The sequence below is a fragment of the Streptomyces sp. NPDC058653 genome (assembly GCF_042716895.1).
Lineage (GTDB): Bacteria > Actinomycetota > Actinomycetes > Streptomycetales > Streptomycetaceae > Streptomyces.
Genome location: NZ_JBHXRM010000001.1, coordinates 311,790 through 369,460 on the forward strand (window position 1 = coordinate 311,790; position 57,671 = coordinate 369,460).

The 57,671-nt window shown below is 70.8% G+C and carries 41 protein-coding genes and 1 pseudogene (2 of these 42 cut by a window edge); 26 read left to right on the top strand and 16 right to left on the bottom strand.

Features of this window, described 5'->3' with window-relative positions; translation table 11 throughout:
* The 3 genes and pseudogenes from ACFWU9_RS01365 to ACFWU9_RS01375 all read left to right on the top strand — a co-directional run.
* Positions 1-993 carry the 3' portion of an LLM class flavin-dependent oxidoreductase gene (locus tag ACFWU9_RS01365; protein ID WP_384313682.1) on the top strand. 183 nt of this gene lie to the left of the window's left edge, so the window shows 993 of its 1,176 coding nt (coding positions 184-1,176); its start codon lies off the left edge, out of view; the stop codon is at positions 991-993.
* A 291-nt stretch (positions 994-1,284) separates the two neighbouring features.
* Positions 1,285-1,467 (top strand): annotated as a pseudogene (gene eno, locus ACFWU9_RS01370) (phosphopyruvate hydratase); the annotation flags it as partial.
* 251 nt (positions 1,468-1,718) lie between these two features.
* Positions 1,719-4,898 (top strand): CHAT domain-containing protein, encoded by a 3,180-nt coding sequence (locus ACFWU9_RS01375; protein ID WP_384313684.1) that lies wholly within the window; start codon positions 1,719-1,721, stop codon positions 4,896-4,898.
* A gap of 10 nt (positions 4,899-4,908) precedes the next feature.
* Here ACFWU9_RS01375 and ACFWU9_RS01380 read toward each other — a convergent pair whose 3' ends face one another.
* Both ACFWU9_RS01380 and ACFWU9_RS01385 read right to left on the bottom strand, forming a co-directional pair.
* Positions 4,909-5,676: a DUF6338 family protein gene (locus ACFWU9_RS01380; RefSeq protein ID WP_384313685.1), complete on the bottom strand. Its 768-nt coding sequence runs from the start codon at positions 5,674-5,676 to the stop codon at positions 4,909-4,911.
* 165 nt (positions 5,677-5,841) lie between these two features.
* Positions 5,842-5,967, bottom strand: coding sequence for a hypothetical protein (locus ACFWU9_RS01385; protein WP_384313687.1), 126 nt, complete (start codon positions 5,965-5,967; stop codon positions 5,842-5,844).
* 349 nt (positions 5,968-6,316) lie between these two features.
* Here ACFWU9_RS01385 and istB point away from each other — a divergent pair, with 349 nt between their 5' ends.
* Together istB and ACFWU9_RS01395 are read left to right on the top strand one after the other, a co-directional pair.
* Positions 6,317-7,657 (top strand): IS21-like element helper ATPase IstB, encoded by a 1,341-nt coding sequence (gene istB, locus ACFWU9_RS01390; RefSeq protein ID WP_384313688.1) that lies wholly within the window; start codon positions 6,317-6,319, stop codon positions 7,655-7,657.
* A 354-nt stretch (positions 7,658-8,011) separates the two neighbouring features.
* A complete protein-coding gene (locus ACFWU9_RS01395) occupies positions 8,012-8,824 on the top strand; it encodes an alpha/beta fold hydrolase (protein ID WP_384313690.1) in 813 nt (270 codons plus the stop codon).
* A 235-nt stretch (positions 8,825-9,059) separates the two neighbouring features.
* Here the strand turns inward: ACFWU9_RS01395 and ACFWU9_RS01400 are convergent, their stop codons facing one another.
* A complete protein-coding gene (locus ACFWU9_RS01400) occupies positions 9,060-10,592 on the bottom strand; it encodes a pentapeptide repeat-containing protein (RefSeq protein WP_384313692.1) in 1,533 nt (510 codons plus the stop codon).
* 468 nt (positions 10,593-11,060) lie between these two features.
* Here ACFWU9_RS01400 and ACFWU9_RS01405 point away from each other — a divergent pair, with 468 nt between their 5' ends.
* Positions 11,061-11,897, top strand: coding sequence for a SigB/SigF/SigG family RNA polymerase sigma factor (locus ACFWU9_RS01405; RefSeq protein ID WP_384313694.1), 837 nt, complete (start codon positions 11,061-11,063; stop codon positions 11,895-11,897).
* A gap of 88 nt (positions 11,898-11,985) precedes the next feature.
* A complete protein-coding gene (locus ACFWU9_RS01410) occupies positions 11,986-12,417 on the top strand; it encodes a hypothetical protein (RefSeq protein ID WP_384313696.1) in 432 nt (143 codons plus the stop codon).
* Between the two features lie 22 nt (positions 12,418-12,439).
* Here the strand turns inward: ACFWU9_RS01410 and ACFWU9_RS01415 are convergent, their stop codons facing one another.
* The 6 genes from ACFWU9_RS01415 to ACFWU9_RS01440 all read right to left on the bottom strand — a co-directional run bounded on the left by ACFWU9_RS01415 (position 12,440) and on the right by ACFWU9_RS01440 (position 17,381).
* Positions 12,440-12,904: an ATP-binding protein gene (locus ACFWU9_RS01415; protein WP_384313698.1), complete on the bottom strand. Its 465-nt coding sequence runs from the start codon at positions 12,902-12,904 to the stop codon at positions 12,440-12,442.
* Positions 12,905-13,032: 128 nt separating this feature from the next.
* Positions 13,033-14,451, bottom strand: coding sequence for a PP2C family protein-serine/threonine phosphatase (locus ACFWU9_RS01420; protein WP_384313699.1), 1,419 nt, complete (start codon positions 14,449-14,451; stop codon positions 13,033-13,035).
* On the bottom strand, positions 14,448-15,659 hold the full coding sequence (locus ACFWU9_RS01425) for an ATP-binding protein (RefSeq protein ID WP_384313805.1): 1,212 nt from the start codon (positions 15,657-15,659) through the stop codon (positions 14,448-14,450). Before ACFWU9_RS01425 ends, ACFWU9_RS01420 begins: the two co-directional genes overlap by 4 nt.
* A complete protein-coding gene (locus ACFWU9_RS01430; protein ID WP_384313701.1) occupies positions 15,656-16,042 on the bottom strand; it encodes an anti-sigma regulatory factor in 387 nt (128 codons plus the stop codon). The genes ACFWU9_RS01425 and ACFWU9_RS01430 overlap by 4 nt, the downstream gene beginning before the upstream one ends.
* Positions 16,043-16,068: 26 nt before the next feature.
* On the bottom strand, positions 16,069-16,509 hold the full coding sequence (locus tag ACFWU9_RS01435) for an STAS domain-containing protein (protein WP_384313702.1): 441 nt from the start codon (positions 16,507-16,509) through the stop codon (positions 16,069-16,071).
* Complete coding sequence (locus tag ACFWU9_RS01440; RefSeq protein ID WP_384313704.1) at positions 16,506-17,381, bottom strand: STAS domain-containing protein; 876 nt, start codon at positions 17,379-17,381, stop codon at positions 16,506-16,508. The genes ACFWU9_RS01435 and ACFWU9_RS01440 overlap by 4 nt, the downstream gene beginning before the upstream one ends.
* Before the next feature lie 310 nt (positions 17,382-17,691).
* Here ACFWU9_RS01440 and ACFWU9_RS01445 point away from each other — a divergent pair, with 310 nt between their 5' ends.
* Positions 17,692-18,483, top strand: a complete 792-nt coding sequence (locus ACFWU9_RS01445; RefSeq protein WP_384313706.1) for a hypothetical protein — start codon at positions 17,692-17,694, stop codon at positions 18,481-18,483.
* Between the two features lie 185 nt (positions 18,484-18,668).
* On the opposite strand, the gene ACFWU9_RS01450 is transcribed toward ACFWU9_RS01445, so the two are convergent.
* Complete coding sequence (locus tag ACFWU9_RS01450; RefSeq protein WP_384313708.1) at positions 18,669-20,111, bottom strand: glycerophosphodiester phosphodiesterase family protein; 1,443 nt, start codon at positions 20,109-20,111, stop codon at positions 18,669-18,671.
* A 356-nt stretch (positions 20,112-20,467) separates the two neighbouring features.
* Between ACFWU9_RS01450 and ACFWU9_RS01455 the strand changes: the two genes are divergently transcribed.
* Positions 20,468-21,223, top strand: coding sequence for an SDR family NAD(P)-dependent oxidoreductase (locus ACFWU9_RS01455; RefSeq protein ID WP_384313710.1), 756 nt, complete (start codon positions 20,468-20,470; stop codon positions 21,221-21,223).
* Positions 21,224-21,280: 57 nt separating this feature from the next.
* Here ACFWU9_RS01455 and ACFWU9_RS01460 read toward each other — a convergent pair whose 3' ends face one another.
* Positions 21,281-22,771, bottom strand: a complete 1,491-nt coding sequence (locus ACFWU9_RS01460) for a cellulase family glycosylhydrolase (RefSeq protein ID WP_384313711.1) — start codon at positions 22,769-22,771, stop codon at positions 21,281-21,283.
* Between the two features lie 384 nt (positions 22,772-23,155).
* On the opposite strand from ACFWU9_RS01460, the gene ACFWU9_RS01465 reads away from it, so the two are divergent.
* Both ACFWU9_RS01465 and ACFWU9_RS01470 read left to right on the top strand, forming a co-directional pair.
* Positions 23,156-25,972, top strand: coding sequence for a right-handed parallel beta-helix repeat-containing protein (locus ACFWU9_RS01465; RefSeq protein ID WP_384313713.1), 2,817 nt, complete (start codon positions 23,156-23,158; stop codon positions 25,970-25,972).
* 167 nt (positions 25,973-26,139) lie between these two features.
* Positions 26,140-26,331, top strand: coding sequence for a DUF6381 family protein (locus tag ACFWU9_RS01470; protein ID WP_384313715.1), 192 nt, complete (start codon positions 26,140-26,142; stop codon positions 26,329-26,331).
* A gap of 164 nt (positions 26,332-26,495) precedes the next feature.
* Here the strand turns inward: ACFWU9_RS01470 and ACFWU9_RS01475 are convergent, their stop codons facing one another.
* The 4 genes from ACFWU9_RS01475 to ACFWU9_RS01490 all read right to left on the bottom strand — a co-directional run bounded on the left by ACFWU9_RS01475 (position 26,496) and on the right by ACFWU9_RS01490 (position 29,669).
* Complete coding sequence (locus ACFWU9_RS01475; protein ID WP_384313717.1) at positions 26,496-27,245, bottom strand: SDR family oxidoreductase; 750 nt, start codon at positions 27,243-27,245, stop codon at positions 26,496-26,498.
* A 154-nt stretch (positions 27,246-27,399) separates the two neighbouring features.
* A complete protein-coding gene (locus tag ACFWU9_RS01480) occupies positions 27,400-28,164 on the bottom strand; it encodes an SDR family NAD(P)-dependent oxidoreductase (protein WP_384313718.1) in 765 nt (254 codons plus the stop codon).
* 167 nt (positions 28,165-28,331) lie between these two features.
* Positions 28,332-28,913: a TetR/AcrR family transcriptional regulator gene (locus ACFWU9_RS01485; protein WP_384313720.1), complete on the bottom strand. Its 582-nt coding sequence runs from the start codon at positions 28,911-28,913 to the stop codon at positions 28,332-28,334.
* A 309-nt stretch (positions 28,914-29,222) separates the two neighbouring features.
* Positions 29,223-29,669 carry an ATP-binding protein gene (locus tag ACFWU9_RS01490; protein ID WP_384313721.1) on the bottom strand — a complete coding sequence of 149 codons (447 nt, stop codon included), beginning with the start codon at positions 29,667-29,669 and terminating at the stop codon, positions 29,223-29,225.
* 365 nt (positions 29,670-30,034) lie between these two features.
* Between ACFWU9_RS01490 and ACFWU9_RS01495 the strand changes: the two genes are divergently transcribed.
* The 6 genes from ACFWU9_RS01495 (at position 30,035) to ACFWU9_RS01520 (ending at position 34,706) form a co-directional block, all read left to right on the top strand.
* On the top strand, positions 30,035-30,856 hold the full coding sequence (locus ACFWU9_RS01495) for a helix-turn-helix domain-containing protein (protein ID WP_384313723.1): 822 nt from the start codon (positions 30,035-30,037) through the stop codon (positions 30,854-30,856).
* Positions 30,853-31,104 (top strand): DUF397 domain-containing protein, encoded by a 252-nt coding sequence (locus tag ACFWU9_RS01500; protein ID WP_384313725.1) that lies wholly within the window; start codon positions 30,853-30,855, stop codon positions 31,102-31,104. The genes ACFWU9_RS01495 and ACFWU9_RS01500 overlap by 4 nt, the downstream gene beginning before the upstream one ends.
* A gap of 78 nt (positions 31,105-31,182) precedes the next feature.
* A complete protein-coding gene (locus ACFWU9_RS01505; protein ID WP_384313726.1) occupies positions 31,183-32,010 on the top strand; it encodes an SAM-dependent methyltransferase in 828 nt (275 codons plus the stop codon).
* 245 nt (positions 32,011-32,255) lie between these two features.
* Positions 32,256-32,702, top strand: coding sequence for a cyanase (gene cynS, locus ACFWU9_RS01510; protein ID WP_384313727.1), 447 nt, complete (start codon positions 32,256-32,258; stop codon positions 32,700-32,702).
* A gap of 242 nt (positions 32,703-32,944) precedes the next feature.
* On the top strand, positions 32,945-33,733 hold the full coding sequence (locus ACFWU9_RS01515; RefSeq protein WP_384313729.1) for an SDR family NAD(P)-dependent oxidoreductase: 789 nt from the start codon (positions 32,945-32,947) through the stop codon (positions 33,731-33,733).
* Positions 33,734-33,764: 31 nt separating this feature from the next.
* Positions 33,765-34,706: a ketopantoate reductase family protein gene (locus ACFWU9_RS01520; protein ID WP_384313732.1), complete on the top strand. Its 942-nt coding sequence runs from the start codon at positions 33,765-33,767 to the stop codon at positions 34,704-34,706.
* A 6-nt stretch (positions 34,707-34,712) separates the two neighbouring features.
* Here ACFWU9_RS01520 and ACFWU9_RS01525 read toward each other — a convergent pair whose 3' ends face one another.
* Positions 34,713-35,546, bottom strand: a complete 834-nt coding sequence (locus ACFWU9_RS01525; protein ID WP_384313734.1) for a M23 family metallopeptidase — start codon at positions 35,544-35,546, stop codon at positions 34,713-34,715.
* Positions 35,547-35,690: 144 nt separating this feature from the next.
* Between ACFWU9_RS01525 and ACFWU9_RS01530 the strand changes: the two genes are divergently transcribed.
* The 9 genes in view from ACFWU9_RS01530 to ACFWU9_RS01570 are tightly spaced (at most 38 nt apart) and all read left to right on the top strand, a layout consistent with a single transcriptional unit that may run on beyond the window.
* Positions 35,691-36,734, top strand: a complete 1,044-nt coding sequence (locus tag ACFWU9_RS01530) for a 3-oxoacyl-ACP synthase (RefSeq protein WP_384313736.1) — start codon at positions 35,691-35,693, stop codon at positions 36,732-36,734.
* Positions 36,731-37,012, top strand: coding sequence for an acyl carrier protein (locus tag ACFWU9_RS01535; RefSeq protein WP_384313738.1), 282 nt, complete (start codon positions 36,731-36,733; stop codon positions 37,010-37,012). Before ACFWU9_RS01530 ends, ACFWU9_RS01535 begins: the two co-directional genes overlap by 4 nt.
* Positions 36,996-38,153, top strand: coding sequence for an acyl-CoA dehydrogenase family protein (locus ACFWU9_RS01540; protein WP_384313740.1), 1,158 nt, complete (start codon positions 36,996-36,998; stop codon positions 38,151-38,153). Before ACFWU9_RS01535 ends, ACFWU9_RS01540 begins: the two co-directional genes overlap by 17 nt.
* Positions 38,150-39,268 (top strand): HAD-IIIC family phosphatase, encoded by a 1,119-nt coding sequence (locus tag ACFWU9_RS01545; protein WP_384313742.1) that lies wholly within the window; start codon positions 38,150-38,152, stop codon positions 39,266-39,268. Before ACFWU9_RS01540 ends, ACFWU9_RS01545 begins: the two co-directional genes overlap by 4 nt.
* A 10-nt stretch (positions 39,269-39,278) precedes the next feature.
* Positions 39,279-41,150 (top strand): amino acid adenylation domain-containing protein, encoded by a 1,872-nt coding sequence (locus ACFWU9_RS01550; protein WP_384313744.1) that lies wholly within the window; start codon positions 39,279-39,281, stop codon positions 41,148-41,150.
* 16 nt (positions 41,151-41,166) lie between these two features.
* On the top strand, positions 41,167-45,729 hold the full coding sequence (locus ACFWU9_RS01555; RefSeq protein ID WP_384313746.1) for a condensation domain-containing protein: 4,563 nt from the start codon (positions 41,167-41,169) through the stop codon (positions 45,727-45,729).
* Positions 45,730-45,767: 38 nt separating this feature from the next.
* Positions 45,768-46,691, top strand: a complete 924-nt coding sequence (locus ACFWU9_RS01560; protein WP_384313748.1) for a 3-hydroxyacyl-CoA dehydrogenase family protein — start codon at positions 45,768-45,770, stop codon at positions 46,689-46,691.
* A complete protein-coding gene (locus ACFWU9_RS01565) occupies positions 46,684-53,652 on the top strand; it encodes an amino acid adenylation domain-containing protein (protein WP_384313750.1) in 6,969 nt (2,322 codons plus the stop codon). Before ACFWU9_RS01560 ends, ACFWU9_RS01565 begins: the two co-directional genes overlap by 8 nt.
* Before the next feature lie 23 nt (positions 53,653-53,675).
* Positions 53,676-57,671: the 5' end (the start) of an amino acid adenylation domain-containing protein gene (locus tag ACFWU9_RS01570; RefSeq protein WP_384313752.1), read on the top strand. The gene runs 5,232 nt beyond the window's last position; the window shows 3,996 of its 9,228 coding nt (coding positions 1-3,996); the start codon lies at positions 53,676-53,678; the stop codon falls past the right edge of the window.

A 57,671-nucleotide genomic window follows, 5' to 3' on the forward strand; every position in this document is an offset into this window, starting at 1 on the left:
GCCTGGTGCGAGGACGCCTGGCTGACCACCGCCATGCTCGCCCGCGAGACCGAACGGCTGAAGTTCCTGGTGGCCTTCCGCCCCGGTTTCGTCGTACCGACCCTGGCCGCCCAGATGGCCGCCACGTACCAGCGCCACACCGGCGGCAGACTGCTGCTCAACGTGGTGACCGGCGGCGAGAGCCACGAACAGCGAGCGTACGGGGACTTCCTCGACAAGGACGCCAGGTACGCCCGTACCGGCGAATTCCTGCACATCGTGCGGGAGTTGTGGCAGGGCAGGTCGGTGGAGTTCGAGGGCGAGCACCTGCGGGTCGAGGACGCCAGGCTGACCCGGGTGCCCGATCCCGTGCCCGAGGTGTACTTCGGCGGCTCCTCGCCCGCCGCGGGAGAGGTCGCGGCCCGGCACAGCGACGTCTATCTGACCTGGGGCGAACCGCCCGCGCAGGTCGCCGAGAAGATCGCGTGGATCAGGCGGCTGGCCGAGGCCCAGGGGCGTACGGTGCGCTTCGGCATCCGGCTGCACGTCATCGCGCGGGACACCGCGGACGCGGCCTGGGCCGAGACCCGGCGGCTGCTGGCGGGGTTCTCGCCCGAGGCCGTACGGGCCGTGCAGGCCGGGCTCGCCCGCAGCGAGTCGGAGGGCCAGCGGCGGATGCTCGCGCTGCACGGCGGAAGTGACGACGGCCTGGAGATCTCGCCCAACCTCTGGGCCGGCATCGGTCTGGTCCGCGGCGGCGCCGGAACGGCACTGGTCGGCAGCCACACCGAGGTCGCGGAACGCATCACCGAGTACCACCGGCTCGGTATCGACGAGTTCATCCTCTCCGGGCACCCGCATGTCGAGGAGGCGTACTGGTTCGGCGAGGGTGTGCTGCCGCTGCTGGCCGCCGACGGTCTGTGGCGCCACCCCGAGGCGGGAGCGGCGGGCACGACGGAGGATCCGGGCGGCGTCTCGGTCCCGTTCGCGGGCGGGGTCGGGGCCGCGCGGTAATCGGCGGGGCCATACGGGTGCCGATGCCGGCGGGTGTGGGTCGGCGGGAGCACCACTCTCGGCGGTCGGCCCCGCGAGCGCACCGACGAACGCGCCCGGGACGTCGCGAATCGCGGCGGCGTGACCGACGTACCGCAGCCGGCCGCGTAGTCGTACCGACCGCGTAGTCGTACCGGCCGAGGGCGCCGCCGATCGCCCACGGCCCCCCATCACCCACGCCACCGATCGTCTCGCAACGACCGTCCGGCGTATGGCGAGCCGTTCCAGAAGGGTGGCGCTCCGCGTCGGCACACCGGCGGGACGGAGGACACCTCCCTCGCGGATGCGGCAGTGGCGACCGGCTGCGGGCAGATCGAGACCGGCTCGCTCTCCCGCTCCGACCGCACAACGACGCACCGCCAACTGGTACGAATCGAGGAGGAGTTGGGCGGCCCGGCGGGCCTCGCGGGACGCTCCGCGCCGCGCGGGGCGTAAACGTGCGGCAGTTGCAACAGCCCCCGCGTCAGGGATGTTCGTCGTCCCGAAAGGCTGTTCGGGATGGCGCGGCCTCGTTTCGAAGGCCATGCTGATCAGTCCTGAGTGGTCCGCCGCCGACGGGGCGACGGCTTCGGGGTGGTTGTTCCGGTGATCCGGCCCCGCGCGGGCCGGGAGCGGAACCGGGACCCGGCATGAGGGCGTGGAGAATGCACCTGGGCAGACCGCGGCGTGAGCCGCGAGACGAGAACATGCCGTGCGATCAGGTCGACGCGGCCGTACGGGAGGACAGGGCGGCGCTCGCGGCGGCCGGACGGCGCCCCGAGCATCGCATACCGGCCCTGGGGAACCTGGCCACGAGCCTCTACTGCTCGTACCGCTGCAACGCGCGGCCGGATCAGCCGGAGCAACTCCTCCAAGCCATAGCCCACTTGACCGAGGCCCGGGACATCGCCACCGCCGAGGCCGCCCGCCTGGGCGGCAGCGCCCAAGGCCGCCACGCCGCCGAGACGGTCGAAGCCCTCGAGCACAACATCAGCGTGTTCAGGTCCTACCTTCCGAGTCCTTCGGGACCGGGCTCCGGCCCGGCGGCCGTACAGGGCGGGGAGTCGGAGCGCGAGCGGTTGGAGCGCGTCCACCGACGCCCGGGAGCCGGCGACGAGGACCGTGCCCGAGCCCTCCTCCAGTTGGCCGCGCTGGACTACGCCGAATGGGAAGCCTCCTCCGGCGCCGAGTCGCTGGCGCGAGCGATCCAGCGGTGCCGTGACGCCGGATCGCTGCTGGAGGCGTCCGGCGACGGCCAACTCCGGCTGGTGGCCCGGTCCAACCTGCTCAACGCGCTCATGAGCTGGGTCACCCGCGTGGGCACATCCGTCGACGAGCACCTGACGGAGGCTCACGAGCTCGTCGAGAAGCTGGACGTGTCGGGCGAGGGTGCCTCCGTCCCCGGCCTCGCCGCCGTACTGACCCATGTGCGGTCGCAGATGGCCTTCGTGCGCCATCAGCGCACCGGCGACACCGCCGCGTTGGCCGAGGCGGAGGAGTCGATCCGACGGCAGTCGGCCGACCGCGGCCCCCTGCACGGCCTCATCGGCGACCATATGAGGAGCGTGGAGGCCGTGCTCGCGGAGATTCGCCTGCACCGCGACGGCCGTCTGCAAGCCGGTGACGAGGCCGTCGACGTCCTCCGGGACGACGGGGAGGCGTCGACCGATCCCGCCTACCTGCTGAACCGGAGTTTCGCTCTCTTCCGCCGCTACCAGAAGCGCGGTGGTGCCGGTGAGCCGGCGTCGCAGGATCTGTACGACGCGTTGGCCCTGGCTTCCGAGGCGACCGACCGCGCGGGCGGCGGCGGATCCCTGCGCGCGAACGCCCAGCGTATGTCGGCCCATTGCCTGCTGGAACTCGGGCGCCTGCGACCGCAGTCCGCCGAGCCGCTGTTCCGGAAGGCACTCGACGCGATCACGGAGGCACTCGTCGGCGGGAGCTTCAACGAACGTGAAGCCCTGCTCGCGGGCGTCACCCAGGCGGAGTGCCGGTACGCCCTCGCGGCGCTGCGCCGCGATCCCGCCGGCCTGGAGGCCGCCACCGTCCAACTCGTCGAACTGAGGGGGCTGTTACCGGCCGGCAGCGCCAACCGCCCCGGGTTGCTCGCGCAGTTGTTCCAGGTGCGGCTGGCCAAGGCCGAGATCAGCGGTGCGCCGGACGACGAGGCACGGGCCACGGAGGCGGCGAGGCAGGCGTGCGACGCGGCGGGGGAGTTCAGCCCGGCCGTCGAGCACAGTACGGCGCGGGCCTGGGGCGACTGGGCGTGGCGCCGTGGGGCGCTGCTGGAGGCGGCCGAGGCGTACCGTCACGGACTGAGCGCGCTGCACCACCTCAGCCGGGTCCAGGTCACGCGCGGTGACAAGACATCGATCCTGTCCCTCGCCGAAGGGATGGGCGCCCGCGCAGCCTACGCCTTTGCCGAGTCCGGGATGCTGGGCCGGGCCGTCGTCGCCGTCGAGTCGGGCCGGGCGCTGATGCTCACCGAGGCCCTGGAACGACGCGCCGCCGACCTGGACCGGCTCGGGCAGACGGGCCGTGCCGATCTCGCCGACGCGTTCCGCGCAGCCGCCGCCGAGGTGGCGCGCACCGACGCGGAGCTTCTCACCGACTGGTCCGGCGGCACGGGGGCGGAGGCGACGCGGGCCGCGCGGGTACGCGACCGGTTCGACGCCGTGGTCGCGGAGATCCGCGACTCGACGGGGCTCGAAAGCTTCCTGCCACCACCCTCGTACGGCGAACTGGCCACGACCGTACGGGAGTCGGGCACGCACGTCGTCTACCTCCTGGCGACCGACCGCGGCGGTGTGGCGCTCTCGCTGCCCGCGACCCGGAACGCGCGACCCCTCCGGATCCCCCTGCCCTCGCTCACGGCCTCGGTGCGGGACGGGCTGGTGGCGGCCTGGCAGGACGCACTGGACACGCCGGACGACGAGCAGTGCGAGAAGAAGTGCGACGCCGTGGCCGACCGGCTGTGGACCGACGTGATGGCGCCCGTCCTGCGCCGCCTTCGCGGAGTGGCCAAGGTGTCGTTGACAGCGGTGGGCGAGCTGGGACTGCTCCCGCTGCACGCGGCCCGCCGTCCGGACCCCACCGCTCCGACCGGCCACCGGTACGTGATCGACGACCTGGCCGTCAGTTACCAGGCCAACGTGCGGGCCCTCGGCGTCGCCCACACCATCCGCTCCCGGACCGGCCGGCCCGACACCCTGCTGACGGTGCGGGAGCCGGAGCCGGTGCCGTCCTACGGTCCACTGCCCTCCGCGCAGTGGCAGGTACGCCGGGCCCGGGAGCATTTCCGCAAGGGGACGGGAGCGTCCCTGAGCGGCCCGGAAGCCACCCGCGAGGCGGTGCTCGCGGCGCTCCCGGGGGCTGCGGTCCAGCACTTCGCCTGTCACGGCACGGTGGTGGACGGCGCGCCGCTCGACGGAGGGCTCGTCATGGCACGGGAGCGGCTGCTGACCGTGCGGGACGTGCTGGGACTCACGCCGAGGGACGTACGCATGGCGCTCCTGCCGGCCTGCCGTACCGGGGCGCTGGACCAGACGGTGCTCGACGAGGCCGCGGGGATGCCCTCGGCCTTCCTGCAAGGCGGTTACGCCGGGGTGATGGCGACCGGCTGGGACTCGGACAACTGGGTCTGCGCGCTGATCACCGACCGGTTCTACGCCCACTGGCTGCGGGAGGGGATGGAGCCGGAGCAGGCGCTGAGGAAGGCTCAGATCTGGGTACGGGACTCGACCAACGCGGAGAAGAACGCGGCGTACCCGGGGCTCGCGGACGCGGATTTCGCCCCAAAGCCGGGAGAGGAGTCCGGTCCCTGGGCGACGGCCCGGCAGGAGGCCAGCGTCTTCTACTGGGCCGTCCTCTCCTTCCACGGGTGCTGATCCGTCCCTGTCACGGCGACGTGGGCGATGACGGGGATGGGGAGGGGCTCGGGCTAGGGCTTGGGTTCGGGCTTGGGCTAGGGAGCGTCGGCGCGGGCGTGGGAGGCATCACATAGGTGACGGTGATCGCGGTGATCCGGCGGGCGCTCAGGATCACCGCACCGGTGTCGGACAGTTCGGTCTCCACGGCCGCGCCCGGTGGACGGTAGAAGAGGGGCCCGCCCAGGACGAGTTCACGCTCGGCGTCGTCCGAGACCCGATTCGAGTACGAGCGCAGCCATCCCGACCAGTACGCGCCGTCCTCCAGCAGACAGCCGACCTGCACGCGGGCCTCGGGCCACTCGTTGAACGCCTGCCACCAGGCGGAGACCCGGGACGGGTGCTCCTCCTTGGGCACGTACCGTCCGACGACCGGCAGCCGCGCGGCCAGCCTTGCGGCGCATTCCGTGCCGCACCACGCCGCTCCGCAGACGGCGGCCAGGAGCAGCGCCAGCGACCACCAGAGCAGGGAGACGTAGTGGGAGCGGGTGTACGCACCCGGCTCGCGGACCAGGGCGCCCACATCCGGGGTCGAGCCCGGCGCGCAGACGCGGCACAGACCGAAGGCCGCCAGCGCCAGGGCATCGGCGACGACGCTGATGGTGATCAGCCTGATCGTCTCCCAGAGAGGGGAGACGTCCCGCTCGGGCCACCGGAGCTGCCGGACCTTGATATGGGCCGCCCCCGGCAGCAGCACGACGATGAGCAGGATGAGACCGAGGATCGTGGACGGCAGCATGGACCGCTTTCTGTTCCCAGCCGGACAGAGGCGCGGATGCGCTTCAATGACATCAACGCACCTACCCACGTGACGAGGAGTTCGAATGCGGGAAACTCCCGAACCGGCCCCCGAAACCCCGGCGAGCAACGAGAAACCCGGCACGGTACGTCGCAGGAAGCGGGACTACTCCGGAGTGAAGAAGGCCACCAACAGCCAGCGCCCAGCGCCCACGAGCCAGCAGTCGAAGCCTCCGCCCCCGGCGCAGCCGGCACCACCGTCCTCCTGACGCCGCTGTCTGACCTCGTTCACCGAGCGACTCCGAGTTGGTGCGCTCCCAAGGCCGTTGAGCGGTTCGGCGCCCGGAGGGCCACCTGGCGCGGGAGTGGGCAGGGTCAGCCGGGCGCGGTGTTGGCGGCTGTCAGGGCCGCTTTTTCACATGCGGGCTGACCCTCACCCATGGGGCAACGCGGACCCATTTCCTTTGCCCAGGGCGCCCGTTGATTCTGCTGAAAACAGTGTGCGGGAGGCGCGACCGCGCGAACTGTCTCTTGTCCTAATGAAATTCTATTCATCCCAACGAGTGCATCGAATTCGAATTTTTGGCGGGGTGCCGTAAGAATGATGGAGCCTCCCGTCGTCGCAGTCGTTGGAGATGTCGTTGCCCAGTCATGTCGCGCCCGCCCACGACCACAGCTTTTCATCCCCGGCTCCGAACCCGGGGAGGGAAGCCGCGAGTTTCGCGCCCGCCGCACTCGGATACGCCCTCTTCGCCACCCGCTGGCTCCAGGCCCCGCTCTATTTCGGCCTGGTCGCCGCACAGGGAGTCTATGTCTACAAGTTCTTCAACGAGCTGTGGAAATTAATCGTTCATGTCATCAACGGTCATGCCGACGAGACGTATGTCATGCTCGCGGTCCTCAAACTCGTCGACGTCGTGATGATCGCCAATCTGCTGATTATGACGATCGTCGGCGGCTACGAGACCTTCGTCTCGCGCATCAACCTCCAGGGCCATCGCGATCAGCCGGAATGGCTCTCGCACGTCAACTCGAACGTGCTCAAGGTCAAGCTCGCCACCGCCATTGTGGGCATTTCGTCCGTCCATCTGCTCCAGATGTTCGTGGACGTGCACCACACTTCCCGGCACGCGCTGCTGTGGGGGACCACGATCCACATGGCCTTCATCCTGTCCGCCGGGATTCTGGCCTATATGTCGGGTCCCATGCTGGAGTCGCGGAAGAGCGGTCATGGGGGCGGTGGCCATGGGGACAGTCACGGAGAGGACAGCCTGCGGCTGATCCCGAAGCCGTCCACCGGGTGGCACGACGATGCCATGTCATCGGGGCGGGCGGCACTTTCCGTCCCCGCGGCGACGTCGGCTTCGGCCAGCGGAGGTTCGGGTGCCGAAGCCCGCGTCCGCGCCGCGGGCTTCCCCGCGCCCAAGGCGCTGGAGAACTTCGATTACGAGTACCCCCGGGCACTTGACCGGGAGGCCGTGGCGATGCTCGGCAAGCTGCACTTCATCACCGCCAAGGAGAACGTGGTCCTCCTCGGCCCACCCGGCACCGGCAAGACCCACCTCGCGGTCGCCTTCGGCACGCGCGCGTGCCAGGCCGGCCACCAGGTACGGTTCGGCACCGTCGCGGAATGGGTCGCCCGGCTCGCCGAGGCCAAGGTCGCGGGCCGCCTGACCGAGGAACTGGTCCGGCTGGACCGGTACCCGCTGCTGATCGTCGACGCGCTGGGCTACTTCCCCCTTCAGGCCGAAGAGGCGCAGCTCTTCTTCTGCCTCGTCGCGCACCGCTACGAGCGCGGCTCGCTGATCGTCACGAGCGACAAGCCTCTGAGCGACTGGGACCTCGTCTTCAGCGACACGGCGGTGGCCTCGGCCGTGATCGACCGCCTCGTCCACCATTCCGAGATCATCAGCGTCGAGGGGGACAACTACCGTATGCGCGACCACGGCGGCTTTGACCTGGCGTCCCCGGCCGTTCGTTAAGCCTTGCTCCAGAGCCACTGACGTGTCGCCACGGACCGCGATTGTCCTGTGACGGTGGATCTTGACCGTCCGTCTGACTTTCTTGTCGGTCCGCGCGGGTGACGCCCAGTGAGCGGCGGCGACTTCCGCGTGTTCGGTCGGGTCGGCTCGGGCGCGTATGGGCCATTCTGGCTCGTCCGCCAGAGCCGGCCGCTCGGGCCGGAGGAGGTCGCTGTCCGCTGTCCGCTCGCGTGTCCGACCCTTCCCTGAAAGGATCACGCTGCTACCGTCCACTTCGCACATAATCGACCTATTTTCTCGCGTTCTGACAGTACGCCGTATTGCCGTATATAGGCCGCAGTGAGAGAGAGCACGATGAAGCGCGAACTGGAACTGCCCGACGCCCGGATCGTCTTCACGGTCGAAGGCAACGGCGAGACGGTGCTGCTGTTGCACGGCGGCTTCTCGCCGGACTGGTTCACACCGGTCGCCGCCCGTATGCCCGGGTACCAGGTCCTGACGATGCAGCGCACCGGCTACGGGGAGAGCGAGGATCGGACCGGCGGCCCGAGCATCGCCGCCTACGCCGACCACGCTGCCGCGGTGGTGCGCGCGGTCGGCGCCGAACGGGCCCACGTGGTCGGGCACTCGGCCGGCGGCGGCGTCGCCCTGCAACTGACCCATGCCCATCCCGAACTGGTGGGCACGCTGACCCTGCTCGAAACCGCCTTCCCCTACGCCCCTGACGAACCGGCGATGCCCGGCATGCCCCGCGCCATCGCGGCAGCCAAGGAAGGGGACTTCGCGCGGGCCTTCGACGAATTCATGAGCAGCCTGTCCGGGCCGGGCTACCGCGACGTCTTCGTCCGCGAGCTGGGGGAGGCCGGCCTGCGCCGCGCGGTCGACAACACCCCCTACTTCTTCGCCGCCGAGGGTCCCGCGTTCGCAGCGTGGTCGTTCGGACCCGACGAGATGAACGCGATCCGCGTTCCCGTTCTGCTCGCCGTCGGAGCGATGGGCGCGCAGCGCAACACCCCCCACCGCGCCCGAGCCGCGTACCTCGCGCAGCACATCCCCCATACCGAGAGCACCGTCCTGCCGGGCGTCAGCCACAGCCTCCCGCTGGAGAACCCCGACCTGGTGGCCCGCACCATCACGGACTTCATCTCCCGCCACCCACTGTCCTGAGCGCGGACGCCACCAGAGCCAGTTGGCGGAAGATGCCGATGACTTCCATGCCAAGGGCTGTACGGCTGTTGGCGTGCCCACAGACCATGCCCCCACCGCCGGCCTCGACCGACGACCACCGCACCGGAAGCATCCCTGTTCTTGAGCTGCTTGCGGCACGGATTCCCGACGGTGACCTGCGACAAGCCCCTGGTAGCTGGGGCCTTGACCATTCTGTGCGGCGCCGCCGGCCGGGCTAGGGCTGGGCGTTTGTCGGTATCGAAAGTGGTCCCCAGGTGATCCGGGTTCCATGGAACCCGGCGTTGGCGAAGTCAACGGTGCTGCTCGGACTCACACGCGTGGCGTTCTCGAAGGTGACGGCCCCACCAACGAACCCAGCGTTGTCGAAGGTGACGATGCCTTCGCCGAAGACCGCGTGGCTGAAGGTAAGCATGCCGCCATGGACCAGGGCATTTCCGAAGCTGAGGGTCCCGCCGTCGAACCTCGTGTTTTCGAAGGCGACAACTCCGTCCTCGAAGAGTGTGTACCTGAAGTCGATTGTGCCCCAGGCGAGCACCGCGTGCTGGAAAGCGAGAGTGCCGCCCGCCCATGTGGAGTTTTCGAAGCCGACGATGCCCCCGCCGAATCGGGCGTCCTCGAAGGTGACAGTGCTGCCGTCGTTGAACGTGGCCCGGTTGAAGATGGTCGTGCCGTCACGGAACTCCGCTTGGTTGAAGGTCACGGTGCTGCCGACGTTGAACGTCGCGTTGCTGAAGGTGACGGTGCTGCGGTTGAACTCGGCGTTGTTGAAGGTGAGGGTGCCGCCGTTAAACTGCGCGTTGTCGAAAGCGACGGTGCCGCCGTGGAGCCGCGCGTTCTCGAAGGCGACGGTCCCGTCGTGGAACTGCGCGTTCTCGAGGGTGACTCTGCCACTTCGGAACTGGGCCCGCTTGAAGGTGACAGTGCTGCCGCGGAACCCGGCGTTGTCAAAAGAGGTGGCGCCGTCGTCGAACGTCGCGTCGTCGAAGGTGACGGTTCCGCTGTGGAATGTCGCCCGGTTGAAGGTGACGGTTCTGTGGAATGCCGCCCGGTTGAAGGTGACGGCGCCGCCGAATGCCGCCCGGTTGAAGGTCACGGAGCCCTCGAAGGTTGCATGGTTGAAGGCGACAGAACCGCCTCTGAACCTTGCGTCGTCGAAGGAGACGTTGCCGCGAAAGTGACTACCCGAGAAGTCGGCGTCGTCGAAGGTGGCGCCCGTGAAGTCCAGTTGGTTGTAGCACCAGGCAGTCGGTTCCCACGGTGCCTCGAGATGGTCACGGATGACCCGGACGATGGTGTGGTGAACTTCGCGTTCACCTTGCCTGTACTGGGCTGCGGTCGGATCGGGTTCGTAGGGCATACGAAGATAGGCGCAGAGCACGTCGATGCAGACCTGGCGTTGTTCTTCCCAGTCGTCGGCGAGGCGGGCGAGGGCGTAGACACCGGCAAGGCGCACCGCGGCTTGTTCGTGTCCGAGCTGTTCGGCTGCGGTGGTGTATCGGTCGGCGAGCTGGCTGGCGTCAGCGCGGTGGGCGTCGCCTTCGTCCAAGCGCTGCTTCCGGTAGGCGTAGACGCCCGCGAGGACGGCGCCGAAGAGGGTGAGGATGGTGACCGTCGTCGTGACGATGTCCTTGACGTCGACGGGCTTCGACGGTTTTGTCCGTCGGGCGGCGTCCGTCAGGAGGTTCTCAACGTTCTCGTAGGCCACGTAGCCGATGGCGCCGACGACGAGGAGGGCAATCGGTGCCACGATCCAGACAGGCCAGAGACGGGGGGTGTGGCGTCCTCTGGAAGCTTGATACGGCGTTCGTGGTATTCGCGTCACGTCATGATGATGCTGCTGTCGGCGAGCCGGCAGCAGCGACTTGAGTGAAACGCAGTCGCAGGTTGGGGCTTGTCCGGTTGCGAGCGTGCCCAGGACGAGCGTGAGCGACGAGACCGGCAACGTGGTCTCGCTGTGGATCGAGGCGCCGACGGACGCCGATCGCGGGGGTGTTCGCTGTGCGCCCTCAGCTCCGGGGTGGACATGGCAGTGGTCCCGCCAGGCCGTCCGTGGGCCGGTCCCGCAAGCTGCCCGCGCAGGGCAGCCGAAGTGCTACGACGCGGGGGTGTGGGTCCCCGTCGTGGGGGCAGACGCCGTGTAATGAATCCGCTGCCCCGAGGTGAAATTGTGAGCAGATCCCCGCAGTTGCCGACAAGATCCGAGCAGGCCGTTGGCATGGTAGAGGCCACCACCCGGCACGCGGCGGATGAGTTGCCGTGGATCGAAGAGGCAGGGAAGATCGCGCCCAAGGACGCGCGTGCCCTGACGAAGGTATTCCTGGATCGGCTCCAGGACCTCGAAGAGGGTACGCACGAGTATCAGTACGCCCGCAACACCCTGATCGAGATGAACCAGTCGTTGGTGCAGTTCGCCGCCCGACGCTTCCGGAACCGGGGTTCCGGTGACATGGAGGACGTCGTCCAGGTCGGCACGATCGGTCTGATCAAGGCGATCGACCGGTTCGACCTCAGCCGTGAAGTCGAGTTCACCTCCTTCGCGATCCCCTACATCGTCGGTGAGATCAAGCGGTTCTTCCGTGACACCTCCTGGGCGGTCCACGTCCCGCGCCGGCTTCAGGAACTGCGTATCGACCTGGCCAAGGCCAAGGAGACCCTCGCCACCTCCCTGGACCACAACCCCACGGTCAAGGAACTCGCCGCGCATCTGCGGATGAGCGAGGAGGAGGTCATCGAAGGGCTCGTGGCGGCCAACGGCTACGCGGCGGGATCCATCGACACTCCCGCCGGCGGTGACGAGGACGCCGACGACGGCCGGAGCTACGCCGACACGATGGGCGAGTGCGATCCGGCGATGGGCCTCTTCGAGAACCTCCATTCCCTCGCCCCGCTGCTGGAACAGCTCGACGACCGCGACCGCGCCCTCATCGAGATGCGGTTCGGACGGGAGATGACCCAGTCGGAGATCGGCAAGGAGCTCGGCGTCTCGCAGATGCACGTCTCCCGCCTGCTGACCCGCACGCTCGCCACCCTCCGTACCGGCTTGGTCGGTTGACCCGGCCCGACGCCCACCCATGCCCGCTGTGCCGTAACCAGCGGTCGGAGGCCAGGGGCCCTCGGCGGCGAAAGGAACTCTCTTCCGTATGAGCGAGACCTCATCAGGACCAGGAACGGGCACCGCGCCCGTGACGACCGAGCCCGTCGCGGACATACAACTGCAGTTGCTGGTGCGGCTGCTCGGGGAGAATCCGCGCACGAGCCTGCCCCTCACCCTGTGCCTCCCCAGCGGGGTCGTCCAAGGGAGTCTGATCGCCCACGAGGCGTGGAAGGCGGACTGGGCGCAGAGCCTTCCACCGAGCGACGGCCCCGGCACGCGGCTGCTCTCCGCCTTCCCGGAATCGGTCGATCAGGCCGTGGACGAGATGACCCCCGGAGACGGCCCGCAGAGCCTTCCGCAGTGGATCCACCTGCGCGACGCGACCATCACAGTCGGTTCGCCGCAGCCCATCAGCGTCTCGTTGTGGCGGGGACGACTCGCGGACATCTGCGGCTGGTCGCTCGGCAAGTCCGGCTGAGGCGACGTCGCCGGCCAGGGGGTCAGCGGCCCGGAGCGGCGGGCGCCGGACCGTCCGAGAGCGGGAGCCGGGCGGTGATGCGTTTTCCTACGGGTTCACGGTCGATGCTCAGGCTCTGACAGAGGGCCCGGACGATCTCCATTCCGTGCTGGCCGATCCGTGTCGGATCCGTCTCCAGGACGGCGGGCAGGGCCGGGTCGCTGTCCCATACGGTGATCATCAGCGTGTCTCCGGCCACGCGCAGTTCCAGGAGGCAGGGGCCGGGCGCGTACTTGCATACGTTGGTGACCAGTTCACTGACCACCAGTTGAGCGGTGCCGATCGCCGCGGCGGACACGGGAATGCCCACGGCCCGTACACCGGTCAGGAACTCGCGCGTGAACTCGCGGGCTTCGGAGATGGACTGAGGCTGCCCGTCGTAAGCGGCACTCGCCGACGCGGACGTGAGAGCACGGTCCGGTTGTTCCTCACCGTCGTCACGTTCCATCAGATCCACCGACTCGTTCCCACACTGTGCCTCCGAGACAGAACGCCCCGCGGTCGGACGAGGGTCGCCCCTCTTGTGCCCCGGCAGCCCGCCCGGACCCTCGACGGCGGGGTCCGTGTTCCGTCGTGTCATCTCTTCACCGGATCGAGTGCGTGGAAGTGCGCGGCGAAGACGATGATGTCGTCGTCGGGTTCCTTGCCGAACTCGGTCAGCAGCGCGTCGCACAGCCCCTCCGGATCCGGGGGACCCGCGAGGACAGCCGCGGTGAGGGCTCTCATCCGGTTGTCGAGGTCGATGTTCCGTACCTCGACAAGCCCGTCGGTGATCATGAGCAGCCGGGTGCCGGGAGTGATGTCGTGCGCGGTCGCCACGGGCTGGGGCAGGTGGAGGCCGAGAAGCGGACCGTGCTCGGTGAGATAGGCGGCGGGACCGCCGGGGGTGATGATCAGCGGTGGCAGGTGTCCCGCGTTGGCGACGTGCAGCCGCCGGTTCCCCGATTCGAGCAGGACGATGCAAACGGTCGCCGTCCAGCCGGGCTGGTGGAGCTGGAGCAGGTGGTCGAGGTGTTCGAGCAGCCGGTGCGGCGGGTGGCCCTGGGCGGCGTACGCGCGCAGGGCGTGGCGTAGCTGGCCCATGACCATGGCCGCCTGGAGCGAGTGGCCCACCACGTCGCCGACGGCGAGCAGCAGACCGTTGGGGGTGTGGACCGCTTCGTAGAAGTCGCCGCCGATCTCGGCGGTCGCCGCTGCCGGCAGATAGCGCACCGCCAGCTCCACGCCCGGTGTGTCGGGGAGTTCGGCCGGGAGGAAGGTGCGCTGAAGTGCCAGCGCCAGTTCGTGTTCCTCGGCGAAGCGCTCCACCACCTCCTTGTGCTCCACGGTGAGTTCCGCGTAGAGCGCCATGACGCCCGCGTTGGTCTCCGACAACTCCTCGTTCAGCCGCTCCAGTTCGTCACGCTGCGCATGAGCCTCCTGCAACGCCGCGAGAAGGTCGCGGGTCTGTGCCTGAAGGTCGTCGATGGCGGTGGCGGGAAGGCCGGCGCTCAGCGCCTCCTGGACAGCGGTCGGGTCCGGGACGGCTGTTCGGAGCGGATGGGTGAGGGTGATACGCCCGCCCAGGGACGACCGACTGCCCAGGGACGGCCGCGCGCCCAGTGACGGCCGGCCGCCGAGGGACGACCGGCCGGACAGACGATCCGTGCTCTGCTCGGCGGGGTCGTAGACGGTACGCGGCAGCAGACGGGTGACAGCGGACAGCGACTCCTCGCTCGGCACCCGGTCGTCCGGCCACGCCAGCGTCACCTGGAGTTCCGGAGGCTCGTGCCTCAGGGTGAAGGCCGCGGTCATGGCCGTGGGACGCAGCAGGTCCCGGCCGAGTTCGCTCAGGGCGGTGGCCAGGCGTACCTGGTCGCGGGTGTCGAGCCCGATCGTGTCCGCCAGGATCTTCGCCTGGCGGCGCAGCGTGAAGACGTCCTGTTCGGTGACCAGTACGGAGAGGAGGATCCGGGCCGAGCCGGGTTCGGTCCTGTTCGTCGACTTCCTGGTCACCAGGCCCCCTTGGCGATCACCACGCTGGCGTCGTCGCGGCGGGTCCCGGCATGGCGCAGCAGCCCGGCGGCGACCACGGCGGGGGCATGGTGCAGAAAACCGGCCACGTCCGCGGCCGTCCACCGCTCGCTCAGACCGTCCGAGTGCAGAACCAGCGCCCCGAGCGCGGGCAGTGTGTGCTCGTACGTACGCAACTGGCGCATCTGATGGCCCACGATGCCCGGGTGGGAGAGAAGATTGGTCCGCGTGGTGCCGGTCACCACGGCGGCGGTGATGTTGCCGACCCCGCAGAACAGCAGGCGTCGCTCGGCCGGTTCGATACGGGCGATCGCCACCGCCGCCCCACGCGTGCCGTGCAGCGCCCGGTGAACCTCCTGCATCGCCTGCTCCGGCGTCCGGGCCGCGCCGGTGGCGAACGCCTGGACGGCCGCCCGACCGGCCAGTGCCGCCGCCGGCCCGTGGCCCAGCCCGTCGCACGACATCACCAGCATCCCGTCACCGGCCCCGGGTATCACGGACCGCACGAGGCCGCGACGACCGCGAGGTTCGTCGGCCGCCGTGCGGTCGGCCCAGCGGCTCGCGCCACCGTCCGTGCCGGTCAGCGCCCGCCAGTCCAGGGCGGGCCGCCGGGGGGACGGCACCGTGTCCGCCGCCGGCTCCTGTGTGTGGTGTGTACGGTCCCCGCTGTCGGTGCGGGCCGCCCAGGCGTCACCGCACACCTGCTCTCCGCCGATGGGGCGGGTGATGCCGCCCACCAGGGGTTCGGCCATGAGCGCCGCGCCGACGGGGCGGGGCCAGAAACGTGCCATCTGTATGGTGCCCAGACCCGGTCGGGAGTGCACGTCGTAGGTGTCGGCCAGCCGCCGTACCGCACCCAGGCCGATGCCCAGCGTCCCCGCGGTCGACATCCCGTCGCGCACCGCCGCCGGGACGTCGGCCATTCCCGGTCCGTGGTCCAGTACGACCACCTCGGCCCCGGCGACCGCCGGGGTACGCAGCACGCGCAGGATCAGCGCGCCGTCCACGGCGTGCTTGCGCATGTTCGTCACCAGCTCGGCGACCGCCAGCACCACCTCGGCGCTGCGGTGCTCGCTGAACCCGATCCGCCGGGTGAGCGCGGCGGCGCTGCCGCGCGCGCCTTCGGCCTGATCCCGGAACCAGGCCACGTCCTCGCAGTCGGCCAGCGGTGTCCCGCCCAGCACAGTCATCGGCCCCACTTGGTGATGGTGACCGTGGTGCCCCGACCCGGCGCCGACTCCAGCACGAAGTCGTCGACGAGCCGCTTGGACCCGGAGAGTCCCAGCCCCATGCCGCTGCCCGAGGTCCAGCCGTCCGTGAGCGCCAGATCCACGTCCGGGATCCCCGGGCCCTGATCGGCGAAGACCAGCCGTACGCCACGGCGTCCCCGCTCGTCGACCAGAGAGGCGGTCATCGTGCCCCCACCCCCGTAGACCAGGGTGTTGCGGGCCAGTTCACTCGCCGCGGTCACCAGTTTCGTCTGCTCGACCAGCGACAGCCGGCACTGCTGCGCCAGAGTCCGGGCCACCTGCCGGGCCCGCACCACACCGTCGTTCGCGTCGATCGGCAGCACTTCCGGGGCACCACCGCTCCCAGCCGTCACCGGCCGGCCGGATCAGCTCGCACGCCGTCCTCGTCGGACAGGCCGCTGTCCGCGAATTCCTGAGGGGGCCCCTGTCGGAGGGCACGGCTGCGTTCCAGGACCTTCAGGCCCAGCTCAAGGGTCAGGGCTGTCCTGACCCCGCCCAGGGAAAGGCCGAGTTCGACCAGCGTGATCGCCACCGCCGGGCGCATCCCCACCACCACCGTCTGCGCGTCCAGCAGCAGCGACAGGGAGGCGATCGTGGCCAGCATGCGGCCCACGAAGGAATCGACGATCTCCACGGCGCTGATGTCGATCACGACGCCGTCGGCGCCGGTGGCCACGATCTTCGCGGTGAGATCGTCCTGCAGGTGCAGAACGGCCTGGTCGTCCAGGTCGGTCTGGATGGAGACCAGCAGAATCTGCCCGATCCGCAGAACGGGAACCCGTTCGGTCACCGGGCACCGGCCGAACCACCAGGCCGGGTGAAGGTGACACCGGAGGCTCGCAGCGCGTGGCGCAGCGCGTCCGCCAGAGTGGCCTTGGTGACGATGTCGCCGAAGTCGATACCCAGCGCGACGATGGTCTGCGCGATCTGCGGACGTATGCCGGATATGGTGCACTCCGCGCCCATCAGGCGCGCGGCCACGACCGTCTTCAGCAGATGCTGGGCGACCTCGGTGTCCACGGCGGGGACGCCGGTGATGTCGATGACGGCCTGCTCCGAACCGGTGTCGACAAGCGCTTGGAGCATCTTCTCCATCACCACCATCGTGCGCGCCGAGTCCAGGGTGCCCACCAGCGGTACGCCGATGACCCCGTCCCACAGCTTGACCACGGGAGTCGACAGCTCCAGCAGCTGCTCGGCCTGGGCCCCGATCAGCTCCTCGCGCGTACGGGAGTAGACCTCGATCGTGAACAGGCCCAGCTCGTCCACCAGCTTGGTGAACGCCAGATACGCCCGGACGTCACCGCCGTCCCCGCCGCTCGCACCGTCCTCGCCGGCCAGGACCGGTTCGAGAACCTCCTTGAGCGAGAAGAGACTGAGCGCGGTCTCGGAAGGACTGAAACCCTGCCGGGCACGGCTGCGCGACAGCTCGGACAGCAGAGCACGCGTCTCCCCGAACGCCTCTCCGTGCGCGTCCAGACTGCCGGTCTGCAACGCGGTCAGCAGAGCGGTGTACAGCTCACCCAACTCACGCTGCACCTCGGACCGGCTCACGCGCCCGCCCAGCGAACCACTGACCCTTTCCGCCCAGTCGGCTCCGAGGTCCTCGCCCCGAACCGTCAGCAACTCGACCAGACGAGTCGTACCGTCCCCACCAGCCACGATGCACTTCCCTCCATGACGGGACCGAGCGGCCCACCGCCGAACACTAGGCCATTGCCACCTCTCCGCAGATGGCCCCTCTCTTCAAATTCCGGACGCATCGTTCACCGAACGTCCAAACCTCGCCGGCGAGTGATCTGGGCTACACGGGTGGTCGGTCCGGCGCGGGCCTGAACCCCGTGGCCCCTCCGTGCCGTCGCGACGCGCCGTCCGGCATGCGCGAGGGCGGAGGGCGGGGGATGCTCCCTCCATGGGATGTGCGTGGAGCTCCAGGTGTTGTGCGGTCGCCGTCGGGGCCCTCCTCGGGCTGGTGCCGTCCGTCGTGTGCGCGGACGCGCGGGCGGGGGTCGTCGTCCCCTGTGTGAAGGACCGGGACCGGCTGCTGAACGACGCGATCACCGCCGGGAACGACCGTCCCGGAACACGCTGGGAGATCGCCCTCCAGCCCGGCTGCGCCTACACCGTCACCCGCCCGTACGGCAGGATCAATGCGCTGGCCGCGGTCGCCGGTGACATCCGGATCAGCTCGCGCGGCCCGTCCGCCGCGGTGATCGCCCGCAGTACGGCACGGGGGACCGCGGACTTCCGGGTCCTGGAGGTGGAGATGGGCGGCCGGCTCACCCTGGACCGCATCACGGTCCGCGGCGGGTCCTTCGGCAGCGGCGGGGGCATCTTCAACAACTTCGGCACCCTCACCCTCCACGGCAGCACCGTGGAGTCGAACCGTGCGCGGGAGTTCGGCGGCGGGATCGCGACCAATGGCGAGCGTGCCGTCACGAGGCTCACCGGCACGACTGTCCGCGGCAACTCGGCGGGCTTCGGGGGCGGCGGCCTCTTCGGCAACGGGGGAACCACGACGCTGACCGGGAGCGGTGTCGTGTCGAACCGGGCGACCGGCGGAGTCGGCGGCGGCATCTTCAACAACGGCCGCCTCAGCGCGCTGCACCTGACGGACACCGCCGTCACCGGGAACCAGGCCGCCGAGACCGCCGGAGGAATCCTCAACGGAGGCACCGTCACCACCTTGCGGTCACCGGTCACGGGCAACCTGCCGAACAACTGCGCGGGCTCCTCACCCGCGGTACCGGGCTGCGCCGACTGACCCGGCAACCGTCCCTCGCGGGGGGCGCACCCTCCTTGCCGAGGGCGCCGGTGGAGGTGTGGGAAGGGAACGCGGGGAAGGTCCGCCGAAGGACCTCGGGGCTCGGGGCCTTCGGCGGACCTTCCCGTCGTCGCACCGCCTGCTGTCAGCGGCCGTTGGCGTACGGCTCCGGGCTCACCGCGTGGTCAGCTCCGGGACCTGGTGAGTCGCAGATAGTCCACGTTGAAGTTCTGGAAGGCGTTCTCGTCGATCAGGAGACGGACTCGGTGGCTGCCGGCCTTCAGATACTGGTTGACGCCGCTCGGCTGAAGGAAGAAGAGGCTGTGGCCGGTGGTGATGGTCACCGGGACGGGAGCGCTCCGCGCCCCGCCGTCGAATGCCACACGGTAGGTGCCGGCGGGGGAGTACGGGGATGAGACCCGTGCCGCGACGTCGTAGTACCCGGACTTCTTCACCGTGAACTCGTAGTCGATCCATTCACCCGCGCGAATCCAGCAGGCGACGACCGCGCCGTCCTGGTCGCAGATGTCGACGTCCTCGTTGAGCCTCGCGGCGGTCCCACGGTTGCCCGTGTCGGTGTCGTGGTAGGCGACGCCCTCACCGCCGCGGGCGAAGTCGTCGCTCTCGATACGGATGGTGTCCGTGGAGGGGCGGGGCTCCGGACGGCCCGTGCGCAGCCAGTACGTGAGGCTCTCGACGTTGTCGGTCTGGATGACCGTGGCACCGAAGATGTCGGTGAGGGCGCCCCAACCGCGGGCCGGGTCGATGAGGGAGGCCTCGTCGGTGTAGTGGTCGGCCAGTCCGAACCACATGGAGTTGATCCATATCCGGCCGGTGGACCGCAGCCGGTCGATGACCGGTTTGCGTACGACGGCGTCCTGGTCGTTGTCGAAGATCACCTCGTACCCGACCGGCTGCTTCTTGCCGAACTGGTCGATGGAGTCGATGTTGCCGTCCTGGACGATGTGGAAGTACAGGGCTTCCGGGTGCGCGGCACGGAAGTCGAGTACCTCCGCGACAGGAGCGTCGCTCTTGAAGATGCCGTTGCGGACCGTGCCGGTCTCGTGCAGGACCCGGTAGATCGCCTCACGGTTCGGCCAGCCCTTGTCGAGGTTGACCAGACCGCGGTCCTTCGCCGCCTTCATCGCCTCGGCCAGGGTCGGCACCGTCTCACCGGTCACCGGAGCCTGGGCGCCCCCGACCCCCTGACGCAGCCGCAGGTCCTTGATCTGGGCCAGCGTCAGGTCGGATACCTTGCCGGTTCCGTTCGTGGTCCGGTTCACCGAGTCGTCGTGCATGAGGACGAGTTGGTCGTCCTTGGTTCGCTGGATGTCCAGTTCGACGATGTCGGCCCCCTGGTCGAAGGCCGCGCGGATCGCCGGAAGGCTGTTCTCAGGAGCGGCACGCCACTGGCCGCGATGCGCGGCGACGAGGACTTTCGCGTCCGCGCTGTGGTCGAGCAGCGAGCGGTGGGCCGCGCTCGCACCCGTCTCATGGCGCGAAGAGTGGGGACGGTCCGCGGCTGAGGCTCTGTTGGCGTCCGCCGCGTTGGTGAATCCGAGTACGCCCGCGGCCAGTGCGAGCACCAGCGCGGGGGCGGTGGCGCGAAGGGTTGGTTTGTTGAACATGACCCAACGGTGTCACCGGCAAATGACACAGAATCTTCCACTTGGCGCATAGCACCTGTACGCCTCGGGTCGCGCCGTGATCGTCGAGGCGAACCGGGCCGGTGGCGCCGGCACCGTACCGCTTCGGGATGCCCGCAGACCATCGCCACCCCCGCGGGCGACACGGACGCCGACGGCTCGGAGGGCGATCTTCCCGCCCGCCGGCGCATGTCGGTCGGGTCCGGCCGCCGACCCTCCTGGGACTCTGAGGTCGGACCGGCCGCGGTTCCCCTGTGACCCAGGGGCGGTTGCTCGCCCCGGCTGGAAGTCCGGGCCCGTACGAGGCGGCTCACGCGACGTCAGGAAAGAGGAAGGCAGTGTCCCGTTTCTCGGAGAAGGCGATCGTCGTCACCGGTGCCGGCGCGGGGATCGGCCTGGCGGCCGTCCGCCGCTTCCTGGCGGAGGGAGGAAGCGTCGTCGCTGTCAGCCGCACCGAAAGCAAACTCCGCGACGCACTCGGCTCCGCAGAGAGCGACCACCTGCGCCTGGTGGCCGGCGACGCCGCCGACCCACTGATCGCCCGGCAGGCGGTGGACACGGCCGTCGCGTCCTTCGGCGGTGTCGACGTCCTGGTCAACACCGTGGGAGCTCCCTTGGCGGGCGACATCACCGCGATCCCGCCTGAAGCGTGGAGCGAACTGCTGAACACCAACATCACCAGTGCCTATCTGTTCGCGCGCGCCGCGATGCCGGAGCTGGTCAAACGACGCGGTTCGATCGTGCAGGTGTCCTCCGTGCAGGGAAACCGGGCGGAGTACGGGTGGGCCGCGTACAACACCAGCAAAGGCGCGATCGAGAGCCTGACCCGGTCCATGGCCCTGGATCACGCCGCCCACGGTGTGCGCGTCAACGCGGTGGCGCCGGGGGTGATCGAGACACCCCGGACATCCGCGGCCCCACCGGATCAGCTGGCCCCCATCCTGGCGCGGACGCCGCTCGGCCGGATCGGTACCGCGGACGAGGTGGCCGCTGTCATCGCCTTCCTCGCCGGCGACGACGCGTCCTTCGTCACCGGCGCGGTTGTTCCCGTCGACGGCGGATCCGCCGCTTCCCTCGGCACGGCCCACCCCTGAGGCACCCGGCCGCCGTCCCGGAGAGGGAGTACGGGACGGCGACGCGGGCACCGGGGATCAGTCGGTCGGGAAGTTGTCCGGGGTCCTGACGCGGTCACGGATCCAGACGCCGGCCTCCTTCAAGGAGGACGTCCCTGTCCAGGGTCCGTCGTTGTCGCAGGTGCCGGGCTTGAAGACGGCGCCGGAGCGGCTGTCGTCCGAGAAGTTCCAGTTGGTCCAGCTGATCTTCTTGTCCTCCATGAGGTCGAGGTAGCGCTGGGACATCCCGAAGTCGTTGCTTCCCTCACCGGCGTAGTTCTGGGTTCCGAACTCGGTGACGAACACGGGGATCTCGTCCGCGGCGCGCGAGAGCGTCTCCAGGTACTCGTCGCGGTGCGAGTCGGCGTAGAAGTGGAAGGTGTACATGATGTTGGAGGCGTTGACCGGGTTGTTCACCACCTCGGATTCATCCGCGCCCTCGGAGACCCCGAGGGAGGACCAGGCACGGGTGCCGACCAGGACCGGAGCGTCGGAGTCGATGTTCCGGATGACCGGGATGATCTGTTGCGCGTAGTCCTTGATCCGTGACCAGCTCACACCGCTGGGCTCGTTGGCGATCTCGTAGAGGACGTTGTTCTTGCCCTTGTTCCGGTTCGCGATGTCGGTGAAGAACTTCCGCGCGTTGCCCAGATTGGCGTTGGGGTCCCCGGGGCTGAGCATGTGCCAGTCGACGATCACGTACATCCCACGGTCGGTCGCCTGCTGGATCAGGGAGTTGGCGAGGTCCGTGAAGTGCGCGGGGTCCGTCTCGTAACCCTCTTCCTGCACGTACGTGGAGACACGCAGGACATCGGCCCTCCAGTCGTTCGCCAGGGCGTCGAGCGAGCCGCTGGTCAGACACTGCGGGTACCACTGGGTGCCGTGGGTGCTCATGCCGCGCAGCTGGACGGGGTTGCCGTGCTCGTTGCAGAGCTTGGTGCCGCACACTTCGAGCTGCCCGTTGACCGCGACGGGGGTGTCGCCCGTCGGTGGGTCGGTGGGGGGATCCGTGGGCGGGTCCGTGGGTGGGTTGCCGCTTCCGTCACAGGGCTGGTTGTTGATGGTGCAGTTGAGGGGGAGTCCGGTGCCGGTGGCGTTGAAGCCGAAGGTCTCCTGCCGGCCAGGGGCGATGTCGCCGTTGTAGGACAGGTTGGTGAAGGTGTAGTGCTGCCCCTGCTGGGTCTTGGTGGCCGACCAGTGGCTGGAGACCCTTGTCCCCGCCGGTAGATCGAACTCGATCGTCCATCCATCGGCGCTGGTGTCACCGTCGTTGGTGATGACCACGTCGGCGCCGTAGCCGCTGGACCAGACCGACGACCGCTTGATCTCCGCGACCACATGGGAAGCAGCCGCCGGCACCGCTCCGGCAGAGGATGCCGGCGCGGGGGCGGCTGTGGCTGGCGCGGTCGGCGTGGTCGCCGCAGTTGGCGCGGCCGGAGCGAGCGGGGCGGCGGCGAGGGTGAGCAGCAGGGCGCTGACGAGAGCCGCCGCGGCTGCGGCCGGCCGTAACCGGGAACGTACCGATCTCATAGGAGCTCCGTCCATGTATCTGAAGGATAGGAAACTTTCCTAACTCGATAGAACCAAGGGCTAGCGGGATTTCGCAAGGTGCCTGACACTCGGATGTCACGGGATCGTCTACATATGTGGATGATGAGCGGACTGGAGAACATCTCCAGCCCTTGAGTGCCCCGGATCGAAGCGGGAGCGACCTCCCGCGTCCCCTCTGTCAGGAGGTAGACGTTGTCCGCGAGAACACAAGTAGCTGTGGCGCTGAGCAGTGCCACTGTCGTGCTCTTAGCCTCGGGCGTGGCGATCGGCTCGACCGATGTCGCAGGCTCCGGACCCAAGGCACAGAAGCAAGCGCAGACGCAGACGCAGGCTCAGGCGTCGGCATCGGCGGGGAGCAGTGCCGTGCCCGACCTGGACCTGTCCAAGACCAACCGCCGCGCCCCGGTCAGCGGCCTGTACGACTGGTCCAAGGCCGGCTACCGGGGCGGTGAGAACCTGCCGGGCCCCTCCCAGACCAACCCTGACGCCAACTGTCAGATCACCGCGGCCGAACTGTCCGCCGACTACGGAGTGAGAGCGGGAGACGGCGGCGACGACTCCGCCGGACTCCAGTCGGCGATCAACCACATCCGCACCGCGTGCTCTCCCGGCGCCGGTTACACGAAGCTCTCACTGATCACGATGCCTGCGGGCACGATCAATCTGTCACGCCAGATCCGGGCGGACGCCGACTACCTCACCTTCCGCGGTGCGGGCAGCGGCACGAACGGCACCCGGATCGTGTTCCGTCCCGACCAGAACACCCGCTACGACGCCCTGACTCCCGACGGTTCCGACTGGGACGAGGACGGGATGACGCACGGCGAAGGCAAGGGCGGCTGGATCTGGCCCGGACGCGGGGTGTTCCGCGTGGAGTCGCGCGGCGTGCACTCGAGTTACGCCTCCGACTACGCCTCCGCACCGGCCAACCGCAAGGACCTGTTCGAGGGAACGGTCAACGTGCACTGGAAGTCGGGGCTCAAACTGCGGGGCAAGTCCGGTGACACCGCGTTCGCGGCACGGAAGGGCGACAGAGTCGTTCATCTGGCGAGCGGTTCGCTGAGCAACTTCGCCGTGGGCGGGCTGGTCAACATCCGGGCGGCGAACTCGGTGAAGTTCTACGAGAGGCAGACCGCCGACCCCGACGGACCCTGGCCGCTGCTCAACATGCACATGCGACAGCAGATCTTCACGATCACCGCGGTCAACTCGTCGAACCGCACGCTGACGCTCGACAAACCGCTGGAGTACGACGTGCCCGTCGACTCCACCTCCGACGGATCGGAGGAGATCGACGGAGCGGTCTACGCCTCCAAGGCCGCGCCCCTGGTGGACCCCGTACTCGGCGTCGGATTCGAGGGCTTCACGCTCACCCATGACATACCGGGCCTCGACCCGGCCGGCGCCGCGTACAACTACGGCAACATGAGACCGGCCGAGGAGATGCACGGCATCGTCTTCAAATGGGCGGCCAACTCCTGGGTACGGGGCATCAGGACGGAGATGACGGGCTCCCACCCGATCGTCACCGAGGAGGCGTACCGCCTCCAGATCGTGGACAACGAGCTCAACGGCTCCTGGAACAAGGGCAAGGGCGGCAACGGCTACTTCCGCGGCTCGCGCGTCTGGGACTCGCTGTACGCCGGTAACACCTCCCGGCTCCTGCGGCACTTCACCTTCCAGTGGTCGGCCTCCGGCAACGTCGTCATCGGCAACGACTTCGACTCTGACCTCAACCTGCACGGTGGATGGGAGCGGAACAACCTCTTCGAGGGCAACACCGTGGCCGTGCCGTACCAGCACCGTTCGGGCAGTTGCACCGCCAACTGCGGTGAGGAGGGCGGGGGCGGAACGGACGACTCGACCTGGTTCCCGATCTGGTGGGGTGCGGGCCAGAAGGCGGTGAAGTGGTCCGGGGCGTCCGGTCCGCGCAACGTCTTCTTCAACAACACCATGACCAAGCAGGTCACCGCGGGCGGCGCGTTCACGCCGTACTACGCGGACCGTAAGCGCGTCTACCAGTTCGGCTGGGACGGCAACGACTGGCAGCACCTGGACGCGGGCGGCACGCCGATCCCCGACTGGGCGCACCGGGAACAGCTCAACTACACGGGCGGGCACGGCGTGGACGCCACCCGTACGGACAACGCGCCCTCCCTTTTCCTCAAGTCCGTGGGCGCCGGCGCGTCGACCGATCCGCTGGCGGCGAATGTGGTTGAGGTGTCCACCTCCGCCGAACTCGCCGACGCGCTGGACGGCGCGGAGCCGGGGCAGACCATCGAGCTGGCTTCCGGCGAGTACCGGGGGTCCTTCGTCACGCAGCGTGCCGGTACTGCGGGCAAGCCCATCACCCTCACAGGACCGAGGAGTGCCGTGCTTGTCAACGACGGCCCGTCGGGCGAAGCGCCCTCCTGCCCATCGCCGACAGCCGGATGGGACTCCGGCTACGGACTGTGGCTCCACGGAGCACCGCACTGGAACCTGAACGGGTTCACCGTCAAGGATTCCAAGAAGGGCGTGGTGCTGGACGACTCGCACCACGTGAAGATCAGCGGACTGCACGTCCATCACGTGGAGGAGGAAGGGGTGCACTTCCGCCGTTCCTCGGCCGACGGTGAGATCCGCGACTCCGTCGTCGAGTACACGGGTCTCGTCAAGCCGCAGTACGGCGAAGGCGTCTATCTCGGGTCGGCGAACTCCAACTGGGACTGCCACGGCAACTCCGGGGGAGTGGACCGCTCGGACCGCGTCCTGGTCGAGAACAACCGCATCGGCCCGTACGTCACCGCCGAGTCGATCGATATCAAGGAGGGCACCTCCAAGGGCGTCATCCGGGGCAACACCTTCGACGGGCGCGGGATCAGCGGACAGAACTCCGCCGACTCGTGGGTCGACGCCAAGGGTGTCGACTACCTGATCGAGAACAACACCGGAACGTTCTCACGGCCCGGAACCTTCGCCAACGGCTATGAGACACACAACCCGGGTACCTCGCCCTCGTTCCCGAACGGCTGCGGAACGGTCTGGCGCGGCAACAGGTCCGACCTCGGCGGCGTGGGCGAGTACGCCATCAGGATCACGTCCACCTCGAAGTGCCGGGAGAGGCCGAACGTCGTCCATTCCACGAACACCGTGACCGGAGCGAGGAGCGGGCTGACGAACATCCCTGTCACTCCCTGACTCCGACAGGGCCCCGGCTGCGGGGCGTCGTAGTTCGACGGCTGGTCCGTGCCGGGTGAATGTCGCGACGACATGCACCCGGCACGGACACTGGCGGGTGGCGTTCGGGCGTTGGGGCTGTTTCGCTGGAAGGAGGACGGTTCTCGGTGATGAGGCGAGGTTCGATCATGAACGAGAGAGGCGAGGCGTGGCAGCACGTCGGGCAGATGCGCGAAGCGGCCAGCGCGGCGCAGGCGGAGGCTGAGCGGACCAGCGATCTCGAGGAGCGCGGCCGCCTGGAGCGCAAGGCGCGGCAGCTGGAGTCCGACAGCGAGCAGGAGAGCATGATGGCGGCCGGGGACATCTATCCGGCGAAGTAGTAGGGGCGGGGGCGCGGTGGTCACTGTCTGCTTACGTTACGTGTCGGAGCCCGGCTCGCTGGTCATGGACCGCTCGAACCCTTGAGGGCGTGGTGGCGGCAGTCGCGGGGTGGCAGTGCGCCGCGAGGGCTGCGTGCGGCTTGGCCGAACCGGCGACAGCAGCGTTATTGAGCGACCGATTCGGGCGAAGGCTGTTCCGACTGGTTGTTGGGATGGCCGACGAGCAGTGCTTTGAAGGCGCGCGTGTGCCGGTCGACGAGCACTTCGATGTCTCCATTCTCAAGACCGTCCATGAGGGCCGCGACGAAGACATCCAGCGAGATCTTCGGGTATTCCATCCCCCGGGTCATGTCGGAGTCCACGAGGCCCGCGTGGACCCCTACGACGCGTGTTCCCTGGGGCGCCAGTTCGTCCCTCACCGAGTTGGTCATGGACCAGGCAGCGGATTTGGCCGCGCTGTACGAGCCCCAGGGGGCGAAGTTGATGAAGGACAGCACGGAGAGGACGTTCACGATCGCTCCGCCGCCGTTCGCCGCGAGGACCGGCGCGAAAGCCCGGATCATGGACAACGTGCCGAAGTAGTTCGTCTCCATCTCCTCTCGCGCGTCCGCGGTGCTCCGCGCACCGAGCAGGGGAGCCGCGCGGAAGATCCCCGCACTGTTGACCAGCAGGGTCGCGTCACCGCATCGTGCCGCGGCATCGGCCACCTGCCGCGGGTCGGTGATGTCGAGCTCCAGGTATTCGATGTCGGGATCGCCGCCCTCCTCCGGCCGGCGGGCGCCGCCGTACACCTTCGCCGCGCCGCGAGTGAGGCACTCCCTGGACAGCGCGCGCCCCACACCACGGTTCGCGCCGGTGACCAGGACCGTGGCACCGCGGACAGGGAAACCCCGACGAGAATGATTTTCTGTCATGGGGACAGAATGCGATCCATTCGGCCCACGATCCGTCGGCGTGCTGCCGTTGCCTTCAAACACACTCGATTCGACCAACGGCCGAGGGCGGGCGAGCCGCGCGACTCCTCGCCTCGGCGGCCGTGTCCCCGAGGGGCTCCGCGGTGCTGGGCCCTCACCAGGTCTGGGCGGAGGCGCGGACGAAGACCTCGTTGACGGCGACACGGCGGTCGCTGGCGACGACATAGGAGATGGCGTCGGCGATGTCTTCCGGCCGGAGGACCTCGATCGCGCCGATCTGGGCCTCGACGCCGGCACGGAGCTCTTCCCGGGTGTGGGAGGCGAGTTCGGTTCTCACCGTTCCCGGCTCGACCACACTGACGCGGACGCCTTTCGGCTGTAGTTCCTGGCGGAGCGCTTCGCTGAAGCCGTTGATGCCGAATTTCGTGAGGTTGTAGACGGCGTTGCCGGCGCGGGCGACCCTGCCGCCCGAGGAGCTGATGTTCACCAGGTCGGCGATGCGCCGGGGCCCCTCCTCCGCCGCCCGCACCAGATGGGGAAGGGCGGCCTTCGTGAGGTAGAGGACCCCCATCAGGTTGATGTCGACCATGCGCTCCCACTCGCCGTCAGGTGCGTCGGCGAACGGGCCGACCAGCATCGCCCCCGCGCTGTTGACGACGGTGTCCAGGCGGCCGAAGGCGGCGACCGTACGGTGCACCGCGTCGTCGGCGGCGGCGCGTGTGGTGATGTCGGAGACCACGACCAGAGCGGTGCCGCCCTCGGACTCGATGGTGCGTGCGAGATCCTCCAGGCGCGCTTTCCTGCGGGCGACCAGCGCCACCGAGGCGCCTTGCCGGGCCAGCTGCCGGGCCGTGGCCTCTCCGATGCCGCTGCTGGCGCCGGTGACCAGAACGACCGTGCCGTCGAGCGCGTTACTCATGCCCGTTCTCCATCTGCTCGTACTGTCCAGGCCTGCCCGAGCTGTCCAGGCCCGCCCGATCCAAAACGGATGCGACTCCTCTACGGTAACGCATAAGCGTAGCCTGCTCCACTTATGGCGTAGCCTGTCCGGTCGGTCGGTGCCGGACGCGGCACCGCGGCATGGGGTCAGTCGGAATTCCCGGCGGCATCCCGCCCGGCACCGAGGCCGTCGAGGAGCAGCGAGATCAGACGCGAGGCCAGGACCCGCTGATGCTCGTGCCCGCTGATCAGCGTGATCCCGCCCAGGGCCATCAGCACGTCGCCCGGGTCCACGTCGCCCCGCAGCTGCTTCGCGGCGACCCCGGCCTCGACAAGCGTCGAAACCGCCCGGCCCAGGGACTCCCTGCTGTGGAGGCGCAGCCCCTCGTGAGCGGCGAGAATGGCCGGCAGGGCATCCGACATGCCCCGCTTGGTCTGCATGTAGTCGACGAACGACTCCATCCACTCCCGCAGGGCGCTCACCGGGGTACGGATGGCGAGGAGCCGGTCCGCCGACTCGCCCAGGCGGTCCGTCTCCCTGCGATAGGTCGCCTCGACGAGGTCCTCGCGGGTCGGGAAGCGCCGGTACAGGGTGGCGATGCCGACCCCGGCCTCCGCCGCGATCGCCTTCAACGACGCGTCGGCCCCCTCCTCGGCGAACGTACGCGCGGCCGCCTGGAGAATCCGTTCATGGTTCGCCTGCGCGTCGGCGCGCAACGAGCGAGACATCGCCCCTCCTTACCATCGGATTTGACTCCGCTTATCGTCCCTGAGAACCGGAGGACCGTCCAATTCCAGCTCATTCTAGGGCGGAGCCCGCGCGTACCTTCTTGGACGGCGGGGAAGCCGGTTTTCGTTCAGAGGTCGTCGTCCGCGTGAGCGTGGTCAGCAGGGCACCACTTCGCCCAGAGGTGCTCCACGGATCGTGTCGTGGTGTCGGGAGAGCGGAAGGGGCAGACCCACAGGACCCCGAACGCAATCCGTCGGGGCGGGCAACGCCGGCCCGGGGCCTTCGTGCCGCCGGGCCCGGCGGCGTGTTCAGTGGGAAGTCGCCAGCGTCGCCCACACCGCCTTTCCGCCGGTGAGTGTCGAGTGGTCCGTACCCCAGGCCTCGGCCAGTTCCTCCACCAGGAACAGCCCGCGGCCTGACTCGTCGTCGGGTCCCGGGCCCCGGGGGCGGAGCTTGGCGTCGCCGTAGTCGTGGTCGTGCACCTCCAGGCGGAGGCGGCGGTCGCTCACCAGGCCGATGCCGCACAGGATGCGGGTGCTCGGCGTATGGCGTACGGCATTGGTGGCCAGCTCGGACAGGAGGAGGATCGCGTCCGCGCACACCCCGTCGGGAAGTCTCCACGCGGTCAGCTTCACGTTCATCGAGTGCCGTGCCACTCGGATGCTGGAACGACGTGCCGGAAGTTCGAGCCAGTGGGATCGGCCCGGGCTTGCGGCATCCAGGAGCTGGGGGGAGCGAGTCGTGCGGGGGGACACGTTTGTCGCCTTCCGTCGGGGCGGGCGCAGTCATGAGACGCAGGGGATGAGCAACAGGCCCGCCGGACAGAGGTGTTCCGGGACAGACTCCGGGTGCCGAACGCGCCGGAGAGCGCCAACTCCACAGGGGGCAAGGGGCGTTGACGACGGACGCCCTTACGTTCGGCGGGATCGCTCACGCTGATAACTATGCTCGCAGACGCCTTCACGCTGCAACCGGCTCCCTGATAATTTCAGGAGGGTAAGTCCTTCTGGCCGCACCCCCAACTCACTGTCAGACTCCTACGAATGACGGACCCTCAGGAGGTAGGGCGTTGAGCGAAGCTCGTCCGGCTACGAGTACCGGCGCACCCACGGTTCTGCGCATGATCCTCGGCCGACGGCTGCAGGACAGGCGGCTCGGCGCGGGCGTGTCACTGGGCGACGCCGCCAAGACCCTGCGCATGACGCCGTTGAGCATCCGCCGTCTGGAGAAGGCGGAGGTCCCCCTCAAGCCTCTCTACGTGGAGAAGCTGCTCCAGACCTACGGGGCCCACCAGCAGGAGATCGACGAGTTCATCACCCTCGCCGAGCAGGCCAACGAGCCCGGCTGGTGGCACGCGTACCGCGACGTGCTGCCCAACTGGTTCACCGCGTACGTGAGTCTGGAGACCGGTGCCCAGATGCTGCGCACCTACGAGCCCCACTACGTCACCGGACTGCTCCAGACCTATCCGTACGCCCGCGGTGTGCTCCGCGGGGGCTTCCCGAACGAGAGCGAGGAGGACCTCGAACGGCGCGTCGATCTGAGGACGCGCCGGCAGGGGCTCCTGGAGAAGGACGACGCCCCCACGCTGTGGGTGGTCATGGAAGAGGCCGTGCTGCACCGGGTGGTGGCCGACGCCGAGGTCATGCGCGGCCAGATCGAGCACCTCCTGGAGGTCTCGGAGCTGGAGCACGTCAGCGTCGACGTCGTGCCCTTCACCGCGGGTGCCCATGTGGGGGCGTGCGCTCCTTTCACCTACTTCCGGTTCGAGGAGCCGGAACTGCCCGACATCGTCTACAGCGAGATTCTCTCCGGCTCCATGTATCTGGATCAGCGCTCCGACGTCGCGGCTCACCTGGAGGCGCACAACCGGATGTCCTTGCTGACGTCCTCCGCGACCAGCAGGGCGCTCCTCAACCGCATGCGCAAGGAGTACTCATGACCGTCAAGAAGAGAAGTGTCTACAACGGGATGCCGGCGCTGGACCTGGGGGAGCAGGGCTGGGAATGCCCCTGGAGTGGACCCAACGGAGGCCAGTGCGTCGAGACCAAGAGACTCTCCGACGGCCGGGTGGCACTACGGCAGTCGACGGATCCGGCCGGCCCCGCGCTGATCTACACGCCGCAGGAGATCGCCGCGTTCGTCGCGGGAGTCAAGAAGGGTCTCGCCGACCATCTGTCGGTCGGCTGACACAGCACGGCGGGAAGGATCCGCATCGGCCCCGGCCGCGGCCTGCCCGGAACACCACGCCATAAATGAGGGGACAGAATGAGCAACTCGCATGCCGCGCGGGACATCGACACCAGCAGGCCGCACTCCGCCCGCATGTACGACTACTACCTGGGCGGCAAGGACCACTTCGACGTCGACAAGCAGGCCGCGGAGATGGTGGCCGGCGCCTATCCCGGCATCTTCGTCTGCGCGCGGGAGAATCGTGCCTTCATGCACCGGGCCACCCGTGTCCTCGCCCGTGAGCACGGCATCCGGCAGTGGCTCGACATAGGCACAGGCATCCCCACCGAGCCGAACCTGCACCAGGTGGCGCAGACCGTCGTCCCCGACGCCAGGGTCGTCTACGCCGACAACGACCCGCTCGTCCTCAAGTACGCCGAGCGCCTGATGCGGAGCACGAGCCAGGGCCGCACCACGTACATCGAGGCGGACGTCAACGACCCGCAGTCGCTGCTCGACGCCCCCGAACTCACCGAAGTGCTGGATCTGAGCAAGCCGGTGGCGCTGTCGCTGAACGCCCTCATGCACTTCGTCACCGACGAGCAGGACCCGTACGGAATCGTCGGCCGGCTGCTGGACGTCTTCCCCTCGGGCAGCGCCCTGGCCCTCAGCCACTGCACGCCCGACTTCGACCCGCCCACCTGGCAGAAGGTCACCGACATCTACACCAACGCCGGGACGCCCGTGCAGTTCCGCTCGCGGAAGGACGTCGCCCGCTTCTTCGACGGTCTCGAACTGCTCGACCCCGGTATCACCGTCGGCCACCGCTGGCGCTCCGACGCGGCGGACGGCGGCGCCGACACCACGACCACGGCAACGGACGCCGAAGTCAGCCTGTGGACCGGCCTGGCGATCAAGCCCTAGGCGCCACTGCCCGTACCCGACGCCGCGAGCGGCTTCCCGACCCGCTGCGCCGGGTACGGGCCTGCGATAGGCGGGGTCTATCCAGGGATAGAAACAGCCGCTTTGACCAGGGCCGATGTCAGGACCGACCGTGGGACGCGACGTCCGCGTCCGGAGCCGGTGTCTGTGCCTGACACGATGAGTTCGATCGGCATGCGCGCCGGAAGCGGGCAGACAGGTGAGAGCCCCCTTCTAAGGAGACGCACATGCTCAGCAAGCAACAGGCCGCCGAAGCCGTACGCCGGGCGAAGGTGACGACCGGGATCACCTGGGCGCAGCTGGCCGAGGCGCTCGGCAGGCCTCTGGCCTGGACGACGGCGGCGCTGCTCGGCCAGCACCCCCTCGGCAGGGACGAGGCGGCCACCGCCGCCGCCCTGCTCGAACTCGGCGAGGACGCCGCCCTCGCCTTTCAGCTCCAGCCGACCCGCGGCGCCCTGGACGCGGCCGTTCCCGTCGATCCGACGATCTACCGGCTCTACGAGGTCATCCAGGTCTACGGGCCCACCATCAAGGAACTGATCCACGAGCAGTGCGGCGACGGCATCATGAGCGCCATCAATTTCCGCCTCGACGTCCGGCGTGTCCCCGATCCCGCGGGCGACCGGGTCGTCATCACCCTCGACGGGAAGTACCTGCCCTATCAGTGGGAGTAGTCGCCGGGTCTGTGACAGCCCCCTTCTGGGACTGTCACCCAAAGTCACTGGCGGTGACGGGTTACGGCAGGGTCGGGTGCGCCGCCTCGCGTGACGGCACCCGATCCGCACCAGGGGCCGGGCTCCACGGGCAGAAGTGGCCGTATGTGCGAATATTCCGGATCATTGCTGGTGATATCGATCCTCCGGGAACGATCCGCACCACCTTCCTTCCACGTCACCCCGAGGAACGGAGATCCGCGATGAGCCCCGACTCCAAGATCGCCCTCGTCACCGGTGCGTCCGGCGGTATGGGCTCCGCCTTCGCCCATCACCTGGCCGACCGGGGATACGACCTGGTCCTGGTGGCCCGGAACAGGGCTCGGCTGGATTCCCTGGCCGCCGACATCGCCGGGCGGACCTCCCGGCATGCCGAAGTCCTCGCAGGCGATCTGACCAAGGACGCGGATCTCGCCCGTGTCGAGGAGCGGCTGCGTACCGACGCCGGTATCGAGGTGCTGGTGAACAACGCCGGCGGCGGTATGTTCGGGCCGCTCGCCGAGACCGACCTCGCCGCCGCCGAGGAATTGATCAGACTCAACGTGACGGCCTTCACCCGGCTCGCGGTCGCCGCGACCGCCGCGTTCAGCGCCCGCGACAAGGGCATCATGCTCAACGTCTCGTCGGCCCTGGCCGTGGGTGTCCTGCCCGTCAGCGCCGTCTACAGCGGGACCAAGGGATACGTGCTGAGTTTCACCCAGGCCCTCCAGGAGGAACTGGCGGGCACCGGAGTCCGTGTACAGACCTTCTTGCCCGGTGCGACACACACGTCCTTCTGGGACGGCTCGGGCGTCGAGCTCACCGACTTCCCCAGTGAGGCGATCATGTCGGTGGACGACGCCGTGAACGCCGCCTTCGCCGGACTCGACGCCGGTGAGAGCATCACCATTCCTTCTCTGCCGGACGACGAATGGGCGGCTCTGGAGGAGACCCTGCGGACCGCCGGCCCCCACTTCTCCCGCGCCCGGCCCGCGACCCGCTACGCCTCCTGACAGGCCGCGACTTCCCGAGGGAGGAAATGCCGTGAAGACCTTGGTGGTTGGCGCGGGTGCCGTCGGCGGTTACGTGGGCGGCCGGCTGGTGCAGGCCGGACGCGAGGTCGACTTCCTCGTCAGGGCCGGGCGTGCCGCCGAGTTGCGTGAGCGGGGGCTGCGCATCACCGACGGTGCGCGGGTCGAGGAGATCGCGGTCAGCTGTGTCGAGGCCGGAGCTCTGACCGGGCCGTACGGCCTCGTCCTCTTCTGTGTGAAGCCTGACGCACTGCCGGCGGTCGCCGACGACATCGCTCCCGTGGTGGGTGGGGAAACGGTGCTGGTGCCGTTCCTCAACGGGATGAGGCATGTGGATCTGCTCACCGAGCGGTTCGGCGCCGGAGTCCTCGGAGGCGTACTGAAGGTCGTCACCCAACTCGATCCGAACGGCGACATCCGCCAGTTCGCGCCCGGCGCCCAGATCCAGGTCGGGGAGCTCGACGGCACCGACTCCTCGCGGGTGAGTGAGGTCGTGTCGACCCTGTCCGCCCCGGACTTCGCCGTGACGGGCACGGAGAACATCCTGGACGCGATGTGGTCGAAGTGGGTGATGATCGCGACGGTCGGCGCCGTCACGTCACTGGCCCGGGGCACCGTCGGCGACGCGGTCGCCACGGACGAGGGCGCGGACTTCGCGTCGCGGACCCTGGACGAAGCGGCGTCGGTCGCCGCCGCGGCCGGACACCCCCTGGGCGAGAACGATCACACGGCCGTCCGGACCATGGTCACCACCGCCGGCGCTCCGACCACCTCGTCACTGTCGCGGGAACTCCTCGCGGGTCGGCCGACCGAGGTGGAGAACGTCCTCGGAGACCTGATCGACCGCGCCCACGCCTCTGACCTCGGCGTGCCCCGACTCCGGGCCGCGGCCCTCGCCCTCCGGGCCCACAACGCCCGGGTGGCCGCCGCGGCCGGTGCCGGTTCGACCCGGTGAATCGGGTTACGGCGTCGCGTGCTCGTCCGGTGGTACCGACACGGCCGGAGTGAAGTTGGTGTTGTCGGCGGGCGCGCCCTCGTGCTCCTTCCCGTCGTCGTCCCGGTACCGCCAGGTGAAGCGCAGGCCGCGGGCGGACGTGATGTCGGAGCTGTCCATGAGCTGGAAGTGCACATGCGGTTCGGACGAGTTGCCCGAGTTGCCGCACTCGGCCAGGATCTGACCCTCCGTCACCCGGTCGCCCACGGCCACCTTCGACGAGCGCCGCCGCAGGTGCGCGAAGACCGCGTACGCCCCGTCGCCCAGGTCGAGAATGATGTGGTTGCCGAGCAGATGGCGGGGCGCGCCGAGTGAGCGGATGAAGGTCTCGGCGAGTACGTAGAAGAGTCCGAAGAGCGAGGTCCGTGAGAGATGGTCCCGCTGCGAGTCCGAGACCGCCACGACGCGGGCGTCCGCCGGGGCGGACACCGGCTCGCCGAACGAGGGGTAGGACTGCGGGCGCAGGGCCACCGGCCATAACCACACGGGTTCGGGGGCCGGCCGCCGGGCGAGGTCGATGGCGTAGGTCTGGGCCAGGTTGTGGGTGTGGCTGGGCACCTTGGTCGCGGGGCCGTTGCGTGCCATCCAGCGGCCGGTCACCGGGACGGAGAGGGCCAGCGGCGGGGCCTCCTCGCCGGGCGGCCGTTGCCCGAGGGTCATGGCCCGGCGCATCAGGACGCCGACGACCAGCAGGGCGGCCCCGGTGATCCACAGCGGCCCGACGCCCTGCCGGTTGACGAGGATGCACACGGCGCCCGCGGCCACCACGAGACCGTGACGCTTCCAGAGAGTCTGCAACATCGCACCTTTCACGAGACGGAGGTGTGTGAGAACTCAGCATTCCAGATCTGGACCCAACTCTCTTCTGTTCTTACGTACTTGCGCAATGGCGTAGGCCGGTTTTACTGTCTCCGACGACGAAGCCTCGACACGGTGGGAGCGCACATGAGCGCCGAGGGCACGTTCCGTACGCGCACGTCGACGGTCGCGATCGATGCCGTCGGCCGGCACCTTCCGGACCGCACCCGGTCCGTCGCAGAGCTGCCCGAACTCGCGGGCCTGACCGAGGCGGACCGTCTCACCTGCCTCCGGCTCGGCATCGACACCGTCGCGGTGGCGGAGGACCTCACCGCCGCCGACCTGGCCGAACGCGCCGCGACCGCCGCACTGGCGGAGGCCGACGTGCCGGCCGGCGCCCTCGGCGCGCTGATACTCGTCGAACCGCGCGCCCCCGAGACCCTGATCAGCTCGGAGGCCACCGGACTCCAGCACGCGCTGGGCGCCGAGAACGCGCTCGTCTTCTCGGTCGGCGGCCTCGGCTGCGTCTCCTCCACCCCCGCGTTACTGGCGGCCCGGGGCCTGCTGGCCGCCGACCCCGGGCTCGGCCCCGTACTCGTCGTCCACGGCAGCAAGCCCGCGGGCGAACACCGGTACCGGCACCCGGTGACCGTCAACGGCGACAGCGGCCTCGCCCTGCTGGTCGGCCGTTCCCACGCCGCCGCGCCGGTCCGGATCGTCGATCTCGCGCAGTACACCAACGGCCGCTACTGGAACCTCTTCGGCCTGGAGTACCGCGACCGGCCCACCGCCCAGTGGCGCGAGGAGTGCACGGACCTGCCCGGATACTCCTTCCGGCTGGCCATGGAGAGCAGACGACGCCTCGTCGAGCTGGTGGCCGGTCTGCTGGCGCGCAACGGGCTCACCCCGGCCGACATCGCGGGTTACGTCAGCCAGAACCTCTCCGCCGGCGGTATGGCCTTCACCGAGGAGATCCTGGACATCACGTTGCTGCCGTCCTGCCGCGACAATCTACGCGCCCTCGGACACCAGGGCCCCAACGACACGTTCCTGAACCTCCACACCGCCCTGGAACGCAAGGAGTTGGCCGAGGGGGACCGGGCCGTGCTCATCAACGTGAGCCCGGTGGCGGCCTGGAGCGTCCTGCTCGTCGAGATCGGTCCGCGGAACGGACGGGGGATCGTCGCATGACCCGGGGACATGACGAGACGTTCAAGGAGATCACCCGCTTCCTGAGCGACGCGCTGCGCCGGCCCATCGGTCCCGACGACGACTACTTCGCACTCGGGCTGGTCGACTCGCTGTTCGCACTGGAGCTGGTCACCTATGTCGAGGAACGGTTCTCCCTGACCGTCGAGGTCGAGGATCTCGACCTCGACAGCTTCCGCACCGCGCACCGCCTCACCGACTTCGTCCTCGGCAAGACCGGCGGCGACGAACCCGCCCGGATCCATGCAGACGATCACTGAGCCCGGGGCGACCGGGACACCGGCCCTCGTCACGGCCGCCGCCGAACTCGCCGCCACGGCACGGGAACCGGCGGGACAGTGGGACATCGACGGGCGGGTCCCGCCGGACGTACTGAGGTCACTCGCGCATACGGGACTCCTCGCCGCCGATCTCCCCGTCCACTACGGCGGCGGCGATCTGACGCCCGGTCAACTGGGGGAGATCGCCGCCCATCTGGGCGGGGTGTGCAGCGCCCTGCGCGGACTGCTCACCGTGCAGTCGATGGTCGCCGCCGCCCTTCTGCGCTGGGGGACCCGCGAGCAACGCGCCTACTGGCTGCCGCAGTTGGCCGAAGGAACGCTCACAGCGGGCTTCGCGGCGACCGAGGACGGCGCGGGCAGCGCGCTCGGCGAGGTCCGTACGCGGATCGAGGAGACCGGGGACGGCGGCACGCTCACCGTGACGGGCCGCAAGAAGTGGATCACGTTCGGGCAGTCCGCGGACGTCCTCCTCGTGCTCGGCCGCTGCGACGGCAGACCCACCACCGTCCTGGTCGAGACCGACCGTCCGGGGGTGAGCCGGGAGCCCGTCCAGGGACAGCTCGGGATGCGCGCGGCCGGGATCGCCCATGTCACGTTCGACGCCGTCCGGGTGCCCGCGGACCACCGGATCGGACCGCCGGGCGCCGGCCTGTCGCACATCGCGGCGACTGCGCTCGACCACGGCCGCTACACGGTCGCCTGGGGCTGCGTCGGTATGGCGGAGGCGTGTCTCGCCGACGCCGCCGCGCACGCCGCGACCCGACTCCAGGGCGACGTACCGCTCGGCCGTCACCAGTCCGTCGGCGCGCTGCTGGCCAGGACCGCCGTAGGGGCCGCCGGCGCGCGCGAACTCGCCGCGAAGGCCGGGCGCGCGCGGGCCGGCGGGCCGGGGCGCGGCATCACCGAAACGATCGTGGCGAAGTACGCGGCGGCCGGCGCCTGCGCCGCGGCCGGACGGGACGCCGTACAGATACTCGGCGCCGCCGGGTGCGCGCCGGACAGCCGCGTCGGGCGTCACTACCGGGACGCAAAGGTCATGGAGATCATCGAAGGAGCCCAGGAAGTGGCCGAATCCCACATAGCCGCACACCTCTTGCGCCGGTTCGGAGCGGTCGCGTGACGGCCCCGGGGGACGGCCCGACCGTCAAGTGCCTGGTCTGGGACCTCGACGACACGCTGTGGGACGGGGTCGTCCTGGAGGGTGACGATCCGCGGCCCTTCCCGCACGTCCCGGCGGCCCTCGGCACCCTGGACGCGCGCGGCATCCTGCACGCCGCCGTCAGCCGTGGCGACCACGCCGTGGCGACGGCGCATCTCGACGCCTGCGGTCTCGCCGAGTGGTTCTGCGCGGTGCGGATCGGCTGGGGCGACAAGGCCGCGGAAGTGCGCCGTATCGCCGAGACGCTCAACATCGGCCTGGACACCGTCGCCTTCATCGACAACGACCCCGCCGAACGCGCCCAGGTCGCCGCCGAACTGCCCATGGTCCGCTGCTACTCCGCCGACCTCGCGGAACAGCTCGCCGCACGCCCCGAGTTCAGCCCCGAGCACGTGACGGCGGAGGCCGCCGGCCGGCGCGAGCTCTACCGCACCGAGTGGCGCCGCCGGCAGGCCGAGGAGGAGTCGGGGGCCGACCGGCGGGAGTTCCTCGCCTCGCTGGACCTCGTCATGGAGATCTCCCCGGCCTCCGAGGACGATCTCGCGCGGGCCAGCGAACTCACGGTGCGCACCCACCAGCTCAACAGCACCGGGCTGATCTACAGCGAGGAGGAGCTGCGCAAGCTCAGCTCCTCGCCCGACCACCAGATCCGGCTCGCCCGGCTGCGGGACCGGTTCGGCGACTACGGCATCGTCGGGCTCTCCGTCACCGAACTCACCCCGGAGGAGTCGGTGTTGCGGCTCATGCTGATGTCCTGCCGGGTCGCCTCGCGCGGCGCGACCGGAGCGCTGCTCGCGCACCTCATCCAACAGGCCCGTGGCGAGGGCCGCCGCCCGGTGACGCACTTCGTACCGACCGCCGTGAACCGCAACATGCTGGTCACCCTGCGCTTCGCCGGATACGCGCCGGTCGGCGCGGAACCCGGCGGTACGGAGGCGGCCCGTACGGAACCCGGCGGCGCGGACCCGGGCGCCGCGGACGCGGCCGGCGCGGGTCCCGTGGTCCTCGAAGTGCCCGCCGACCGCCCGACCCCGGAGCCCGGCGGCCATGTCCGTCTGCTCGTCCGGAACGCGTGAGGAGGCCGCGGTGACGGACACGCAGCCCCTGCCGCTGCTCGACGCCTTCCTCGCCCAGGCCGCCCGGGCCCCCCACACCACCGCGCTCCTCATCGGCGACACCTCGCTCTCCTACCGTGAACTCGCCGACGCCTCCGCAGGCCTCGCCGAACTGCTGCGGACAGCCGGCGCCGGTATCGGCACCACCGTGTGCATCCGTCTCGAACAGAGCGCCGTCGCCGTCGTCGCCGTTCTCGCGACCCTACGGGTGGGAGCCGCCTGGTCCGCCCTGGAGCCGGACCTGCCCGTGGCCCGGCTGAGCGCCCTCCTGAAGGACACCGACTGCGCGGTCGTCATCGGCACCCGGGACGACCAGGACCTGGCCCTTCTGCCGGACACACCGCCTCTTCTGGCCGCCGAGGACCTCGACCTCGCCGCCCTGGCCGAGGCCGGAGCCGGTGCCGCAGAGGACCCGGCCCACCCGGTCCCGGAGACCGCGCCCGCCTACCTCATCTACACCTCGGGCTCCAGCGGCACGCCCAAGGGCGTCCTGGTGAGCCGAGGCCAGCTCGCCGACTCCGTCCGCCCGCGCGGCACCGTCTACGGCACCGGCACCTCGGTCTTCCTCATGGCGATGCGCCTCTCCTTCGACGGCATGCTCGCCGGCATGTTCTGGTCGTTCTCCCACGGCCACACCCTCCTGCTGCCCACCGCCCGTGAGCTGCGCCTGGCACCCGAATTCGTCCTGCTGGCCCGCCGGCACCGGGCCACCCACCTCATCGTCGTCCCCTCCTACTACCGGCTGCTGCTGGCCGGCCCCGGCCGCCTTCCGGACACGCTCCGGGTGGTGGTCGTCGCCGGCGAGGTCTGCACACCCGAACTGGTGGCGGGCCACCGCGCCCAACTGCCCGGCGCCCGGCTGGTCAACGAGTACGGGCCCACCGAGACCGTCGTCTCCTGCACCGTGGAGGACCGGCCCGACCCGGCGTCGGAACGCGTACCCATCGGACACCCCTGGCCCGGCGCCACCGCCCACGTACTCGACGAGACACTGCGCGACGTGGGGACCGGGGAGACGGGCGAGCTGTACATCGGCGGCGCCTTCGTCGCCCTCGGCTACGCCGGCGCACAGGCGGCCACGGCCGAACGCTTCGTCGCCTCCCCGTTCGGCCCGGCGGGATCCCGTCTCTACCGCACCGGCGACCTCGCCCGCCGCGACAGGAACGGCGCGCTGCACTACCACGGCCGGTCGGACCAGCAGGTGAAGATCCGCGGCGCCCGCGTCGAACTCGGCGACGTCGAGGCCGCGATCGAAGCACACCCGGCGGTCGACCAGGCCGTCGTGGTCTGTACGGAGGCGACCACCGGCGCGCCCACGCTGACCGCGTTCCTCACTCCCGCGCCGGGGCGTACGGCTCCGGACCCCCGCGAACTTCGCCGCCACTGCCGCGATCACCTGGTCGAACAGGCGCTGCCGACCAGCTTCGTGCGGATGGAGCGGATGTCGCTCACCTCCAGCGGCAAGGTGGACCGTGCCGGGCTGGCCGCTCTCGTGCCCGCCGCCGGGGGTCAGTCGCCCCGACCGGAGAACGAGGAAGACCGCACCGACCTGCACGGCACGCTCCGGACCGTCTGGGCCGATGTGCTCGGGCACCCCGACGCCGGGACGGACGACAACTTCTTCGGCGTCGGCGGCAATTCGCTCAAGATCCTTGAGCTGTACAGCGCGCTCGACGAGCGGTGGCCCGGAACCGTACGCGCCGGAGAGCTGTTCGATCTCACCACCATCGCGGCCCAGGCCCGCGCCATCGAGGAGCGCCTCCAGGCCGCCTCGGGCGACACCGGAGAACAAGCCCCGGCGGCGCCCGCCCCCTGTTCCGTCCCGGTCGCCTACGAGCTGTGATGAAGGAGTGGTCCGCGTGAAGGTAGGGACAACCGGTGCCGCCACGGCCGACATCGCGGTCATCGGCATCGCGACCCGGCTGCCCGAGGCGGCCGACCTGGACACGCTGCGCGCCAACCTGCGCGCCGGCCGGGACTCGGTGCGGCCCGTCCCCCACGAACGCGTCGCCGCCACCGGCCTCGACGCGTCGCTCGACTACCCGGAAATGGGCTACCTGGACCGGATCGACCTCTTCGACCACGAACTCTTCGGTCTCTCCCGGTACGAGGCCGAGGTCACCGACCCCCAGCACCGGCTGGCGCTCCATCTCACCCAGGAGGCGCTGGAGAACGCCGGATACACCCCCGCCGCACTGCGGAACAGCCGGACCGCGGTCGTCTTCAGCTCGCCCGGCAACGGATACCTGCCCTTCGTCGGCGAGCCCGGCACCCTCAGCCTCATGGGCAACATCCCCTTCGCCCTGCCGGCCCGCGTCTCCCACCTGTTCGCCCTGACCGGCCCGTGCTACGGCGTGGACACCGGGTGCAACGGATCGCTCGTCGCCGTACACCAGGGCTGTCGCGAACTCAGGGACGGCGAGGCGGACTACGCCGTCGTGGGCGGCGTGAGCCTGCGTCACTTCATCGCCCCGGCGGCAGCCGTCGACGACTTCCCCGGCATCGCGTCCCCGACCGCGCGGTCCCGGGCCTTCGACGAGGCCGCCGACGGCGCCGGCGCGGGGGAGGGCGGCGCGGTCCTGCTCCTCACCACCCTCGAACGGGCCCTGGACGAGGGGGCGTTCGTCCACGCGGTGATACGGGGCACCGCCACCGCGCACAACGGCCGCCACTCCGCCACCATCGCCACGCCCAGCGCCCGCGCACAGGCCGATGTCATCGCCCGGGCCTGGGACCGCGCCGGTCTCGACATCGGTACGGCCGGATACCTGGAGGCGCACGGCTCGGGCACCCGGCTGGGCGACGCCGTCGAGGTGGAGGGGCTGGCACTCGCCCGGCCGGGAAAGCGCGAGCCCCTCGCGATCGGGTCACTGAAGACCAACCTCGGCCACCTCGACCACGCGGCCGGGATCGCCGGACTGGTGAAGGCGATTCTCAGCGTGCGGCACGGAGAGCTGTACCCGTCCCTGCACTTCCGGCAGGTCGCGGCGGAGGTCGACCTCGCCGGGGCGGAGCTGGAGGTGGTGACGTCGCCGCGCCCGTGGCGGACCGAGGGCGTCCGGCGGGCCGGCGTCAGCTCGTTCAGCCTCGGGGGTGTCAACGCCCACTGCGTGGTGGAGGAACCGCCCGCCGCCCCGGACGTCCCGTCGGACGGGGCACCGCGGGTGGTCGGGGTGTCGGGGCGTACCGCGGCCGATCTGTACGAGCTGTGCGAGCGGCTCTCGATCCAACTGCGCACCAGCACACTGCCGTTCGAGTCCATCGCCCGGACCCTGAACACGGGGCGGGAGCACCACCCGTACCGTGTGGGCGTGGTGGCCGACCGGACGCGGCACCTCGCCACCGAACTGGCCGCCGCGGTCACCTGGGGCCGCCTCGCCCCGGCGTCCGCACCGGCCGGCCCGCCCCGCGTCGTCCTCCTGCTCTCCGGTGACGCACGGCCGGCCGCCGTGCCCGGTGTGCCCGCTCCTCTTCCCGAGAACCTGCGGTTCCCGGCCGACCGTGCCGACGCCGTACACGGGCAGGTGGCGGCGCACTCCGCCTTCGTCCGGGCCGGGATCGCACCGGACGGGCTGATCAGCTCGGGCGTCTCCCGTTACGCGGTCCGCCACCTCAACGGCACGCTCACCGACGAGGACATCAAGGACCTCGCGAACGGCGATGTCACCGCGTCACCCGTGGACCCGGAACGTCTGCGGGCCGCCGCCGACGAGCAACTGGCGCTCGGACCGGCCGTGTTCGTGGAGCTGGGCAGCCGGGGCGAACTGAGCGACATCCTGGCGGACCACCTGGCCGGGCGCCCCGACGCCCATGTGCTCACCACGGGGCCGGCGACGGACGGTGTGCTCGGCGCGCTGGCCCGGTTCTACGAACTGGGGCACGACATCGACTGGGCCGCGCTCACTCCGGCGGCCCGCCGCGTACCGCTGCCGGGCCCGCCGTTCCGGGGCGTCCCCTGCTGGGCGCGCCGCGGCGCCGAGACGCTCACCCCCTCCGCCGCGACGCCGCCGGACACCGAGGCCGCTCCCCGGGCCCCGGTGGTCCGGGAGCCCGCCGGGGAGGTACGGGCCCCGGCCGCGTCCGAGCCGCTCGCCCCGGCCGTACCTGAGCCGGCTGCTCCCGTCGTACCCGAGGCGCCCGCGAAGGCCGTCCCCGAGCCGCTCCTCGGAGCCGTACCGGAGCTGCCCGCCCCGGCCGTACCCGAGCCGCCCGCCGACGCGGGCCCCTCGGGCGGGGTGCTGCCCTGGCTACGGGAGACCCTGGCCGAACTGCTCTACGCGGACACCGTCGCGGCCGACGACGACTACTTCGCCATCGGCGGCAACTCCATCATCGCCCTGCTCCTCCTCAAGCGCGTCGAGCAGCGCTACGGCGTCAGCCTGCGCATGATCGACGTCTACGACCACCCGGCCGTCGCCGATCTGGCCTCCGCCGTGCAGGCCGATCTGACGCCGTCCACCGCACCGGCCCCGTCGCCCGAACCCGCGCTCTCCGCACCCGCCGAGGACACCACCGCACTCCCGCCGATCCGGCGGACCGACACGCTGGTGCTGTCCTACGGACAGGAGCGCATGTGGTTCCATCACCAGCTCGATCCGGGCACCACCCTCTACAACCTCCCCGGCGCGTCCCGTCACCGCGGCCCGATCGACCCGGAGGCCATGCGGCTGGCCTGGGAGGACCTGGCCGGGCGCCACGAAGTCCTGCTGTCCAACTTCGTCTCCGTCGACGGCCGCGCACGGCTCGCCGTCCGGCCCGCACTCGGTGACTTCTTCCGCTACGAGGACCTCACGGGAAGGCCCGACGCCGAGCGGACCGCCCGCGAGATCATCCGGGTCGAGTCCGAGCGCTCGCTCGACGTGGAACGGGACTCGCTGGTCCGGGTCACCCTGATCCGCCTCGCTCCCGACGACCATCTCTTCTGCTGGCTGACCCATCACGCGGTGAACGACGGGTGGGCGCCGCAGATCCTCATGCGCGAGCTGATGGAGTTCTACCAGGCACGCTGCGAGGGGCGGGAGCACCGCCCGGAGCCGCTGCCCGTGCAGTACCGCGACTACGCGCTCTGGCAGCGCGAGCTGATGGAACAGGGACTGCTCGACGGCCAGTTGAGGTACTGGAAGGAACGGCTCGCCGACCCCCCGGTCCTCGAACTGCCCACCGACCGCCCGCGCGCCGCGCGGATGGACTTCGCGGGCGCGGCCCACGGCCTGACGATCCCGCCCGAGCTGGTCGACCGGCTCCGCAAGGTCGGTGTGGAGGAGTCGGCCACGCTCTTCACGACGCTCCTCACCGGGCTCACGATGACCCTGTCCCGGTGGTCCGGCCAGCGGGACGTGGTCGTCGGAACGCCCACCATCGGCCGTACCCGTCCCGAACTCTGGGGCCTGCTCGGCTTCTTCAACAACACCATCGCGCTGCGCTCGGACCTCTCCGGCGACCCGGGCTTCCGGACCCTGCTGCGTCAGGTGCGCACCGGCGTGATCGACGGCCTGGAGAACCAGGAGATCCCCTTCGACGCCGTGGTGCGCGAAGTGGCCCCCGAGCGTGGCCCGGCCCGCAACCCGATCTTCGACGTCATGTACGTCCACCAGACGCTGCCCCCGCACTTCGTCTTCGGCGAGAGCCTGTTCGGACCGGCCGTCGACGAGGAGGGCGGGCCGCTGTTCCCGGGTCTTCCGCCGGGGACGTCCAAGTTCGACATCTCGGTGGTCGTCGGGGAGCGCTCCGGCGCCGACGACCTGGACGTGGTGGTGGAGTACAGCACCCACCTGTTCGACCGGAGCACGATCGCGGCGATGACCGACTCCTGGGTCGCCCTGCTGTGGGCGGCGACCGGGGACATCGACGTGCCGCTCTCCGCGCTGCCGGGCAGGCCCGCGGGTCACGTGGCGGACGCCCTGGCCGGTCTGCGCCCCTTCGAGCTGCCCACCGACCGGCCGCGGCCCCAGGGCGGCGGCGACGGTACGACGGCCCGTCACGAGGTCCCGCTCCCCGGCGCTCTCGCCCCGGCCCTCGACGAAGCCGGACTGCTGGCCGTACTCGCCACCCTGCTCACCGAGCGCGCCGAGTCCGACGAACTGGTCCTCGGTCTCCTCCGGCCCGACGGGGCGCCGCTGCCCCTGCGGATCGATGTGGCCGACGAGCCCTCCGTCCCCGAACTCACGCGCAGGATCGGCCGGTTGCGGGCGCGGGCCGAGGCCGGCCCGCCGCCCGGGGAGCCGGGCCCTCTCGACATCACCGCGGACCTGCGAGGCACCGGGGGCACTGCCGACGGGCCCGCACCCGACCTGCACTTCAGCGTCACCGACGACCGGATCGCCGTCGACTACCGCACCGAACTGTTCGACGAGGAGACGGTGCTCGCCCTGGCCGACGACTTCGTCGCCCTGGCGCGCGCCGCGGCCGCGTCCGCCGAATGACACCGCGAGCGCCCACCGACCGGGAAGGAACCACACGCGTGGCCGACAGCAAGGACAGTGAGCCGAACACGGCCAGGATTCCCGTGGGGGTGGTCGGAGCGGGCACCATGGGCACCGGTGTCGCCCAGTGCTTCGCGGCGGCCGGACACCCCGTCGTGGTCGTCGATCCGGACCCGGCGGCCCGTGCCGGCGGGCCGGAGCGGCTGCGCGCCGGAATCCGCGCCGCACGGCTGCTGCGCCGCCAGGAGCCCGGCCCCGTCGAGGAGAGGGTGAGCTGGGCGGCGGAGCCGGCCGCCCTCTCCGACGCCCTCCTCGTCGTGGACTGCGCCCCGGAACGGGTCCCGGTCAAGGAGGAGATCTTCCGCGCCCTGGACCGCCTGTGTCCCGCCCGCGCGGTGTTCGCCTCGTGCACGTCCGCGATCCCCATCGGCCATCTCGGCTCCTTCACCGGCCGTCCCGAACAGGTCATCGGCACCCACTTCATGAACCCGGCGCCGCTGAAGGACACCGTCGAGGTCGCCACCTCCACGTCCACGAGCGCGTACACCGTCCGCCGGACCCTGGACATCCTCGCCGGTCTCGGCAAGAAGGCGATCGTGGTCGGCGACGGCCCCGGGTTCGTCAGCAACCGCGTACTGATGCTGACCGTCAACGAGGCCGCCGCCGTCGTGGACGCGGGCACCGCCGACGCGGACACCGTGGACCGGGTCTTCAAGGACTGTTTCGGGCACGCCACCGGGCCCCTGCGCACCGCCGACCTGATCGGTCTCGACACCGTGGTCGACACGCTGGCCGTGCTGCGCGAGTTCACCGGTGACGACCGGTTCGGTCCCACACCGCTGCTGTCGAAGCTGGTCGCCGAGGGAAGCGTCGGCAGGAAGGCCGGCAGAGGGTTCCATCCGTATCCGTCGTCGCACCAGTCCATCCACCCGGGGCCCGCAGGAGCTGACAGCCATGTCTGAGCACGGCAGCACGTGGACACCGACCGCCGACGTGGTCGCGGAGGCCGTGGACATCCACGGCCCGGTGGACGTGACCCTTCTCCAGGACGCGATACGCCAGGTGACCGGCGAGGCGGAGGCCGTACGTCTGCGCGCGAGCGGTACCGGCACCGGCATCGGCACCGGCACGGAGTTCACCGACGGCGGGAGCGTTCCGCTGACCATGGTGGACCTCGCAGACGAGCCGGACCCCGGGGCCGCCCTCGATGCCTGGCTGCGCGAGGAGACGGCGCCGGGCCTCGGCACGTCACGGTCCGCGCAGGCCCTGATCCGGCTCGCGGACGACAGGTTCACCTGGTTCCACCGGCACCCCCGGCGCGCCCTCGACACGTACGGCTGCGCCCTCGTCAGCCGTCGCGCCGCCGAGATCTACACCTCGCTCGTGAACGGCCGGCCGGCCGCCGGGGACGTACTCCCGCCCCTCGCACGGCTCACCGAGGCCGAGGCCGCCTACCGGGCGTCGTCGGCGCCCGAGGACGACGCCGCCTTCTGGCGGGAACGTCTCGCGGGTCTCACACCCGCCGGACCGTCGGCGGCACTCGGCACCGCCCAGACGTCCGTCTCGCTTCCGCAGACCGCCGTGGACATGGAGCGGGTACGCGCGGCGGCCCGCTACTGCGGAGCCCACCCGAGAGCGTTCCTGATCGCCGCCGTCGCCGCCCATCTGCACCGGACCGGCGGGGCCACTGACGTGGTCCTCGGGCTGCCCGTCGACGGCCGTTTCGAGCGCGCCCTTCAGCGGGTGCCTGGCGCCGCCGAGGACATTGCCGCGCTCCGCGTCGACGTGCGGCCGGACACACCGTTCGCCGACCTTGTCCGACAGGTGACCCGCGAATCGCGGCGGGTCCGCCGCCACCAGAGGCTCCGGCACGCCGAGGTCTGCCGCGCGCTGGACGCGACCGGCACCGGCGAAACGCTCTACGAGGCGATCGCGGACGTACGCGAGGCACCGCCGGCCCTGCGCTTCGGCGACCACCGGGCGGCCGGCCGGCGTCTGGGCGGCCGGCCTGCCACCACGCTCAGCTTCCTGCTGGCCGAGGACCCCGACGGCCGGAACCTGCGCGTGAGCGTCCTGGGGCCCGCCGACCATCACCCGGAGACCGCCCCCGACGCACACGCACGGCGGCTCGGCGCGCTCCTGGCCGCCGCCGTCTCCGCGCCGGGCCACACGGTGGCGGCGCTGGCCCCGACGGCCGTCGCGGAGCCGCCCGTCGCCGGGCGGACGACGCGCGAGACGCTCACCTCGGTGCTGGACGCCGCCGCGCGGAGCACCCCGGACGCCGTCGCCGTACGCGACCGCACCGGACAGCTGACCTACCGTCAGCTGCACAGCCGGGCCAACAAGCTCGCCAGGCTCCTCATCAGCCGTGGCGCGGGCCCGGAGCGGCTGGTCGGGCTGCTGCTGCCGCGCACCACCGACATGCTCGTCGCGATGCTGGCCGTCCTGAAGTCCGGCGCCGCCTATCTGCCGCTCGACCCGGCCTACCCCGACGAGCGGCTGCGCTTCGTGGTCGGCGACGCCCGGCCTTCGTGCCTGCTCACCGACACCGTCCACGCCGGCCGGGACCTCGGGACACCCACCGGCCCGCTGGTCGTCCTGGACGAGGAGTCGGTACGGGCGGAGCTGGCGTCCGCCGCCTCGCACGACATCACCGACGGCGAACGCACCGCGCCGCTGACCCCCGGTCACCCGGCCTACGTCATCTACACCTCCGGATCCACCGGCACCCCCAAGGGCGTCGTCGTCACCCACCGGAACGTGCTGCCCCTGCTCGCCTGGGCCGAGGCGGACCTCGGCGCCGACGCGCTGGCGCACAGCCTCGCCGCCACCTCCTTCAGCTTCGACGTGTCCGTGGCGGAGGTGTTCCCGCCCCTGGCCACCGGCGGCACGGTCGAAGTCGTACGGAATCTGCTGTCGCTCCTGGACGACGAACCGCCCCGCTGGTCCGGCGGTCTCGTCTGCGCGATCCCCTCGGCGCTCGGCAAGCTGCTGGAGCGCACCACCCTCGACCTGTCCGCCCGCGCCCTGGCCCTGGGGGGCGAGGCGCTGCCCGCCGACCTCGCCGCCCGCGTGGCCCGGACGATGCCCGGCACCCGGCTGTTCAACGCCTACGGGCCGACCGAGGCCACCGTGTACGCCACCTCCTGGCGGGCCGACGGCGCGCCTGCCGGAGAGGCGCCGCCCATCGGCCGGCCGCTCGCCCACGTGCGCGCCTATGTACTCGACGACGCCCTGCGGCAGGTCGGGGACGGTACGGCGGGGGAGTTGTACCTCGCGGGCGACGGGCTGGCCCGTGGCTATCTGGGACGCCCGGGGCTGACCGCGGACCGTTTCCCCGCCGACCCCTTCGGCCCGCCCGGAACACGGATGTACCGCACCGGGGACCTGGTGCGCCGCCGTGGCGACGGGCAGCTCGACTTCCTCGGACGCGTGGACGAGCAGGTCAAGATCAACGGCTTCCGGGTGGAACCGGGCGAAGTGGAGGCGACACTGGCGCGCCACCCCGGGACCGCCGAGGCGATGGCCGTCGTACGCACCGACCACGCGGGGGACGCCCGGCTGATCGCGTACGTGGTCCCCTCCGACGCCTCCGCGCGGCCCGCGCCGCAGGAACTGCGCGGCTGGCTCGCGGAGCGTCTGCCGGCCCACCTGGTACCGGCCGAACTCCGGCTCACCGCCGCCCTGCCGCGTACCCCCAACGGCAAGCTCGCCCGCGAGAGCGACCCCGCGCCGCTTCCCGAGCCGGCGCCCCGACAGGAACCGGCACCGGCCGCACCGGCCGCACCCTCCGTGCCGGTCGCGCCCGCGACGGCCGTCACCCCCGCGCCGCCGGCCGTCGTCGCGCCCCCCGTCGCCCCCGCGCCCGAGCCCGCGCGTGAGGAGCCCGTCTCGCGCGAGGATCTGGTCGCCGCAGCCTTCGCGGAGGTCCTGCGGGAGTCCGACGTGGCGAGCGTGGCGAGGGACAAGAGCTTCTTCGACCTCGGCGGCGACAGCATCATGTCCATCCAACTGGTCAGCCATCTGCGCCAGTCCGGCCTCGTCCTCATCCCGCAGGACATCTTCGAGTACAAGACCGTCCAGGCCCTCGCCCGGATCGCACGCGAGACCGGCCGGCAGAGTTCCGGCGGGGACACGGCGGCCGTCGGCGACGTCCCCCTCACCCCGATCGTCCACTGGCTGCGCGACCAGGGCGGCCCCGTCGACGGCTTCCACCAGGCCGTACTCCTCCGGGTCCCCGGGGGACTTCGGGAGGCTCCGCTCACCTCGGCCGTCCAGGCGCTGATCGACCATCACGACGCCTTCCGGCTCCGGGTCGACCGCTCGGCGCCCGGCTGGTCCCTCGAAGTCCGCCCGGTCGGGAGCGTCCTGGCCGGTGACTGTCTGCGCCGCGTCCCCGCCGGGTCGCTCTCCGGGGACGCTCTCCTGCGCCTGCTGTCCACCGAGACCGCGCGGGCACAGGGCGAACTCGACGTGCGGGACGGCCGCATGGTGCGGGTGGTCTGGTTCGACGCGGGTCCCGACACGCCCGGCCGGCTCCTGTTCATGGCCAACCACCTGGCCTGCGACGGTGTGTCCTGGCGTGTGGTGGTGCCCGACCTGGTCGGCGCGTACCAGGAGATCGCGGCGGGACGCGGACCGGGCCTCCGTCCGGTCGAGACATCGCTGCGGCACTGGAGCCGCGCGCTCCAGGAGCAGGCCCGTACCGAGGAACGGCGGGCCGAACTGCCCCTGTGGGAGCAGACGCTGGCCGTACCCGGCCCCCGCTTCGCCCGGCGTCCCCTGGACCCCGCCCGCGACACCACCGGCACGGCCCGTTCCCGCACGGTCGTCTACGGCGCCGAGCGGGCCCGGCACCTGTTCACCACCATCCCGGCCACGTTCCACTGCGAGATCAACGACGTACTGCTCACGGCGCTCGCGCTGGCCGTGCAGCGGTGCATGGGCTCCACCGACGACGTGGTGATCGACGTCGAGGGCCATGGCCGCGAACCGGTCGTGCCCGGTGCGGACCTGTCGCGCACCGTCGGCTGGTTCACCAGCATGTACCCGGTGCGCCTCGCCCCCGGAGTCGCGCTCTCCGGCGGCACGCCGCCTTCCGGCGGCGACCTCGGACGCGCCCTGCGGAGTGTGAAGGAACAGCTCCGCGCGATCCCCGACAAGGGCATCGGCTTCGGCATGCTCCGCTACCTCGACCCGGAGACCGGTGCGAGGCTCGCCGCCGCCGAGCCCCGGCACATCGGCTTCAACTACTTCGGCCGCTTCCTCCTCCCCTCCGAGGGCGGCGAACAGGACTGGTCACCCGCCCCCGAGACAGGGATGACGGCGGGCGCCGACGCCGGGATGCCGCTGGACCACCCGCTGTCCATCAACGCCCTCACCGAGGACACCGCGGACGGCACCGCGCTGCGCATCGCGTTCTCCTGGGCGGACGGGATCGTGGACGACGAGCGCGTCGACGAACTCGTCGGCCACTGGTTCGCGTTGCTGGACGCGCTGGCCGCCCACGCGGCCGAGCCGGGCGCCGGTGGCCGTACGCCGTCCGACTTCCCGCTGGTCCGGCTCGACCAGCACGCGATCGAGCGGCTGGAGCGCGAGCACCCCGGGCTGGACGAGATACTGCCGCTCTCCTCCCTCCAGCAGGGCATGCTCTACCACCTGCTCCTCGGCTCGATGAACAATCCCGACGCCGACGGTTCCGGGGACGTGCCGCACTCCCTGTACACCATCCAGTTCTGGCTGGAACTGGAAGGGAGCCTGGACACCACCGCCATGCGCGGAGCCTTCCGCGATCTGCTGGACCGCCACCGCAACCTCGGCGCCGCCTTCGTGCACACCGGTCTTCCGCACCCCGTCCAGATCCTCCGCCCCGGCATGGACGTGCCCTGGCGGGAGACGGACCTCGGCCATCTGCCGGAGGAGCAGCGCGAACGCGAGGTCGAACGCCTGCTGGAGAAGGAGCGGACCCTGCCGTTCGAGCCGGCCAGGCCGCCGCTGCTGCGGCTCCTGCTGATCGGCCTCGGCGGCGACCGCCGACGGCTGGTGCTCTCCACGCACCACATCCTGCTGGACGGCTGGTCACTGCCGATCATCATCGGCGAGCTGTTCGCCCACTACCGGGCGCGGGTCACCGGGACTTCGCACGCGCTGCCCACCGGCACACCGTTCCGTGAGTACGCCAACTGGCTCTCGCGCGTGGACGGCGAGGCGGCCGAGGCCGCCTGGCGCACCGCGCTGGAGGGCTTCACGCCCACCAAGGTCGGGAACCGGCGGCCCGGCGAGCCGGTGCCGTCACAGCATCTGCGCTCCTCGCTCGGCGAGGACATCACCGGCGCGCTCGTGGGCACCGCCCGGCGGCACGGGGTGACGCTCGCGACCGTGCTCCAGACCTGCTGGGCCATCCTGCTCGCCGAGGAGACCGGTCGTCAGGACGTCGTGTTCGGCTCCGTGGTCTCCGGCCGTCCCGCCGAACTTCCCGGTGTGGAGGCGATGGTGGGCCTGTTCATCAACACCGTGCCCACCCGGGTGCGGCTCGATCCGGCGGAGTCGCTGGGCTCCCTCTTCGTACGGGTCCAGAACGAACAGGCCAAGCTCCTGCCGTACCAGCACATCAGCCTCACCGACATCCGCCGCATCACCGACAGCGGCGACATGTTCGACACGATGATGTCCTTCGCCAACTACCCGTTCGACGGCGAGGCGTTGCGCCGCCCGGCGCCGGGCCTGGAACTCATCCGCGCCTCCGGCGAGGACCGGCAGCACTACCCGCTGGGCGTGGTCCTCAGCCACCGTGACGACGTCCTGACGCTCCAGATCGAGTTCCATCCCCACCTCATCGACCCGGACCGCGCGAACGACCTGGTGGAACGCTTCGTCGCCCTGCTGACCCGCAGCGCGCACGCGCCGCACAGCGTCCTGGGCGACGTCCGCTCCGCCCAGCTGCTCGCGGAGGGGGCGGCGGACGCCCCGGCCGCGCCGCGACCGGCCCCGATCCCGGCCCCTGCCCCGGCCTCGGGCTCCCCGGCGCTCGGCGGCGGCACCGGGGTGCTCCTGCCGCTGCGTGAGGAGGGCACGCGGCCCCCGCTGTTCTGTGTGCATCCCGCGGCCGGTATCGCCTGGTCCTACGCCGGACTCACCGGTCCGCTCGGCACCGACCAGCCGCTGTACGGGCTCCAGGCACGGGGACTGGACGGATCACAGGTACTGCCGGGATCGGTCGCCGAGATGGCGGCGGACTACGTGGCCCAGCTGCGCACCGTACAGCCGGCCGGTCCGTACCATCTGCTCGGCTGGTCGTTCGGCGGCATGGTCGCCCATGAGATGGCCGTGCAACTCCAGCGGGCGGGCGAGGAGATCGGGCTGCTGGCCGTCCTCGACGCGATACCCCCGACGCCCGCCGACGGGACGCCCCCCGCCCCCGATGACGGAACCGCCGACACGACCGCCGACACGAACGGCGACGCGAACGGCGACGGCGCGGACGCGGCCGTCCGGTTCGGGCCGGACCATGTGATGCGGACCATCCTCCAGTTCTTCGGCTACGACCCCGCCATCTGGGCGGAGGAGGAGATGACCTACCCCCGGTTCCTGGAGATCGCCCGCGCCTACCCGGGCCTGCTCGCGACGTTCGACGAGCCGATGATCGAGACGCTCTGCCGCGTCTACACGAACAACGCCGTCCTCACCAACGACCACACACCGTCCCGTTACACCGGCGATCTGCTGGTCTTCACGGCCCTCGAAACCTCCGCCGACACCGCCGCGCGCCAGTGGGAGCCGTACGTCGACGGCGGTAAGCCCGACGTACGCGCCGTGGAGTGCCCGCACGCGGAGATGGGCCGGCCCGGCCCGCTGGCGGAGATCGCCGAGATGCTCGCCCCCGCGCTGCGCGGCCGGCACACCGGGCCGGCGGTGACCGGGTGACGCAGCCGGGGCGGTCCGGTCCGGTGCCCCTGACCTCTGCCCAGCGCGGTATCTGGCTGGGCGACAGGCTCGGGGGCCCGGGGCGCTACCACGTGGGCCTGACCATCGACATCACGGGACCGCTGGACCCGGGCCTGTTCGAGGCGGCCTTCGCGGCGGCGGTCGCCGAGACCGCACCGCTGCGGGCCCGGTTCACGGTCGACGGCGACGGCGAACCGCGGCAGTGGGACGGGCCGTTGCCCCCGTACACGGTGACCCGGGTCGACCTGCGCGCCGCACCGACACCCGCCGTCGCCGCCATGGCGTGGATGCGGACGGACGTGGCGCGGTCCTTCGACCTCGCCGAAGGACCGCCGTTCCGGACCGCGCTGCTGCGCCTGGCCGACGACCGGTTCCACTGGTATCTCGCCTGCCACCATCTGGTGCTCGACGGACTCGGCAGCGCACTGCTGGCGCGCCGCGTCGGCAGGATCTACGCCGCGCTGGAGCGCGGGGAGCGGCCGGAGCCCGGCGCCCATCCGCCGGAGGCGCTCCTCACCGCCGAACGCGCCTACCGTGCCTCGTCCGAGGCCCCGGCGGACCGCGATTTCTGGAAGGCCCGGCTGGCCGGGGCGGTCCCGGTCGTTCACCCCGGCACGCCCGGCGGGCTGGCGGTACGCGGTGGCACCCGCCTCCCCGACACGGCTCTGGACGCGCTGCGCGCCACCGCCCGGCTGCTCGACGTGCGGTGGCCGGTGCTGGCGACGGCCGCCGGAGCGCTGCTCGCCCATGTCCGCGCCGGCGCGGGCGGCACCGGGGAGGTGGTGCTGGGTCTGCCCGTCACCGGACGCGACCGGGCGGCATCCCTGCTCGCCGCCGGAACCGCGTCGAACATCGTGCCGCTCCGCGTGCCGGTCGACCCGCGCCGGCCGGCTCGCGATCTGGTGCGCGCTGTCGCCGACGAGATGAACTCCGTGCTCCCGCACGGGCGATACCGGCACGAGGACCAGCTGCGCGACCTCGGACTCGCCGGTTCGGGCGGTTCGCTGTACGGCCTGGCGGTGAACGTCCTGCCGTTCAGTTACGGCCGTGACTTCGCCGGCCGCCCCGCGTCGATGCGCAACGTCGCCATCGGGCCGGTCCAGGACCTGTCCGTCACCGTCTACCCGGACGACCGGCGCGGCGGCCTGCGGATCGACGTGGACGCCGACCCCGGCCGGTACGGCCGCGCCGAGGCGGCGGCCGAGGCCCGCCGCTACGCCCGGCTGCTGCACCGGCTCGCCACCGATCCGGAGGGCACCCTCCACGACCCCGGCCAGCTGTCCGCCGCCGAACGCCGCCGCATCGCACCGAGACCGGGCGCCCGTCCGGCCCCCGCCCCGACGACGCTCCCGCGGCTTTTCGAGCGGGCCGCGTCCCGCTTCCCCGACGCCCCGGCGGTCCAGCACGGCGACACCGTCCTGCGTTACGGCGAACTCGACGCCCGCGCCAACCGTCTCGCCCGGGCCCTGCTCCGGCACGGGGCCGGACCGGGAAAGCTCGTCGCCGTACAACTCCCGCGCTCCGCCGACCTGGTGACCGCGCTCGTCGCCGTCGCCAAGTCGGGCGCCGCCGCCGTGCCCGTCGACCCGGACTGGCCGGCGACACGGATCCGGCTGATCCTCGCCGAGACCCGCCCGGTCCATGTGCTGACGCCCGGCCGGCTGACCGCCCTGCTCGCGGAGACCGACGACGACAGGCGCCTCACCGACGCCGAGCGCGGCGCCCCGCTGCTGCCCGCGCACCCCGCGTACATCATCCACACCTCAGGCTCGACCGGCCGCCCCAAGGGGGTCGTCGTGCCCCACGAAGGCCCCGTGGCACTCCTGACGGACACCGCGTCCCTCTTCGGTTTCGGTACGAGCGACGTATGGACCCTCTTCCACTCCTGCGCCTTCGACTTCTCCGTATGGGAGTTGTGGGGCGCGCTGACGCACGGCGGGCGCCTCGTCGTCGTCCCGCAGGACGTGGCCCGCTCGCCCAGAGCCTTCCTCGACCTCCTCGTCCGCGAGCGCGTCACCGTACTGAACCAGACCCCGTCGGCCTTCGCCGCGCTCGACCGCGCCGACGCCGAGGACCCGGCACGGGGCCGCGGACTCGCCCTGCGCTGGGTGATCCTCGGCGGCGACGCGCTGCTGCCGCGAACACTGCGTGACTGGTACCGGCGCCATGGGCCGGACACCTCCGCTCCCACGCTCGTCAACATGTACGGAATCACCGAGACCACCGTCCACGCCACCCGTCTCGACCTGACCGCCGGCCACACCGGACAGGGCGGGAGCCCGATCGGCACCGCGATCCCCGGAACCCGGCTCCATGTCCTGGACGACAGCCTGCGCCCCGTACCGCCCGGTGTCACAGGCGAGTTGTACGTCGGCGGCCCAGGTCTCGCCCACGGTTACCTCGGACGGCCGGGGCTGACCGCTCGGCGCTTCGTCGCGGACCCCTTCGGTCCGCCCGGCTCCCGCCTCTACCGGTCCGGCGATCTGGTCCGGTGGACGACGGACGGCACCCTGGAGTACCTGGGCCGGGCGGACGACCAGCTCAAGATCCGCGGCTACCGCGTCGAGCCCGCCGAGATCGAGGCGGCGCTCCTGGCCCTGGACGGGGTGGCCGCCGCGGCCGTCACCGCGCTCCCCGCCGCCGACGGGGAGCCACGCCTGACCGGCTATGTCGTCGCCCAACACCCCAACCCTGGAGGGGACTTCACGGACCGGTTGCGCCGCGAACTGCGCACGCGACTGCCCGCCCATCTCGTGCCCTCCCGTGTGACGCTCGTCGGCGCCCTGCCGACGACCCCCAACGGCAAACTCGACCGCACCGCGCTGCCCGCGGACGGTGAACCCGCTCCCGGCGAGGCCGGGGCCGACGACCAGGGCACCCCGGCGTTCGCCACGCCGCTCGAAGAGGACGTGGCCGGCCTCTTCTCCGAACTCCTCGGAGCCGCCCGGGTCCGCGCCGACGGCGACTTCTTCGACCTCGGCGGCGACAGCCTGCGCGCCACCCGGCTCGCCGCCCGTATCCGCGCCGCCCACCACGCCGACCTCGACGTCCGCGACATCTTCGACCACCCCACGGTCTCCGCCCTGGCCGCGCACGTGGCCCGGTGCGCCCCTGCCCGCACGGCGGCGGAGACACCGCCCGGCCGCCCCGACCGCATCCCGCTGTCCCACGGGCAACGCCGTCTGTGGTTCCTGCACCGCCACACCGGGGCGGACGTGACCTACAACGTGCCCCTGGCCGTGCGGCTGACCGGTTCACCGGACCGCGAAGCCCTCGCGGCGGCCCTCGGCGACGTGACCGACCGGCACGAGATCCTGCGTACCGTCATCGAGGAGGAGGACGGCCGGCCGCACCAGCGCGTCCTGCCACCGGAGGAGGGCCGCCCGCGCCTCGTCGAAACGGCCACCACCGCGGACGAACTCCCCGCCCTGCTGTCGCGGAGCGCCCGGCACGCCTTCCGGCTCGACCGTGAACTTCCCCTGAGGGCCGAGCTGTTCACCACCGAACCGGGCAAGACGCACACCCTGCTGCTCCTTCTGCACCACATCGCCTGCGACCACGCGTCCCTCGCCCCCTTCGCCGCCGATCTCGAGATCGCCTACGCGGCGCGACTGAACGGGGCCCCGCCCACCGGGCTGCCACCGCTGCCACGTCAGTACGCCGACTTCGCGCTCGCCCGCCACGAGGACTCCGGCACCGGGGGAGAGCCCTCCACCGACAGGGAGGGCGGACTCGCCCACTGGGCCCGCGCGTTGGACGGCCTTCCGTCCCGCATCGCCCTTCCCACCGACCACACCGCGCCGCCGACGGACGACGGAGCCACCGTCGCCTTCCACGTCCCCGCCGAGACGCACCGGCGCCTCGCCCGGCTCGCCACCGCCGAACGCGCGAGCATGTTCATGGTCGTGCACACCGCGCTCGCCGTCCTCCTCACCCGCCTCGGCGGCGGGACCGACATCCCGGTGGCCACCGCTGTCGCCGACCGGCCCGACCCCCGT

Excerpts from the sequence above, each read along its gene's own strand:
- ACFWU9_RS01375 (WP_384313684.1), top strand. The coding sequence starts at position 1,719 with ATGCCGTGCGATCAGGTCGACGCGGCCGTACGGGAGGACAGGGCGGCG.
- ACFWU9_RS01380 (WP_384313685.1), bottom strand. The coding sequence starts at position 5,676 with ATGCTGCCGTCCACGATCCTCGGTCTCATCCTGCTCATCGTCGTGCTG.
- ACFWU9_RS01395 (WP_384313690.1), top strand. The coding sequence starts at position 8,012 with ATGAAGCGCGAACTGGAACTGCCCGACGCCCGGATCGTCTTCACGGTC.
- ACFWU9_RS01405 (WP_384313694.1), top strand. The coding sequence starts at position 11,061 with ATGGTAGAGGCCACCACCCGGCACGCGGCGGATGAGTTGCCGTGGATC.
- ACFWU9_RS01410 (WP_384313696.1), top strand. The coding sequence starts at position 11,986 with ATGAGCGAGACCTCATCAGGACCAGGAACGGGCACCGCGCCCGTGACG.
- ACFWU9_RS01415 (WP_384313698.1), bottom strand. The coding sequence starts at position 12,904 with ATGGAACGTGACGACGGTGAGGAACAACCGGACCGTGCTCTCACGTCC.
- ACFWU9_RS01425 (WP_384313805.1), bottom strand. The coding sequence starts at position 15,659 with ATGACTGTGCTGGGCGGGACACCGCTGGCCGACTGCGAGGACGTGGCC.
- ACFWU9_RS01450 (WP_384313708.1), bottom strand. The coding sequence starts at position 20,111 with ATGTTCAACAAACCAACCCTTCGCGCCACCGCCCCCGCGCTGGTGCTC.
- ACFWU9_RS01460 (WP_384313711.1), bottom strand. The coding sequence starts at position 22,771 with ATGAGATCGGTACGTTCCCGGTTACGGCCGGCCGCAGCCGCGGCGGCT.
- ACFWU9_RS01470 (WP_384313715.1), top strand. The coding sequence starts at position 26,140 with ATGAACGAGAGAGGCGAGGCGTGGCAGCACGTCGGGCAGATGCGCGAA.
- ACFWU9_RS01475 (WP_384313717.1), bottom strand. The coding sequence starts at position 27,245 with ATGACAGAAAATCATTCTCGTCGGGGTTTCCCTGTCCGCGGTGCCACG.
- ACFWU9_RS01480 (WP_384313718.1), bottom strand. The coding sequence starts at position 28,164 with ATGAGTAACGCGCTCGACGGCACGGTCGTTCTGGTCACCGGCGCCAGC.
- ACFWU9_RS01485 (WP_384313720.1), bottom strand. The coding sequence starts at position 28,913 with ATGTCTCGCTCGTTGCGCGCCGACGCGCAGGCGAACCATGAACGGATT.
- ACFWU9_RS01495 (WP_384313723.1), top strand. The coding sequence starts at position 30,035 with ATGATCCTCGGCCGACGGCTGCAGGACAGGCGGCTCGGCGCGGGCGTG.
- ACFWU9_RS01500 (WP_384313725.1), top strand. The coding sequence starts at position 30,853 with ATGACCGTCAAGAAGAGAAGTGTCTACAACGGGATGCCGGCGCTGGAC.
- ACFWU9_RS01505 (WP_384313726.1), top strand. The coding sequence starts at position 31,183 with ATGAGCAACTCGCATGCCGCGCGGGACATCGACACCAGCAGGCCGCAC.
- cynS (WP_384313727.1), top strand. The coding sequence starts at position 32,256 with ATGCTCAGCAAGCAACAGGCCGCCGAAGCCGTACGCCGGGCGAAGGTG.
- ACFWU9_RS01515 (WP_384313729.1), top strand. The coding sequence starts at position 32,945 with ATGAGCCCCGACTCCAAGATCGCCCTCGTCACCGGTGCGTCCGGCGGT.
- ACFWU9_RS01525 (WP_384313734.1), bottom strand. The coding sequence starts at position 35,546 with ATGTTGCAGACTCTCTGGAAGCGTCACGGTCTCGTGGTGGCCGCGGGC.
- ACFWU9_RS01530 (WP_384313736.1), top strand. The coding sequence starts at position 35,691 with ATGAGCGCCGAGGGCACGTTCCGTACGCGCACGTCGACGGTCGCGATC.
- ACFWU9_RS01535 (WP_384313738.1), top strand. The coding sequence starts at position 36,731 with ATGACCCGGGGACATGACGAGACGTTCAAGGAGATCACCCGCTTCCTG.
- ACFWU9_RS01540 (WP_384313740.1), top strand. The coding sequence starts at position 36,996 with ATGCAGACGATCACTGAGCCCGGGGCGACCGGGACACCGGCCCTCGTC.
- ACFWU9_RS01565 (WP_384313750.1), top strand. The coding sequence starts at position 46,684 with ATGTCTGAGCACGGCAGCACGTGGACACCGACCGCCGACGTGGTCGCG.